The sequence below is a fragment of the Cupriavidus sp. 05L310 genome (assembly GCF_056398185.1).
Genome location: NZ_JBFTOX010000045.1, coordinates 1 through 57,671, shown reverse-complemented (window position 1 = coordinate 57,671; position 57,671 = coordinate 1). Strand labels below are relative to the sequence as shown.

The following is a 57,671-nucleotide window of genomic DNA, read 5'->3' as shown; positions in this document are numbered from 1 at the left end:
ATCAGCGGACCGCTCTGCCGGTCGGCCACCCAGTGGGCCGCCACCGGCGCGCCCGCGGCCAGCAGTTCCTCCACCAGCACGAAGCGCCTGAACGCATCCATGCCCGCGCCGCCGTAGCTGGCGGGCAGGGTCAGCCCGACCCAGCCGCGCTGGGCGAGGCGCCGGCTGAAAGCTGCGTCGAAGCCCAGCCACGAGCGCGCGCGGATATCGGCGGTCGCGGGTGGCAGGCTTTCCTTGAGGAAATCCTTCACTTCCGCGCGAAAGGCCTCGGCCTCGGGAGGCAGGGCCGTAAGGTGGAAGGCATCAAGCAGGTTGCTCACTTCTTGCTCCAGGTTTCGGTGCGGGCGGATGGCACGGCGCTACAGCGCGGCCGGCCCGCCGCATCGTTATTCAGGTCTTGCGCGCCGGTACGGGCGCATTCCAGTAGCGCTCCCGCAGCGGCTGCTTGTAGAGCTTGCCGGTCGGCAGGCGCGGCATGGCGTCGATGAAATCGATCGAGCGCGGCACCATGTAGCGGGCCACCTTGGTGCGCAGGTAGGCCAGCAGTTCCTCGGCCAGCGCTTCCGACGGCACCACGCCGCTGGCCGGCTCGACCACGGCCTTGACCTCTTCGCCCATCTCGGCGTTCGGCACGCCGATCACCGCGGCGTCGCCCACGCTAGGGTGGACCACCAGCGCGTCCTCGATAGCCTGCGGATAGATATTGACGCCGCCCGAGATGATCATGAACGCCTTGCGGTCGGTCAGGTAGAGATAGCCGTCCGCATCCAGGCGGCCCACGTCGCCGACGGCGGTCCAGGTCGGATGCACCGGATGCTGCGCCGAGCGGGTCTTCTCGGGATCGTTGTGATAGTGGAACGGGAGCTGCTCGCGCTCGAAGTACACCATGCCGGTTTCCCCCACCGGCAGCTCATTGCCCTCGTCGTCGCAGATATGGAGGACGCCCAGCAAGGCGCTGCCGACCGAACCGGGGTGAGCCAGCCATTGCTGCGTATCGAGCGTGGTCACGCCATTGCCCTCGGTGGCCGCGTAGTACTCATGCAGGATCGGCCCCCACCAGTCGATCATCTGGTGCTTGACGTCCTGCGGGCACGGCGCCGCGGCATGGATGGCGACACGGTGGCTGGACAGGTCGAAGCCCTGGCGCTGCGCCGGTTCGAGCTTGAGCATGCGGATGAACATGGTCGGCACCCACTGGCTGTGGGTCACGCGGTAGCGCTCGATCATGCGCAGCGCTTCCACCGCGTCGAACTTCTCCATGAAGACGATGGTGCCGCCGCAGAACTGCGTTTCCAGCCCGTAGCCGAGCGGCGCGGTGTGATACAGCGGGGCCGGCGACAGGTAAATGGTCCGCGCGTCGAAGCCGTAGCGTTCGAACTGCGGCCGGCGCGCCGACCCGGAGCCTTCCGTGACCATGCCGTTGGGCTGGTTGCGGATGATGCCCTTGGGCCGCCCGGTGGTGCCCGAGCTGTAGATCATGGTGGCGCCCATCCATTCCTCGGCCAGGCGCTCGGCGGGACAGGCCTGCGTGGCTGCCTCGTAGCTGTCCCAGCCGGGGATCGTGCCATCCATCATCAGTTGCAGGCGGCAGGTGGGCATCTGGCCGGAGAGCTGCGCCGCCAGGTCGCGCATGGCGTACGACGTCACCACCACCTGGGCATTGCTGTCCTGGATGATGTAGGCCGCTTCCGCCGCCGTCAGGAAGCGGTTGACGGGGGTGATCATCAGCCCCGAGCGCAGCGCCGCCCAGCACAGCTCGAAGCAGCGCATATTGTTCTCGAGCACCATGGCGATGTGGTCGCCGCGCCGCAGCCCCAGCGCGTACAGGCACTGGGCGAAACGATTGGAGCGCGCGTCGAGTTCCCGATAGGTCAGGATCTCGCCGGTGGTGCCGTTGATTGCCGCGGGCTTTTCCGGCGTCAGTTCGGCGTGGTCGCCCAGGTATTTCGGGGTCTTGGTCATCGAGTCACTCCCGGGATCTCGCCGGAGGTGTCGGCGTTGGCCGCGGCCTGCCGTACCAGCCCGGGAATCCTCGCGCCCAGTTCTTCGGCCAGCCAGCGGCCTTCCTTTTCCATGCGCGGGCCGGCATGCCAGCCCTCGGCCACGGTGATGCGGCCGCCGCGCACGCCGAACACGCGCCCGGTGATATCGCTCGATTCGGTACTGCCCAGCCATGCCACCAGCGGCGCCACGTTGCCGGCGTCCAGCGGATCGAAGCCCGGCGCGGCGCCGGCGGTGAACTCGGCGCGCCTGGCCGCGAAGATGTCTTCCGTCAGGCGGCTCATCGCGGTCGGGTAGATCGCGTTGACCGTCACGCCATAGCGGTCCAGTTCGCGCGAGGCAATCACCGACATGGCGGCAATGCCCGCCTTGGCCGCGCCATAGTTGGCCTGGCCCGCGTTGCAGTACAGGCCCGACGACGAGCTGGTATTGATCAGGCGCGCCACGCGCTGGCGGCCCGCCTTGGACTCCTCGCGCCAGTAGGCGGCGGCATGGCGCGACGGCGCGAAGGTGCCGCGCATATGCACGCGGATCACCGAGTCCCAGTCTTCCTCGGTCATGTTGACGAGCGTGCGGTCGCGCAGGATGCCGGCGTTGTTGACCAGCACATCCAGCCCGCCGAACTCGCGGATGGCGGCGTCGATCATGTTCTTCGCGCCGGCCCAGTCGGCCACGTCGTCGAAGTTGGCCAGGGCCTCGCCGCCCATCGCGCGGATCTCCGCGATCACTTCCAGCGCGGGTCCGCTGGCCGCGCCCGAACCGTCGCCCTTCCCGCCCAGGTCGTTGACAACCACCTTGGCGCCCTGCCGCGCGAACTCCAGCGCGTACTCGCGCCCGAGGCCCCGGCCAGCGCCGGTGATAACGACTACGCGATCCTTGCAAAGCTGTTGCATGGCGAATCCTTGATTCCTAATTCTGTTGGCTGGTTGCGTTGCGGCGTTCAGCGCGCGCTGACGTCATAGGTCTTGACCAGTTGGCGGTAACGCACCGTTTCCGCTCCGATCATGGTGGCCATCTGCTTGCCGGACTGGCCGATCACGTCGGCATACGCGGTGCGTGCGGCAAAGTCCTTGAACTCCGGCTTGTCGATCACCTTGAGCAAAGCCATTTCGAGCTTGTGCGCAATGGGTTCCGGGGTTTTGCTGCTGACGCCAAAGCCGATCCACACGGAGAGCTCGTAGTTCGGCAGCCCGCTCTCGCGCACGGTCGGCACGGCCGGCAACTCCGGATGGCGGGCCTTGCCGGTCACCGCCAGCGGCCGCAGCTTGCCGGCGCGGATGAGCGGCAGCGCGCCGCCCACGTCCAGCAGCGCAACGTCCACCGAACCGCCCATCAGGTCCGACTGCACCTGCGACGCGCCCTTGTAGGGAATGTGGTTGAACTCAACGCCCGCCATCTGCTGCATCTGCAGCCCGCCCAGGCGGTAGTGGTAGCTGTAGTTCGCCATGCTGACCGACCGCGCCTTCTTGCGGGCCGCGCCCAGCACATCGTCGAAGGTCTTGAAGCTGGAACCGGCACCCGTCACCAGCACCGAGGTGCTGCGGATGGCGCTGGCCAGCGGCCGGATATCGCGCTGCGGATCGTACGGCAGGCTGTCATGCACCAGCGGGTTGATCACCATGGAACTCGGCGTGATCAGCAAGATGCTGTAGCCGTCGGCCGGCGCGTTGAGCATGCTTTGCACGGCGATCAGCGTATCGGCGCCGGGACGGTTCTCCACGATGCCGGGCTGGCCCAGCTCCTTGCCCACCTGGTCCGCCACGAAGCGGGTCACGGTGTCGGAGCCGCTGCCCTGCGTCAGCGGCACGATAAAGCGCAGCGGGCGCGACGGAAAGCTGTCGGCCGAAGCGGCTGGCGCCGCCAGCGCCGGCGCCAGCATGGAGATGGCGAGGCCGAAGCCAAGCAGGCGCAACGGTAGAGAGAACTTCATTTTGCTGTCTCCTGTCTGGGTGCGGCCGCCGGCTCGGGTCGGCAGGCGGCTCGCACCTTGTCCTTCATGTCGGGCAGGTGGTGCCCTATGTCAGTGCTTGCCGTACAGCGTCACCACGCAGGCGCCGCCCAGCCCCAGGTTGTGCTGCAGCGCCAGTTTCGCATCCTTCACCTGACGCTGTTCGGCGGTGCCGCGCAGCTGATGGGTCAGCTCGTAGCACTGCGCCAGCCCCGTGGCGCCCAGCGGGTGCCCCTTGGAGAGCAGGCCGCCCGACGGGTTGACCACAACCTGGCCGCCGTAGGTGTTATCGCCGTCCATCACGAACTTCTCGGCGCCGCCTTCGGGGCAGAAGCCCAGCGCTTCGTAGCAGATCACTTCGTTCTGCGCGAAGCAGTCGTGCAGTTCGCACACGTCGATGTCTTCCGGCCCGATGCCTGCCTTCTCATAGACCTTGTTGGCAGCCGCGCGCGTCATATGCGTGCCGACATAGTTCAGCATCGACGGCGGATCGAACGAGGCGGGCGGATCGGTGGTCAGCGACTGGGCCAGGATCTGCACATCGGTGCGCAGGCCGTGCTTTTTGGCGAAACGTTCCGACACCAGGATGGCGGCGGCGCCGCCGCAGGTCGGCGGGCAGGCCATCAGGCGGGTCAGTACGCCGGGGAACAGCACCGCGTCGTTCATCACGTCTTCGGTGGTCACCACCTTGCGGAACAGCGCCAGCGGGTTGTTGGCGGCGTGGCGGCTGGCCTTGGCGCGCACTGCGGCGAAGGTTTCCAGGCGGGCGCCATAGCGCTGCATGTACTCGCGCCCCGCGCCGCCGAAGGTGCGCACCGCCTGCGGCAGGTGCGCCATGTCGGCGGTCAGGCCGTGCATGATCGGCTGGAAGCGCGCGCGGGTGACCGGGCGGTCGTCCCAGTGGGACTTCAGCGCGCCGGCCTGCATCTGTTCGAAGCCGACCGCCAGCACGCAGTCGGCATCGCCCATCGCGATGGCCTGGCGTGCCAGGTACAGCGCGGTGGAGCCGGTCGAGCAGTTGTTGTTGACGTTGACGATGGGGATGCCCGTCATGCCCACCTCGTACAGCGCGGTCTGGCCGCAGGTGGAGTCGCCGTAGACGTAGCCGGCGAAGGCCTGCTGCACGAGGTCGTAGCCGATACCGGCGTCGGCCAGGGCGCGGCGCACGGCTTCGGCGCCCATTTCGGTATAGCTCAGGCTCGCGCCGGGCTTGGCGAAGGGGATCATGCCCACGCCGCCAACTAGTACTTTTTCGCTCATGATGGTTTCCTGGTTCTCTGGATGACGGTAGGACTTAAAGCTTGCGGGCGATCAGGTCGCGCAGCACTTCGCTGGTGCCGCCGAAGATGCGGGTCACGCGCATGTCGACGAAGGCGCGCGCGATCGGGTACTCCAGCATGTAGCCGTAGCCGCCGTGCAGTTGCACCATCTCGTCGATGCACTTCCACATGGTCTCGGTGGCGAAAAGCTTGGCGATGGCCGCCTCCTGCAGCGTGAGCTTGCGCTCCATGTGCTGGGCGATGTAGTAGTCCACCATGGTGCGCACGGCCACGGCCTGGGCCTTGACGTCGGCGAGCTTGAACTTGGTGTTCTGGAAGTCCCACACGGTCTGGTTGAAGGCGCGGCGGTCCTTGACGTATTGCACGGTCAGTTCGAGCTGGCGCTCCAGTCTTGCCGCGCAGTACACGGCGATGATCAGGCGCTCCTGGGGCAGTTCTTCCATCAGGTGGATGAAGCCGCCGTTCTCATTGCCGATCAGGTTGCCGGCAGGCACGCGCACGTTGTCGAAGAACAGCTCGGCGGTATCGGCGGCGCGCTGGCCCACTTTCTCCAGCTTGCGGCCGCGGCGGAAGCCCTCGCGGTCCGCTTCCACCATGATCAGGCTCACGCCCTTGGCGCCGGCCTTGGGGTCGGTCTTGCAGACCACCACGACCATGTCGGCATTCAGGCCGTTGGAGATAAAGGTCTTGCTGCCGTTGATGACGAAGTCGTCGCCGTCGCGTACGGCGGTGGTGCGGATCGACTTCAGGTCGGAGCCGGTGCCGGGCTCGGTCATGGCAATCGCCAGGATCTTTTCGCCGCGGCAGATCGGCGGCAGCCATTCGCGCTTCTGCTCCTCGGTGCCCAGGCGCACGATGTACGGCGCGGTAATGTCCGAGTGCACCGAAAAGCTCGGGCCGGATATCCCGGAACGGTGGTACTCCTCGGCCAGCACCGCCGAGTGGCCGAAATCGCCGCCGCCGCCGCCGTATTCCTCGGGGACGGTCACGCACAGCAGGCCGTCGCGGCCGGCCTTGAGCCAGGTCTCGCGGTCGACCAGGCCGTCCTTGTCCCACTGTGCCTGGCGCGGCAGGCATTCGCGCTCGAAGAACCGGCGCGCGGTTTCCCGCAGCATTTCATGGTCGTCGCGATAGACGGTGCGCTTGATTTCCACCAGAAGCTCCTCATTGGTCGGTTGCGAGGCCAGCGTCTGTCGCGGTGAGTCCGGACCGGGGATCGCTGCCTTGATGGAAGTATTCTGGTTGCCGGGCGGGGAAAAGTACCTACCCCGGTGGAGTAGGGGTAGGGGTAGGGGTAGGGGTAGGTACGGGCGAAGGTGGCGAGGGTGGCCTGCGCGGCCGGTGCCCTAGCGGGTGGGGTGGGCGTGCTGCGGTTGCGCGGTCTTGTAGTCGCGCATGCGGGCAACCGCTTCGTCGCGGCCCGACACGTCGAGCTTGCCGTAGATGTTCTTCAGGTGCCACTTGACGGTGTCCAGCGAAACGCCGAGCACCCGTGCGATCTTCTTGTTGGGCAGCGCCTGCGCAAGCAGGCCTAGCACTTCGTTCTCGCGTTCGCTGAGCGTATCGGTCACCGGGTGAGCCGGAAGGGACACGGACGGCGCCGCCTCCTGCCCGGCCGGTGCCGTCGCCGCCATCAGCCGCTGCGCGTAGAAGCCAAGCACCGGGTCGAACCCCTGCTCCGCCGGCAAGCCTTCGAGCCTGTCACGCAAGCGCGGCGATACATCCAGCAGGCTGCGCATCAGCCCGAGCCGATGCCCCAGGCGCAGCGCTTCGACGAGGTGCCCGCGGGCGCCTTCGGGATTGCGGCGGCCTTGTTCGGCAAACGCCATCTGCAGCCGCAGGCTGGCCACCCGGCACCAGCGTCCGCCGGCTTCGGAGAGCGCGTTGAGCGGCGTGAGCCGCGCCATGGCGCCGTCGAAATCATTGCGGTGCAGGCACATGCCGATACGCGCCATCTGCGCGCAGACGCTGATCTCCCAGGCGGTGCTGCGGGCCGCGCCCGCATAGCGGGCAGCGAGCGCTTCCAGGCGCAACAGGCTGGCGTCCGCCTCGTCGATCTCCCCCTCTTCCAGCAACCAGCGCGAGCGCAGGCAAAGCGCGTTCGCCAGCAGGCGGTCGACACGATGGCGCGCCGCATAGTCTTCCAGACGCTCCAGGCTGGCCCGCGCCTCCAGCCGGCGCCCGCCCTGCCAGTGCGCGTTGGCCAGCACCATCAGGCCGCGCAGCACGGTATCCGGGATCGAGACGCGCTCCAGCACGTCGATCCGCTTTTCCAGCAACTCGCGCGCGGCATCGACATCGTTGAGTTCGTAGAGCGCCTCGCCAAGCAGCGCCGCGGCCATGCAGGCAATGCCGATGTAGGCCGGGCCCTGCTGCTCGGCCTGCGCCAGCACGTCGCAGAAGATGCGCTCGGCCAGCAGGAACTGTCCCTCGGCCGCATGGGTCATGCCGCCCATGCAGCGTCCCAGCAGGACGCCGCGCGGCGCGCCTCCATGCAACGCGCCCTCCTCCAGCACCTTGCGCGCCTGCTTGTACTCGCCGCGGTGGATAAACATCCACGACAGCACATTGCCGCGCCCCGCGTAGGTGAAATCGTCGGCGTCGGACGGCACGCGCTGCAGTTCCGGCAGCAAGGCCACCACCAAGTCGGTGTCGTCGCGCTGCAGCGCCAGCCCGCCGCGCAGCAGTGCCAGCGCATAGCGCTGCCTGGGGCCGAGCCGTTCGTGCTGCGACGCCATCTGCTCGATGCTCTGCGTCAGCGCATCGATCTCGCCGGCATACATCTGCAAGTGGGCCAGCACCAGATGCAGGTCGAAGCGCGCCGTGACCTGTTCCGGCGGCAGCTGCCGCACCAGCCCCGCGAGCTGGCTGAGTTCCCCGCGCGCCAGCAGGTCGTGCGCACAGGTTTCCACCAGGTCCGCCGCCGCGGCCGCGTCGCCCGCCCGGACCGCATGGCGCACCGCTTCGTCGATGTGCCCCCGCGCGCCGAACCAGTGCCAGGCCGCCGCGTGCAGCGCGTGCTGCTCCGCCGGCGGCAACTCCGCCAGCCGGGCCAGCAGGACTTCGCGCAGCAGCGGATGCAGGCGGTACCAGGTTTCACCGTCCTGGCCGCCACCGATCTGCGTGATGAAGAGGTCATCCGCGTCAAGCCGGGCCAGCCTGGCCGCGATCTCGCCGGCGGCATCCGGGCGCCCCAGCAGCGTGGCGCACAAGGACGCGCAAAAGCGGTTGCAGACGGCCATGCGCGTCAGCAGGTGCAGATCGCCGCCGGCCAGGCGCACCAGCACCTCGCGTTCGAAATAGCTGGCAAACGCCTGGGCGTCGCGCACCTGCACCCGCGCAAAGCCTGCCCCCTGCTTGCCTTTGACATCGATCGCGAACAGCTGGAGGCCCGCAGCCCAGCCATCGGTCAGCTCGTGCAGCACCTGCGCGTCGCGCCTGTCGATACTGCCAAGCTGTTCGCGCAGGAAACGCTCGGACTCCTCGGCCGTGAAACGCAGGTCGCGCAGGTCGAATTCGGTCGCCAGGCCCTGGTTGCGCAGGCGCGCCAGCGAGAGCGGCAACGCATTGCGCGAGGCCAGGGCCACGTGCAGGTGGGGCGGCGCGTAGTCGAGCAGCCAGCGCAGCGCCTGGAATATCCGTGGATCGTCCAGGAGGTGGACGTCGTCCAGCATCAGCACCAGTTCCCGCCGGCGGCTTGCGATGCCGCGCACCAGCGTGATCACCCAGTGCTCGGCCGCGGACTCGTCGCCGTCGCGCCCCATCAGGATTTCTGCTTCGCGCACCATCGCCGCGTCCACCGCGGCGAGGCTCGCCAGCAGTCCATGGAAGAAGCTGGTCAGGTCGTTGTCTTCGGGCGCCAGCGAGAGCCAGGCCACATCGAAGTCCAGCGTCAGCAGGGCCTGCCGCCAGGCGAGCAAGGTGCTGGTCTTGGCGCTGCCCGCCGGCCCCTGGATCACCACGCAGCGCTGGCGGCGCGCGTCCACCAGGCGCGCCATCAAGGCCTCGCGGGGCATCAGGTGGCGCGCCCCGCGCGGCGGAGTGAGTTTGGTGGGCGTGATTGGCTGGACCGGGCGCTCGGGTGAAGCGCGCGTTCCCGCCAGCTGCTCGCCGGAGTCGGACATGCTGGGAAGCCTTGTAAGCACTGCTTTCCGGGTGGGGGGGCAGCGCGCTATCGCGAAGGGATCTGGTGCCTGGATTATAGGGGCCGGATATGCCTCTCCGAGCGCCCGGCGTGGTCCCCTACCCGACGCGGGTAGGTCCGCGCATGGCCGCAATTTGTTCTACTTTGCCCCATGACGCCGGCGGCATTTGCCCGCTCCGGCCCCTTCCAAACCGGCCAGGACGCCGCGCCGCGCCCGGCCAGACCGTTCACAGGATCAGCAATGGGTGTACTAAGCGGCATTCGCGTAGTGGAGTTCGAGGCAATCGGGCCGGGCCCGTTCGGGGCCATGTTGCTGGCCGACATGGGCGCGGACGTGCTGCGCATCGACCGGCCGGTGGCGCCCACCGACCTGGGCCCCAAGTCCGCCACCGGCAAGCGGGTGGACGTCACGGGCCGGGGCCGGCGCTCGGTCACGCTCGATCTCAAGCAGCCCGAGGCCCGCAACGCCGCGCTGGAGCTGATCGAGCGCGCCGACGTGGTGATCGAGGGCTTCCGGCCCGGCACCATGGAGCGCCTTGGCCTGGGGCCGGACGTGGCGCTGGCCCGCAACCCGAAGCTGGTGTACGGGCGCATGACCGGCTGGGGCCAGACCGGGCCCATGGCCGAGCGCGCCGGCCACGACCTGAACTACATCGCCCTGTCGGGCGTGCTGTCCGGCATCGGCCGCGCGGGCGAAGCGCCGGTGCCGCCGCTGAACCTGGTGGGCGACTATGGCGGCGGCGGCATGCTGCTCGCCCTGGGCGTGGTTGCCGCCCTGCTCAATGTGCAGCGCGGTGGCAAGGGCCAGGTCGTGGACGCGGCCATGATCGAGGGCGCCGCGCAGCTTGGCGCCGTGGTCTGGGGTCTGCTGGCTTCGGGCAACTGGCGCGAGCAGCGCGCCAGCAACCTGCTGGACGGCGGCACCCCCTGGTACGACAGCTATCGCACCAGCGACGGCCACTACATGGCGGTGGGCGCGGTGGAATCGCGCTTCTATGCCGAACTGCTCGAAAAACTCGGCCTGGCCGGCAAAGACCTGCCCAGGCAGCATGACCGCAGCGGCTGGCCGGTGTTGCGCCAGCATTTCGAAGCGGTCTTCCTGACCCGCACGCGCGACGAGTGGTGCGCCATCTTCGAAGGCAGCGATGCCTGCGTGGCGCCGGTGCTGGGCTTCGCCGAAGCGCCCGATCATCCGCAGCACCGCGCCCGCGGCAGTTTTGTCGAAGTGGCCGGCGTGGTGCAGCCGGGGCCGGCGCCGCGCTTTCTCGGCACGCCGTCGGAAGTCACAGGGCCCGCGCCGGCACGCGGCGAACACGGCGCCGCGGCGCTGCGCGACTGGGGGTTCGACGCACAGTCGGTGGCGCGCCTGCGTGAACTGGGCCTTGGTTTCCTGCCCCACGCGTGATGACGGCCCCGCGACGCCGGGCCGCCCTGACCATAGAGTGAATTCCATGTCTCAATCGCAATCTTCCGTGGCGGCAATCCTGCCCCATCGGGATCCGCAAGACCGCGGCGTGCCGGCCGGCTTCGAGCCGCTTGCCGGCGCCAGGGGCTTCATGCGCCATTGTGCCGATTTCTACCTGCACGCGGAGCGGCCGGTGGTGGGCGTGCGCATCGCCGACGAACACCTGAACGCCATCGGCATCGTGCACGGGGGCTTCATGGCCATGCTGGCCGACAGTGCGTTCGGGATCGTCATGGTGCGCCGCTTCGGCACCCTGCAGCCCCGCACGCTGCATCTCAGCGTGGACTATCTTGGCCCGGCACATGCCGGCGACTGGGTGGAGGCGCATGTGGACATGCTCAAGCAAGGCCGGCGCGTCGCCAACGTGAACTGCCGGATCATGGTCGGGGACCGCACGGCGCTGCACGCCGCCGGCGTGTTCTACCTGGGCACCAGCGATGGCCGCCCGGACCAGACGGCAAGGGTTTCGCCACTGGGAGGGCACGCGCCATCCTGAGCGCCATCTCCCGCGCCCCTCCCTGCTGGCGGAGGCGCGCGCATCCTGATCAACGTATGCTGGCCTGAGTCGCCGGCGGTCACGCATGTCTGGCCGCCGGCCCGCAACGAAGCACAAACCGGGCGGCGGGACGGCCCTTTCCGTGTCTCCACCTTGACGGCGCTCGATGCCGGCAGGGTCTTGATCTCCGGCCTCGCGGCCGGAGTTCTTTTTTTCCGGGCCTCAAACACACTGCCTCCGGCCCCAGCCCGTCGCGTCGTGCGTGAGCGCTACCGAAACGCGCGGCGGCGCCCATCGGGTTCACCCGGATAGTGAAATCCCGCCCCGCCAATATGGCTGGTTACAGCCCTTCGCGCATCCCCTACCGTCGCACTTGAGCAGCCCTTCCGGCCAGCACGGCGTGACCACGCCGACCCCTGCCAGGCGGGCACCACTCCCAACTCACCGCGAGGTCATGCCAAATGCGTAAGAAGACTCTCTTTGCCGTTGCCGTTCTTGCCTGGAGCGCGCTTTGCGGCGCGCAAAGCTATCCCGCGCGCACCATCACGTTCGTCGTACCCGCACCGCCCGGCGGCGCAACGGACACCATCGCGCGCGCACTGGCCGACGATATGGGCAAGCGGCTGGACCAGACCATCATCGTCGACAACAAGCCTGGCGCCGCGGGCATGCTGGCCGTCCAGGCGGTGACGCGCGCCGCACCGGATGGCTACACGCTGCTGATCACGCATTCCGCGCCGATCATGAACACACCGTATCTCTACTCGCACGTCTCTTACGACGTGCGGCGCGACCTGGCCTTTGTCTCCGAGATCTGCATCGGCCAGGTCGTGTTCGCGGTCAATAGCAAGATCCCGGTCAAGAACATGCAGGAGTTTTTCGACTGGGCCGCGCAGAACAAGGGCAAGGTCAGCTATGGCTCCTATGGCACCGGCAGTTTCCCGCATCTGCTGGGCGCCTACCTCAACCAGTCCCGGGGGCTCGACATGGCCCATATCGCCTACAAGGGCGAAGCGCCGATGGCGCAGGACATGATCGGCGGCAACATCTCGTGGGCCATCGGCTCGGTCAGCACGCTGGGCCCGCATATCCAGAGCGGGCGCCTGCGCGCGCTGGCGATCGTGGGCAAGCAGCGCGTCAAGGCGTTGCCGAACGTGCCGACCCTCGCCGAGATCGGCCTGAAGGACCAGGAACTGAGCCCGCCCGGCTGGGTTGGCCTGATGGCGCGCTCAGGCACGCCCGCGCCGGTACTGGCCCGCCTGGAAACGGAGGCACGCGCTTCGGTCAACGCCGCGCCGATGAAAGAGCGGCTGCAGATGCTTGCGCTGGAGCCGGTCGGCAGTTCCTCGGCGGAATTCAAGCGCGACTTCGAGACGCTCGAGCCGGTGATGGCGCGACTGATCAAGTCGACCGGGGCCAAGGCTGACTGACCGCCGACTGGCTGCCGGCTGGCCCGCGTTGCGAGGAATCATCTTCCGCATTCGTCAATAGGTACTGACCGCCTCGCCGATTTTCTGCGGGATTAAAACCACCATCGCAGCGATTCACTCCCTTTTGGGTGGGTCGGAAAAAAGGAGAGCCACGCTCTAATGCCATCACGGGATCCGACGAGGAGGCTGGTTCCCGGTGACTCTGAAAACAAGCACAAGGAGAAGACATAGCATGAAAAGAACATTGGTCGCGCTGGCGGCGTTGTGCGCGGTGAGCGGCGCAGCGCAGGCACAATCGAGCGTTACCCTCTATGGCGTGATCGACGCTTCCGTGGAGTACGTCAATCGGGTGGCTGCATCGCCGGCAACACCGAACGTCGGCGGCTACCGTTTCGCGCAACCCAGCGTCGGCGGACTTTCCGCATCGCGCTGGGGCTTGCGCGGCGTGGAAGATCTCGGCGGCGGCAACCAGGCGCTGTTCGTGCTGGAGAGCGGCTTCCAGCCCGATACCGGCAACCTGCAGTCGGGCGTTCTGTTCGGGCGCCAGTCGTTCGTCGGGTTGCAGAACGGCGCTTACGGCAAGATCACGGTGGGCCGCCAGTACACCAGCTTCTTCGATGGCCTTGCCAACTTCTCGCCGCTGCGGTTTGCGGCCACCTATGAACCGGGCATCTGGTGGATGGGCCTGAACTACCGCGAAAGCAATATGGTCAAGTACACCGGCCAGTTCGGCGGGCTCCAGGCCGTGGCGCATTACTCCTTCGGCACCGGCGTCTCGGTACTGAACGCCAGCACGGCGCTGGCCAACGGCGGCGCCGGCGAGACGCCGGGACACTTCAGCGACAACACCGCCTTTGGCGCCTCGCTGCAGTACCTGAGCAATGGATTCGGGGCGTCGCTGGCCTATGACGAATGGAGACCGGCCGTGACCACCGGGCAGCCCGGCACGGTACGCAAGTTTGCCGGCGCCGCGAGCTACGCTACAGGCCCGCTCAAGGTCATGGGCGGCTATCGCTGGAACAAGGCTGACTTCAGCAACGGCAGCACGCTGCTGCGCGACGACTACTGGTGGGCTGGCGTCAACTACCAGGCCACGCCGGCCCTGGGCTTGTCGCTCGCCTACTACTACGCCGACGTGAAATCCGCGCGCGCGGCAGTCGGCGCGCCGCAGACCAACCCCGCCAACATGCAGCAGTACAGCTTTATCGCCGACTACAACTTCACCAAGCGCACGGACGTCTACCTGTCCGCCGGGTACGCGCGTAACGGCGGGTTGAGCTTCGATAGCGCGGCGACTGCCTTCGCGTTCAACTATCCGACGATGACGGGGCAGAAGAGCATGGTTGGCGTCACGGTCGGCGTGCGGCACATCTTTTAAGGTAAGCCTGGCACTGCGGAGCTGACGCGGCGTGAGAGCCCCGCGGTGGTGACCGGCACGGTTGCGCTGGGCACGCTCGCCGGCAAGGCCCCGGCGCCCGGCGACGCGGTCTTCATCTTCGCCCGTGCGGTACAGGGCCCGCGCATGCCGCTTGCCGTACTGAAGCGGCAGGTGCGCGACCTGCCAGTCACGTTCACGCTGGACGATACGCTGGCGCTTTCCCCGGCCAACCGCCTCTCTGGGCATGCCGAGGTCATGTTAGAGGCGCGCATCTCTCCCGGCGGAACCGCGATGCCGCACGCCGGCGACCTGTTTGGGCAAGTCGGTCCGGTTGCTTTGGGAAGCAGCGATGTGCGGATCGTGATCGATAGGACGGCCCCCTAGGTAGCTGGCTCAGCCTGGCTTGCCCGGCAAATTCGTGTCTCCCAGCAGCGCCGCCACGAAACTACTGCGGAAACTGCCCTTCGGATCGCAGGTTCGCCGGTAGGCGTCGAAGGCCTTGGTTCGAACACTGCGGCGCTTCGCGAGATCCTGCAGGAAAACCGGGTTGAATGGCGGCGAGAAGGTCCCGGCAGGTTGACCCGGGTCGTAGAAGCCGAACATCTTGCCGGTATGCGGCATTCCTCCCAGCGCAACCCAGGCTCGCTCGATGTCCGCGAAGAAATGGAGCAGACGGTCGGGGTACTCGGACCCTGCGACGGCCGGCACGTACCCGATAAGGTCCAGATTGACGAAGGTTGCATTGGGGGTGTCCGTGTATGTCCCGGCCAATGCGGTGTTGCCGCCGCGGACGAAGCGGAATTCCATCGGTGCAACCACCAGGAAATCGGTGGAACTCCTGATACGAGCCATCACCGCATCAAGGCCCTGCCAGGCCTTGCCTAGCCCCGCGTCGTCGAGCGCAGGAAGCTCGATGAAATAGGACATGAAGATCACGCGGGAGGCCTTCGTCAGCCATAAGTCAGAGTAGACAGCCGTGGCCTGATCGAAGAGCGTTTCGACAGTCAGGTATCCGGCATCAATGATCGCGCTCGCAGCGGTTGTGATTCCAGCATACTGCGCCGCGATGAGCGGAGGCTCGATGATGGGCTCCAGCGGTATCAGGTAGGGCGCGCCAAAGACATCCTCTCCCGCCAGGGTGCACGCATCCGGGACACTTGGCTTCAGGTTCGGAATCTTCGTCGACGGCGACGCGACCACGTCCCACCACAAGACGAGAAAGTTGCTGTTGTACGGGTTGAGGAAGGACTCAACGCGGTCATGGCCCGCGAGCAGCGTCTTGAACTGGGCGACGAACGCCGTCTCATCCATACACGTAATCCGGCTGTTCTTGCCTGGGCTCAAGGTCGTGGCCCACGGGCGTGGCAATACATCGACGGTGACGGAGGTGACGACCCCCAGCACACCGAGAGAGACGCGCGCGAACTGTAAGGGCGACCAGCCACCCTCCGCCGGAGTCTGTGTGTCGATGGTCTTCACCTGGCCATCCGGGCCCATAATGCTGAACGCCGAGGCCGTTTCCGCGAAGATCGGCGCGTTGATTGTCGCCCCATGCACATCGACCGCCGTCATCCCGCCAAGGCTGAAGAAGCCGCCCGCGGTAACGGTCTTGAGCATCATGTCGTTGGCGGTCAGGAACGCATCCAGTTCATCTTCGCGGACGCCGGTATTCACCGTGACCGTGCCTTCCGCTTGATGCAGCACGATCGACTGGTCGCCGCCGGGACCGAGGTCCTTATAGCAGGAAAGGTCGATGAGCCACTGGTCGGGAGCGGGGGCGAGGCGATTGTCCTCGGCGACCAGCGGCGGCTGCGCATGCCGCTGGCCGGAAACACGAACCGTCGCGCCAGCCTGCACTGCCTGGCGCACGATGCCCTGGAGTTCTGCGCGGCTCGTCGGAGAGAAGTAGTATTCGCCATCGATCGTCATCGTATGAACGATGTTCTGCGCCCAGTTCCTCCACGGCAGTGGCAGAACACGGAAGTCCAGTGTCGTCCCCGTGACCTCATACGCGGCCAGCCTGCCGTTACTCGCCGGCTGCACCAGGGGCGTCCCCCGGTTACTTGCTCCCAGAACCGCGGAAACGTAGGGCGCCACCCCAATCGCGTCTGCCGGGATCCCGATCGACGAAAGTGGAGGACTCACCTTGTACAGGCCGTTGTCGAAGTTGCCACTATTCCAGTCGGAGGTATGCCAACTCCCCTTCGAATCGAACCATTGAATCGAAAAGTTCATCTTGAAGATGCCATTGTTAAGGCAACCAATTTTATTGACTTGTCTCATGGTAATTCCCTCCGGCGATCCATCAGGCTGTTATATGAAAACTGGACGATCGGGCAAGGTGAGGCCCGGCGCCGGCCTCCCCCCGATGACGGATCGCAGGAACGCTGATGCCGGGCCTCACAGAGGAGAGTTTGCTGCCTACTCAATCAGATTGATTGCAAAGCCAATGTAAGTCGTCCCGACTGCATCATATGTTGCGATCTGATTGTTCGGCGCGAAACCAACAAACGGTGTTCCCTGACCGGAAGTCCCGGCCACCGCGTGCCCGTATGGCGTCACAGCCAGCGCATCGGCCGGGACACCGATTGTGTCGAGCGGGGGAGATGTCCTGGACTGCGCCACGGGATAATTTCCGCTGTTCCACTCGGTGGTATTCCACTTGCCGTCGCTACCAAGCCATTGGACGGAAAAATTGAACACGTACCCGCCTTTGTTGTTGACGGTGATCTTCTGGACCGGTCTCATGGTGTGTCTCCTGCTACGGAAAAAGTGTTAAGCGAAAAACGATCAGGATGCCGCTGCGTGGCGTCGATGTTCTTTACGTCTAACCTGACATAATTTTCTCCTTTTTCATTCAGGAACTATGAAATTGTTAAATCTCTCCAGATAGGGAGTCGAATTATTGTTGAATTGACAGGATAGGGTTCCGTGAATAATTGACATTAGTCTTCCCTATTCATGACGGCATATCTTGAACAGAGATACCGCCATGAACAGGGAATCAGACGTCGGGGTCCGGCATTGGGCGCATGTTGCCTCCCACAGAAACCTGGGCGAGATTGCGGAAATCTGCCTTCCGGCAAATGAGGTGACGACTATCGAGTGCGGCGAATCAGCGCGATCGTTGCGGCCGGTGGTTCGGCCCGCGCACCGTAGCCCTGCTGCTTAGCGCCGGAGGATGGGTGTGGATCGCACGCCAGACCGGGCCGTGGTGCGACCCTGGTGCGGTCCCTCATTGGGAAATCGGGTGATCCGCCTGATGAGTTCGTCCACTGCAGCAGTTCCAGTGATCAGGCATACGAAGTCGAGATGATGTTGCACGAGAGAGATTCCATGAAGTTTGATAGGTTCGAACCCGGTAAGCACCGCGCAAGCGCGCACGAAGCCCTTCAGGTGCGCCTCACTAGTGGTTTCTGTGGGCGCCGCCGCCGTGTCCCGGGCTAGCATCATGGTTCCCATCTCGCCGCGTCTTGGAATGCTAGTGCCTGTGGATCAATTCGGAAGTAGAAGATGCTTAAGTCTTACTTGCGTGAGGTGCAAGTGTGCTGCTACCAAGCATTGATCTGCGCATTGCATCCGGCGCTGCCGTTGCCCACATGGGCAACCGCATCAAGGGGATCTCACTTCACTGAGGCACAGGCCCGTGCCTCAGCGAAGTGGCCCACCCGGCGCGCGACCCGCCGATCAGGGTAAGTACCCCCCTGCCCACCCTTGGCCGTTTTACTCAGTCGCCCTACAATTTATCAACCGATCACTAATCGGTCGATCAATAGCAGAGGCAACCATGGCAATCCGCAAACTCGCGCACTTCTCGATCCGCACCACGGACCTCGAGACATCCTGCGCCTTCTACGAACGCATTCTCGGCTTCAGGCAAGGCTATCGCCCGCCTTTCGATTTCCCCGGCGCATGGCTGTACATGGGCGGTGACGAAGGTGACTTCGGCACCGTCCACATCATCGGCGTCGCCCCGGACAACCCCGGCGGGCTGTCCGCCTACCTCGGCGACCGCGCCCTTGCGGCGGCGGGTACCGGCACCCTCGACCACATCGCCTTCCTGGCCACCGGCGTGGCGCAGATGTGGGCAAGGCTGGAAGCCGAGGGCATCCCGTGGCGCGACCGCACCGTCCCCAGCCTGGGCCTGCACCAGGTGTTCATCGAGGACCCTTCCGGCGTCACCATTGAACTGAACTACCCCGCCGCCGAGGTGGCGGGCCTTGAAATCCCGGGCGACGGCGCACGCGCGCCCCTCCCCGCAGTGGCAGGAGACTGACCATGACAGCCCTATCGACACGGCCAAAGGCCATCATCGTGGGCGGCTCGCTGGGCGGGCTGTTCGCGGCCAACCTGCTCGCCCGCGGCGGGTGGGAAGTGGAGGTATGCGAGCGCGTTCCCGAAGCCCTTGCCGGGCGCGGCGCGGGCATCGTCACGCATCCGGAATTGTTCGAGGCCCTGGCCGCCGCCGGGGTCGAGGTGGACGACGCCATCGGCGTGCAGGTGAAGTCCCGGCTGACGCTGGGCCAGGACGGCAGCGTCCTGGCCCAGCGGGAGCTGCCGCAAACGCTGACAGCATGGGGCAAGATGTACCACGTGCTGCGCTCCGCCTTCACCGGAGGCACCTACCGCACGGGCGCCAATGTGGTGTCGGTGCGCAGCGAGCCCGGCCGCGCCGTGGTGATGCTGGACGACGGCTCGATCCATCACGCCGATCTTGTGGTCGCCGCGGACGGCTTCCGCTCCGCGTTGCGCGAGTGCCTGTTGCCCGAGGCCCGGCTCCAGTACGCCGGCTACATCGCGTGGCGCGGCCTGGTGGACGAAACGAGCCTGAGCGAAGCCACGCGCGACATGCTGTTCGAGAAGTTCGCCTTCTGCCTGCCGCCGCGCGAGCAGATCCTCGGCTACCCGGTGGCGGGCCAGGGCAACAGCACCCGGGTTGGCGAGCGCCGCTACAACTTCGTGTGGTACCGCGCCACCAGCGAAGACATGGACCTGCCCAACCTGCTGACCGACGCCAGCGGCAAGCGCTGGTCCGGCGGCATCCCGCCGGCGCTGATCCGGCCGGACGTGCTGGCGAGCATGGAGGAAGCCGCGCTGGCCAACCTGGCACCCCAGTTCGGCGAGGTGGTGGCCAAGGCCGCGCAGCCGTTGTTCCAGCCCATCTTCGACCTCGAGGTGCCGCGCATGGCGTTCGGCCGCGTGGCGCTGCTCGGCGACGCCGCCTTCGTGGCGCGCCCGCACTGCGGCATGGGCGTGACCAAGGCCGCGGGCGACGCCATGTCGCTGGTCAACGCGCTGCAAGCGCATGACAGCGTCAGTGCCGCACTGGAGAGCTACAGCGCCGAGCGCGTGCAGGTGGGTGCGGCCATCGTCCGGCACGCGCGCCACCTCGGCGCCTATATGCAGGCGCAGCTCAAGAACGAGACCGACCGCCAGATGGCCGAGCGCTATCGCACGCCGGAAGCCGTGATGCGCGAGACGGCGGTGTCGACGCGCTTCTGAGCGCGCCGCCGCCCCACGCCAAACCAACCGCCCCCAAACGGAGACAACCTTGGATCACACCGCCCCCACCTTTGCCGCAGCCGCCCGCGAAAGCGCCACGCCCGCCGCGGCCCCACCGAATCCCCTGCTCGCCAATCCGGCATTCCAGTCCCTGGTGCGCGCGCGGCGCAGGTTCGCGTGGGCCCTGACCGCCACCATGCTGGCGGTGTACTTCGGCTACATCCTCACGCTCGCCTTCCGGCCCGCGCTGCTGGGCCGCCAACTGACCCTGGGCCAGCCCATGAGCGTGGGCATTCCCGTGGGCTTCGGCATGTTCGCGGTGACCTTCCTGCTGGTGGCGGTGTACGTGCATCGCACCAACACCGTGTACGACCAGCGGATCAGCGACCTCAAGCAAGGGGCAGCAAAATGAAGCAAACCGCCATTTCCGCCACTGCCGCAGCCCTGCTGCTTGCCGCCCTGCCCGCGTTCGCGGCGCCGGGTCCGGTGGGCCAGGGCATGAACGTCATCGCCATCGCCATGTTCCTGGTGTTCGTCGCCGCCACGCTCCTGGTCACGCGCTGGGCCGCCAGGAGCAACCACAGCGTGGCCGACCACTACGCCGCCGGCGGCAAGATCACCGCCCTGCAGAACGGCTGGGCCATCGCCGGCGACTACATGTCGGCGGCCTCCCTGCTGGGCATCTCCGCGCTGGTCTTCACCAGCGGCTACGACGGCCTGATCTATTCCATCGGCTTTCTCGCCAGCTGGCCGATCATCCTGTTCCTGATCGCCGAGCCGCTGCGCAACCTCGGCCGCTTCACGCTGGCGGACGTGGTCTCCTACCGCCTGCAGCAGCGGCCCATCCGCGCGTTCTCCGCGTCCAGTTCCATCGTCATCGTGCTGCTGTACCTGGTGTCGCAGATGGTGGGGGCCGGCAAGCTGGTGGAGCTGCTGTTCGGTTTCAGCTACACGGCGGCGGTGGTGCTGGTCGGCGTGCTGATGGTGGTCTACGTGTTCTTCGGCGGCATGCTGGCCACCACCTGGATCCAGATCATCAAGGCGGTGCTGCTGCTCGCCGGCGCTGCCTTCATGGCGTTCATGGTCATGAGCCGCTTCGGCTTCAGCCTGAACGCGCTGTTCGCGCAGGCCATCGAGGCCCACGGCAAGCACGCGGCCATCATGAGCCCGGGCGGCCTGGTCTCCGATCCCGTCTCGGCGGTATCGCTCGGCCTGGCGCTGATCTTCGGCACCGCCGGCCTGCCGCATATCCTGATGCGCTTCTTCACCGTCGGCGACGTCAAGGCGGCACGCAAGAGCATTCTCTATGCCACCGGCATCGTCGGCACCGGCTACGCGCTGATCATCATCATCGGCTTTGGCACCATCGCGCTGGTGGCCAGCGATCCGGCCTACCACACGCCCGCTGGCGCGGTGATCGGCGGCGTCAACATGGTGGCCGTGCACCTGGCCCATGCCGTCGGCGGCAACCTGTTCCTCGGCTTCATCTGCGCGGTGGCGTTCTCGACCATCCTGGCCGTGGTGGCGGGGCTGACGCTGGCCGGTTCCTCGGCCATCTCGCACGATCTCTATGCCAAGGTCCTGCGCCAGGGCAACGCCACCGACAAGGAGGAGATGCGCGTCTCCCGGATGACCACGCTCGTACTGGGCGTACTGTCCATCCTGCTGGGTATCCTGTTCGAGAAGCAGACCATCGCCTTTATCGTCAGCCTGACCTTTTCCATCGCCGCCAGCTCGAATTTCCCGGTGCTGCTGCTGTCGATCTACTGGCGCGGGCTGACCACGCGGGGCGCCGTGGCGGGCGGCTCGCTCGGGCTGCTGACCGCGGTGGTGCTGACGGTGCTGAGCCCGACCGTGTGGGTGCAGGTACTCGGCCATGCGAGTGCCATCTACCCGTACGAGTATCCGGCGCTGTTCTCCATGCTGGTGGCCTTTGCCGGCATCTACGTGTTCTCGGTCACCGACCGGTCCGCGCGCGGTGCGCGCGAACGCGGCGCCTTCAACAATCAGCTGGTCGATTGCGAGCTCGGGCTGGTCAAGCCGAGGTAGCACCCGTGCCCTGTGCTGCCGGCCGCACTGCCGGCAGCCCGGCCGCGCCTCAATTTATCACCCGATTGGTACAATGCCGCAAGCGCTCCGCACGGGACGTGCCTGCCACAGGTGAACGAATGAAACGAGACGCAACGCCGACCGAGAACGATGCACCGGCCAAGACCGGAAAACGGCTGCTCCCCGAAGAGCGGGAGCAGCAGATCGTGCAGAAGGCCATCGAACACTTCACGCGCAACGGCTTCTCCGGCAGCACGCGCGATCTCGCCAAGCAGATCGGCGTCACCCAGCCCTTGCTGTACCGCTACTTCTCCAGCAAGGAGGCGCTGATCGATCGCGTCTACAGCGAAGTGTTCCAGTGGCGGCCCGACTGGGAACGCCAGATCGCCGACCGCGCCACGCCGCTGACCGAACGGCTGTATGCGTTCTACCTCGACTACGCATCCGTGATCCTGCGCGAGGAATGGATCCGGGTCTTCATCTTTGCCGGCCTCACGCGCGAAGGCATCAACAACAAATACCTCAACAAGCTGCGCAGCAAGGTCTTCCTGCCCGTGCTGGCCGAGGTGCGTGCCGAGTACGGCATCCCGGAGCCGCGCAACGCGGCGGAGCTGGAAGCCGAGGTCGAGATGATATGGGGCCTGCACGCAGCCATCTTCTATCTCGGCGTGCGCAAATGGGTCTACGGCCTCAAGGTACCCTCGGACATCGACGCCGTGATCCGCCGCAAGGTGGACATGTTTCTCCACGGCGCGCCTGCCGTCATGCGTTCCCTGCGCGCGCCCGACAAGCCCGGCAAATAAGTCCCTGCGAGGATAACCGACGCCCCTTTCCGCTGGAGTCTTACCCATGGACAAGCTGCTGGCATTGAAGCTGTTCGTCGAGACGGTCGACGCCAAGGGGTTCTCCTCCGCCGCGCGCCGGGTCAACCTGGCCACGTCATCGGTGACCCGCATGATGGACAGCCTGGAGCAGGAACTGGGCACCGTGCTGCTGAACCGGTCGACACGGCAGGTGACGGTGTCCGAAGCTGGCGCAGCCTATTACCAGCGGGCGCGCAAGATCCTCGACGCGGTGGCGGAAGCCGATGCGCTGATCGCCGACCGCGGCGATACGCCGGTGGGCCAGCTTCGCGTGTCGCTGCCGGTGGCGTTCGGGCGCCGCTGCATCGCGCCGTTCCTCGGCAGCCTGCTCGCGCAGTATCCGAAACTGGAGATGGAGGTAACGCTGACCGACGAGATCGTCGACCTGCTAGGCCAACGCATTGATCTGTCCATCCGCCTGGGCAGCGCCGCGTCGCTCGACGAGGTGGTGGCGCGTCAGATCGGCACGTTCCGGCGCAGGGTGGTGGCAAGTCCGGGCTATCTGCGGCAGCGCGGCATCCCCGCCGCGCCGGCGGAGCTGGCCGGGCACGCGTGCCTGCGCTTCAGCTACGGCGCGGGCCAGCAGATGTGGACCTTCCTGCGCGGCGCCGAGGAAGTCCAGGTGCCCGTTCCGGGCACCTTCAGGAGCAACAACGCCGAAGTGCTGCGCGAACTGGCGCTGGCCGACGGCGGCATCGCCCTGCTGCCCGACTGGCTGGTCGACGAGGATATACAGGGCGGGCGCCTGACCGCCATCCTGGACGACTGGACCGTCAACCCCAACCGCGCCAGCTCGGCCATCTCCGCGCTCTACCTGCCCAACCAGCGCGGCTCGCGGCGCATCGCCGCCTTCCTCGACTTTCTCTCGCGGATTCCCGGCCCGACCGGCGGGAAAGAAGCGGGCGGCTGACCCCCCTTCCCTTTCCCCTTCCCCGCCCCTTGCCCCTTGCTTCCAGCGCAACGCAACGTTGCGCGGCGGCCCGATTCTCCGCCGACGGGTTGGCGCCTAACCTTCAGGTCATCTCTTTTCGAGACGGGCAGCGCGGCGCAAAGGCGAGCCTGCAGCCGCCGCCCCCCATCGCACCTGACGGAGAACCACCGTGACCCACCATCTCTTCACCCCCATTCGCCTCGGCAACCATACCCTGCCGCATCGTGTTGCCATGGCGCCGCTGACGCGCTCGCGCGCCGGCCAGCCCGGCAACGTGCCCACCGCCATGAACGTCGAGTACTACCGGCAGCGTGCCGGCGCGGCGCTGATCGTCACCGAAGCCACGCAGATCTCGCAGCAGGGCCAGGGCTACGCCTGGACGCCGGGCATCCATAGCGAGGCGCAGATCCAGGGATGGCAGGCCGTCAGCGACGCCGTGCACGACCAGGGCGGCATCATCTTCATGCAACTGTGGCACGTCGGCCGCGTTTCGCACCCGGTGTTCCAGCCCGGCGGCGCGCTGCCCGTGGCACCCAGCGCCCTGCCCGTCCCGGGCAAGACCTACATCATCGACGCGCAGGGCAACGGCGCCTGGGGCGACGTGCCGGTGCCCCAGGCGCTGACCCTCGATGGCATCCGCGACATCGTGTCCGACTACCGGCGCGCCGCCCGCAACGCCATGGCCGCGGGCATGGACGGCGTGGAGATCCACGCCGGCAACGGCTACCTGCTCGACCAGTTCATCAATTCCAGCAGCAACCAGCGCGATGACGCCTACGGCGGCAGCATCGAGAACCGGGCACGGCTGCTGCTGGAGGTGGTGGACGCGATCGCGGCGGAGGTGGGGCCCGCGCGCGTTGCCGTGCGGCTGACGCCCATGGGACGCTTCATGGGCATGGGCGATGTGTCGCCCGAAGAGACCTTCGGCTATATCGTGCGCCAGCTCGATACCCGTGGCCTGGCCTATCTGCACCTGGTCGAGCCGGCCATGGTCGGCACGGTCAGGGAAGAGCACGCCGATCCCCGCTGGGACGCAATCATCCAGCAGTTGCGTGGGGCCTACCACGGTGTGCTGATGCTGGCGGGCGGCTACGGGCGCGACAGCGCAGAGCATGCGCTCGCCAGCGGCCGCGCCGACATCATCGCCTTTGGCCGCCCGTTCATCGCCAATCCCGACCTGCCTGTCCGGCTGCGCGGCGGCCTGCCGCTGAACGCGCCCGATGCCTCGTCCTTCTTCGGCGGCGGCGCCGGTGGCTACATCGACTATCCGGCCGCGGCGTGAGCGCGGGGCGTGCGGGGGCTTGGGCCGCAGGCCCGATTGTGGTCAGTCATACCAAGGTCTGATTTCCCTAAACGCATACGCTAGCCGACCCGTCCTGATGGACAGCGGCATAGGCAATGCGGCACACCTATGATGTTGACAAGGCACGGCGCCAGCAGGGACGCTTCGCGGTACTGGAGCATCCGGGCGGCGGGCAGCGGGCAGCGGGTGTGGCGGGGGCTGGCCCCGCCCTGCCGTACAGCGTCTCCTCCTTGCCGGGCCGCGCCTCCAGCATCCCCGGGGCCGGCCGGCTTTTCTTCACGCCGGCTTGCCGCCATCGGGTGCGCCCGGCCTAGCCTTCGGCGTGGCACACGCCCAATTTCTGCGCCATCAGTACCAGATCGGCAAAGGTGCGCGCCTTCATCTTGCGCATCGCCTGTCCGCGGTGGATCTTCACCGTGACCTCGCTGATGCCAATCTCGCCGGCAATCTGCTTGTTCATCAGCCCGGAGACCGCCAATGCCATGACTTCCGACTCGCGCGGCGTCAGGGTCTGGAAGCTGGCGCGCAGCATCTGGAGCCGGCGCATGCCCTCGCGCCGCCGCCGGTCTTTCTCCAGCGCCACCGATACCGCGTCGAGCAGGTCCTGGTCGCGGAACGGCTTGGCCATGAAGTCTTCGGCGCCGGCCTTCATCGCGGCCACGGTCATCGCGATATCGCCGTAGCCGGTCATGAAGATGATCGGCACGTGGATACCCAGCTGCGCCAGGCGCGCCTGCAGGTCCAGTCCGCTCGGGCCGCGCAGCCTGACATCGAGAACCAGGCAGCAGGGCACGTCCGGCATCTGGTACTCGAGCAACTCCGCGGCCGAGCCGAACAATGCAACATTCATGCCGACCGAGCGGAACAGATTGCCGAGCGCGCCGCGCAGCATGGCATCGTCGTCGACGACCAGCACCAATGCGTCGTCCCGAGCGCTCGGCTCGGCGGGCTCCAGGCTTTGGGATGTCACGATCTGCTTCTCCATTCAGCGTCAAAAAAGACCGGCAGGCGCTCGGCCATGCCGGTTGCTGTCCGGGGCTGCGCGGCATCCCCGCCTGGAATCTACGCCACTGTCTCGCCTTTGTATTGTCAATTTGTGCCGCCGGTTTTGTCTATTGTTGTCTATTGTTCTTTAACCCGTGGTCGACACAATAAAGTTAGCTATCAGGCGCCTTGTGATTACTGCGCCCGCCCTGCCGGCATACACCCCGACGGCAGCCGACTAATACGAACAGACGATAGTGATTTCCTCCGGGCAAGTTTAGCCTTCGCTCGGGTTGCTTGCGCAGAGAGATCCAGCCTCGCTCCCGCGCATCACGGTCGCGCCGCTGCCGCGATCGGGCGCCGCAGCAACCCACCGGGAATCGGCCGTCTGCCGCCAGTGCCGCGTCATGTCTGCACGATCCCGACAACCCAACCTCAGGAAAGAATCATGACCAACGCCAAGCTAGAAGTGCTGACCCCGCAAAACAGCCAGCTGATCTTCATCGACCACCAGCCGCAGATGGCCTTCGGCGTGCAGTCGATGGACCGTCAGGCGATGAAGAACAATGCCGTTGGGCTGGCCAAGGCCGCCAAGATCTTCAACATCCCCACCACCATCACCACCGTGGAGAGCGAGTCGTTCTCGGGCTTCACCTACCCCGAGCTGCTGGACGTGTTCCCCAACCAGAAGACGCTGGAACGCACCTCGATGAACTCGTGGGACGACCAGAAGGTGCGCGACGCGCTGGCCGCCAACGGCCGCAAGAAGGTCGTCGTCGCCGGCCTGTGGACCGAAGTCTGCAACACCACTTTCGCGCTGTGCGCGATGCTCGAAGGCGACTATGAGATCTACATGGTGGCCGACGCCTCCGGCGGCACCAGCAAGGAAGCGCACGACTACGCCATGCAGCGCATGGTGCAGGCCGGCGTGGTGCCGGTGACCTGGCAGCAGGTGCTGCTCGAATGGCAGCGCGACTGGGCCCACCGCGACACCTACGACGCCGTGATGAAGCTGGTCAAGGAACACTCCGGCGCCTACGGCATGGGTGTGGACTACGCCTACACCATGGTGCACAAGGCCGAGCAGCGCACCGCCACGCCGCACGAATCCATCGCCCCGGTGCCGGCCCGCTGAACGCGGCCAAGGCCACGGACCAACCACCCATACACCTCGGTCAGACATCGCATGAGCGCGCAATCCAATACGCAGGACACGGCCCGGAGCCCGTCGCGGCGCAAACTGCTGGTATCCGGCGCGGGTACGGTCGGCGCGGCCGCCGTCGCGGCGCTGGGCAGCACCGCCGCGGTCGCCACCGGCAAGCCGCAGGCCCACGCCGCGTCCCACCACACGCCAGGAGCACACAGCATGGACACCATCACCACCAAGGACGGCACCCAGATCTATTACAAAGACTGGGGCGCGGGCCGCCCGGTCGTGTTCTCGCACGGGTGGCCGCTCAATGCGGACGCCTGGGACGCGCAAATGCTGTTCCTGGTGCAGCACGGCTTCCGCGTGATTGCCCACGACCGCCGTGGCCATGGCCGCTCCGGCCAGCCCGCCAAGGGCAACGACATGAATACCTACGCCGACGACCTGGCCGCGCTGATCGAAGCGCTGGACCTCAAGGGCGCGGCGCTGGTCGGCCACTCCACCGGCGGTGGCGAGGTGGCCCACTACATCGGCCGCCACGGCACCAAACGCGTGTCCAAAGCGGTGCTGATCGGCGCGGTGCCCCCCGTCATGGTGAAGTCCGCGTCCAACCCCGGCGGCCTGCCGATGGACGTGTTCGACGGCATCCGCAAGGGCGTGACGGAGAACCGCTCGCAGTTCTACAAGGACCTGGCGATGCCGTTCTTCGGCTTCAACCGTCCCGGCGCCAAGGTCTCGCAAGGCACCATCGACGCGTTCTGGGCACAGGGCATGACCGGCGGCATCCTCGGCCAGTACCTGTGCATCAAGGAGTTCTCGGAAGTCGACTACACCGAGGACCTGAAGAAGTTCGACGTGCCGACCCTGATCCTGCATGGCGACGGCGACCAGATCGTGCCGATCGACGACTCGGCCAAGCTGAGCGCCAAGCTCGTCAAGAACGCCACGCTGAAGATCTATCCGGGCGCGTCGCACGGCATGTGCGTGATCAACGCCGACCAGGTCAACGCCGACCTGCTGGCCTTCCTGTCCGCCTGACCGGATGCCGTCCCGCGCCCCGATGCCGGGCCGGGACGGCCTGGCTTGCCCTTACCCCTGTCACTGACCCGCCGCCAGCCGGAGTTTCGCCATGACCGCATCCAGCACGCCCGACCTTATCCTCGTCAACGGCAAGTTCGCCACGCTCGACCGCGCCAATCCGCAGGCCGAAGCCGTCGCCATCAGCGACGGCAAGTTCGTCGCCGTCGGCACCCGCGCTGAGATCATGCAACTGGCCGGCAACACCACGCAGGTGGTCGATCTGCAAGGACGCCGCGCCATTCCCGGGCTGATCGACAGCCATATGCACATCATCCGCGGCGGCCTGAACTACAACATGGAACTGCGCTGGGACGGCGTGCGCTCGCTGTCCGACGCCATGCGCATGCTCAAGGACCAGGTGGCGCGCACGCCCGCGCCGCAATGGGTGCGCGTGGTCGGCGGTTTCACCGAGCACCAGTTCGCCGAGAAGCGCCTGCCGACCATCGAGGAGCTGAACGCGGCCGCGCCCGACACGCCCGTATTCATCCTGCACCTTTACGACCGCGCCATCCTCAACGGCGCGGCGCTGCGCGCCGTGGGCTATACCAGGGACACGCCGAATCCGCCGGGCGGGGAGATCGTGCACGACAAGGCCGGCAACCCCACCGGCCTGCTGCTGGCCAAGCCCAACGCCACCATCCTGTACGCCACGCTGGCCAAGGGCCCCAAGCTGCCGCCCGAGTATCAGAAGAACTCCACCCGCCATTTCATGCGCGAGGTCAACCGCCTGGGCGTGACCGGGGTGATCGACGCCGGCGGCGGCTACCAGAACTACCCCGAGGACTACAACATCATCGAGGCGTTGCACAAGGAAGGGCAGCTTACGGTGCGCCTGGCCTACAACCTGTTCACGCAGAAGCCCAAGGACGAGCTGAGCGACTTCAGCGGCTGGTCCAGGCAGATCAAGCCGGGCCAGGGCGACGACCTGTACCGCCACAACGGTGCCGGCGAGATGCTGGTCTACAGTGCTGCCGACTTCGAGGACTTCCGCGTCGAGCGGCCCGACATGCCGCCGTCCATGGAAGGCGACCTCGAACCGGTGATCCGCCTGCTGGCCGAGAACCGCTGGCCCTGGCGCCTGCATGCGACCTACAACGAGACCATCTCGCGCGCGCTGGACGTCTACGAGAAGGTGGCCAGGGATGTGCCCTTCGACGGCCTGCACTGGTTCTTCGACCACGCCGAGACGATCACCGACCGCAACATCGACCGCATCGCCGCGCTGGGCGGCGGCATCGCCGTGCAGCACCGCATGGCCTACCAGGGCGAGTATTTCGTCGAGCGCTATGGCGCGCGCGCGGCCGAGGCCACGCCGCCGATCAAGCGCATGCTGGAGCGCGGCGTCAAGGTCGGCGCCGGCACCGATGCCACGCGCGTGGCCTCGTACAACCCGTGGGTCTCGCTGTACTGGCTGACCACCGGCAAGACGGTGGGCGGGCTGTCGATGTATCCGCAGGCCAACCTGCTGGACCGCGATACCGCGCTGCGGCTGTGGACCGAGGCCAATACGTGGTTCTCCTCCGAGGAGGGCAAGAAGGGCCAGATCAAGGCCGGGCAGCTCGCCGACCTCGCTGTGCTGTCCGCCGACTACTTCGGCGTGCCCGGGGACGAGATCCAGGACATCACCTCGGTGATGACCGTGCTGGGCGGCAAGGTGGTGTACGGCGACGGCGACTTCGACAAGCTCGCGCCGGCGCTGCCGCCCGCGATGCCGGACTGGTCGCCGGTGCGCCGTGGGGGTGGCTACCAGCCGCGCCCGCAGGCGAAGGCGCTCGCGCTGAACACCGCGTGCGGCTGCGCCAGCGCCTGCGGCGTGCACGGCCACGGCCATGCCAGCGCCTGGACCGCGAGCGTGCCGGCCGCGGATGAGAGCACCTTCTGGGGTGCGCTCGGCTGCTCGTGCTGGGCCTTCTGAAGCAGGGAGACCCGACATGAACCGCCCCGCTTCCGCATTGACCCCGGCGGCCAGCGCCACGCGGCTGCCGTCCTGGCTGCGCTGGCTCGCGCTGCTGGCGCTGTGCGCCGCCTACCTGCAGGGTGGCCTGGTCAAAGCCATGGACTTCGCCGGCGCCATCGGCGAGATGCAGCACTTCGGCCTCGCGCCGGCGGTGCCGCTGGCTGCCGCGGTGATCGTGCTGGAGCTGGGGGCGTCGCTGATGATCCTGTCGGGCTTCTACCGCTGGCTCGGCGCGCTGGCGCTGGCCGTTTTCACGCTGATGGCCACCTTCCTCGCCAACCGTTTCTGGGCGGCGCCGCCGGCCGAGCAGTTCATGCTGGCCAACGCCTTCTTCGAGCATATCGGACTGGTCGGCGGCTTCGTGCTGGTGGCGTGGGAGGACCTGAACCGGCGCGCCGCCGCGCGCACGGCATGAAGCGCGACGGCCGCCTCCACTTGCCTGTGCTGCCCGACATGGCCAGGCCGGCGACCCACACTGAACACTGAATACTGGAAACGCGATGAAGCTCTATCTCATTTCGCTAGGCGCCGGCATCCTGGTCGGCATCATCTACGCCCTGCTGCAGGTCCGCTCGCCCGCGCCGCCCGTGGTCGCGCTGATTGGGCTGCTGGGCATGCTGATCGGCGAGCAGGTGGTGCCGCCGATCAAGCGCATGCTGGCGGGCGCGCCCGTTACCGCCGCCTGGTTCCACTCCGAATGCGTACCCAAGATCACCGGTGTGCCCGCGCCGACGACATTGACCGCAGCCCGCGAGGACACGCGGCCAGCGCCGGACAATGCATCGGAGTCGCGCTAAGGCGCTTGCTCTTGCTACGGCTGCGGTACCGGCAGCGTAAAGCAGAACGCCGCGCCCGGGCCCCCGGGAAACTGCCCCGCCGGCAACGCGGCCCGCGCCGGAGACTCGGCCCAGATGCAGCCGCCATGCGCCTCCACGATCGAGCGGCAGATCGACAAGCCCATGCCCAGCCCTTCGCTGCGGGTGGTGTAGAAGGCCTCGAACAGCTTGTCGATCTGCCCTGCCTCGACGCCCGGGCCGGTATCCTCGACGCGTAGCAAAGCCTGGCCGTCGGCTTGCCGCGTGGTGCTGATCCGCAGCTCGCGCTGCCCCTGGGCGCGGGACGACATGGCCTGGATGGCATTGACCAGCAGGTTGATGATCACCTGCTGCAGCTGGATGCGGTCGCCCAGCACCTGCGGCAGCCCCGCCGCGTATTGCTGGGCAACGGCGATGCCGTGGAACTCGGCCTGGTGCCTGACCATCAACACGGTCTCGTCCGCCAGTTCGCCCAGGTGGAACGGCTGCCGGCGGGAATCGTCCTTGCGCGCCAGCGCGCGGATGCGCCGGATCACCTCGCTGGCCCGCAGCCCCTCGGCGATCATGTTCTCCACCGCATGGCGCGCTTCGCCAAGATCCGGCTCGGGGCGGTTGATCCAGCGCAGGCATGCGCCACCGTAGGTCACGATGCCGGTCAGCGGCTGGTTGACCTCGTGGGCAATCGACGCCGCCAGCTCGCCCAGCGTGGTCACGCGCGACACGTGCGCCAGCTCGGCCTGCACCCGCTGGCGTTCCTGGTTCTGCCGCAGCAGTTCGGCATACAGCCGCGCATTTTCCAGCGAGATGGCGGCCTGCGAAGCCAGCAGGGACAGCAGGTTGATCCGGCGTCCGGTAAACAGCGCGTCGGCCAGGTTGTTCTCCAGATAGAGCAGCCCCACCTGTTCGCCCTGCTTGACCAGCGCCAGGCAGGCCACCGAGCGCACGCTGCGCAGTTGCACGTCCGGGTCCTGGCCGAACCTGGCATGCGACTTGGCGTTGTCAAGCACGAAGTCCGAGCGCGTGGCGAGCGCCGCGTCGACGACGGTGCGGGGATAGGCAGCCCCGGCCGGATTGAGATAGACCGCGATGCCCGCCCGCTCGGTGCGCGCCTGCGCGGCCAGCCGCAGCGCGCCGTCCTGCCACAGGAACAGCAGCGCGCGCTGCGCGGCGGCCTGCTGCAGCGTGGTGGTCAGCAGCGCCTCGATCAGGCGGTCGAGCTGCATCTCGCCGGCCAGCACCTGCGTGGCCTTGATGGCGGTGTCCAGGTCCAGCTGCGCGGCCGGCCCGATGTAGGTGGCGGGCTGGGCGGCGGCGGCGTGGGGGCGGTCCGGCGTAGCGCACACCGTGCCCATGCCCGAGGCGTCGAACGCGCGCGCGCACGCCTCGAGCTTGTCCACCTGCCCCTCGGCGCCCCAGCGGCCGTAGGCATCGCTGGCCCTGCGCAGGTAAGCCATGGCCGGCGCCGTCAGATCCTGCTCGAAACAGCAGCGCGCGCACAGTTCGTAGGCCAGGGCTTCGTCATGCAGCAGATCCTGGTCCCGCGCCAGCCGGGCGGCCCGCTCGTAGTGCCGCATGGCCTGTAGCGGATCGCGCGCCAGGCGAGCAGCCTCGGCCTCCAGGATGCCAGCGCGCGCGCCGAAGTTGGCGGGATTCTCCAGCGCCCACGCGCTCATCTGGCGCCGATGACGATCGAACGCGGCCAAGTCCGCGCCGCCTTCCTTGCCCGGGTGCCGGCCGGCCGCGCGCGGCAGCCACGCCAGCGACAGCGCCGCGAAGAAGTGGTAGTCCGCGATCTCAAGGAAGTAAGGCGCGGCCCACAGCATCGGCTCGGCCTTGCCTGCCGCCTCCAGCGCGCCGCGGCAGTCATCCACGGCAAAGCAGGCCTGCAGCTTGCGGATCCAGTAGCAGCAGGCGGCCACCGCAAGGCGCGGATCGGCCTGCAGCCGCGCCTCGATGTCATGCGGGCCCGGCGCGCCGGCTTCCGGCACCGCCCAGCCCGGCACCCTGCCCCGCAGCACCGCCACATACCTGGCCTGCGCGTCCAGTATATCGACCACGCGCCCCAGTCCCAGGGTGCGGGCGAAGGCAAGGCCCATCTCGATCTTCGCCTCCACGCCGGCCAGCGGTTCGCCGCAAGCCAGCAGATGGGTCACCAACTGGTTGCGGCTGTAGGCGGCGAAGTTGAAATCGCCGCTCTGCCGGCCCTCATCGAAACTGCGCTCGATCAGTTCCCGCCCGCCGCGCACTGGCTGGGTCCAAGGCAACAGCAGCGCGCCGAAGCACATGTGGACCTTGGCGCGGAAGCGGCCCATGCCCTCCTGCGCCACCAGCGCCAGCCCGACCTTGCCCAGGCGGTAGCCCAGTCCGTAGTCGCCCAGGCGCGGCCCGAGCGTCATGCCAAGGTGCACGTAGCCGATGCAGGAGGCCTCGTCGTTGCCGTGTTCCAGGCTGATGATGGCTATCCAGATCGGAATCAGGTCGCGCAGGTTGCGGTCCATAAAGGAGGCGGGCGACATCACCTCGGTCAGCACGCTCAGCGTGGCGCGCCAGGCCGGATCGTGCATGCGCGGCAGGCTGGCCAGCGCCTCGACTGGCCTGCCGCCCAGCAGCAGGAGGAAGCGCCGGTATTCCCGCTCCACCTGCCCCTGTGCCTGGGGCTGGAAGTCCAGGCCCATCGTGTGGATGAAGGCCAGCCCCACCTGGACGGCCTGGTCGGACTGGTCGAGCGCGGTGTGCACGGCGACCCGCAGCCGCGTGATGGCCGCCAGCTCGGACGGCGTGCGCGCCCGCGCGCCCAGGTCCTGCAAGGTGGCCGCGGCGGCGGCCAGCCGGCCGCCGACGAACTCGCACTCCGCGCGCCCCATCGCCAGGGCCAGCGCCAGGGCGTGGTGCGTCTCCCAGGCGCCGTCGGGGAGCAGCCGCTCGCCGGCCGCGAAGTAGGCGCTGGCGGCGCCATAGGCCGTGGTCTTCATCGCGCGGTGGCCGGCGTCCTGGTTCAGCGCGGCCGCCTCGATGCGCTCGCCGGCGTCGGCGATGACACCGGCCGCCAGGTTGAACTGGTCGACCGCCTCGAACAGGGTGCTGCTGGCATCGCGGTCCAGCCGCTGCGCCAGCCGGCGCGCGAGCCTCAGGTGCAGGGCGGCGCGATCGGGTGCGGGGATCGCGCCATAGGCCGCCTCCTGGACCCGGTCGTGGGTGAAGTGATAGCCGTCGTCGACGGGCACCACAAGGCCCGCGGCCACGGCATGCGACATCAGGCTGGCGATGCCGGCCTCGCTGGCGTCCCACGCCTGGGCCGCGGTGGCCGAGGAGACCGCGCTGCCCAGGCAAGACAGCGCCGTCAGCAGCGCCCGCGTTTCGCGCGGCAGGCGCTGCAACGCCTCGGTGAGCAGGCCCAGCACGTCCATCTCGGCGTCCGGGGTTTCAGGGGCCGCGTCCGCGCGCAGCAGGTCCGAGCGGTGGAGCGCGCGCAGGTACTGCAGGAAGAACAGCGGATTGCCGCCCGTCTTCCGATGGACCAGCTGGGCGATGGCCTGCGCGCGATCGCCGCCGCAGCGCAAGGTGTCGGCCACCAGCGCGGTCAGCGCCGGCGCGTCCAGCGGCGTCATCGCCATCTCGCCGCGCAGTGCGCCTTGCTGGCGCAGCGCCGCAAGCCACTCGCCGGGCGCGCCGCCCTCGACGGCATCCGTGCGGCAGGTGCCGATCACCAGCAGGGGCTGCTGCAGCGGTGCCCGGCGCAGCGCGCCGAACACCTCCAGCGATTCGCGGTCGGTCCATTGCAGGTCGTCGAGCACCAGGACCAGCGGCGGCGCCACCGATCCGAACACGCCGAGCAGGCGGCAGAATGCCTGCAGGAAACGTGTCTTTGCCTGGCCAGTGCCTGCCTCGCCGGCGCGCGGGCGAGGCGGCAGCCAGGCCGCGAAGGCCGGCGCCAGCGCGACGAACATCTCCCCGTCGTCGCCAATCGCCGCGGCCATCGCCGCGGCCCAGCCCTGCTGCCGCGCGCCGGGCGAGGCACCGGCCTGCCTGGCGAGATCGGCGCAGATCTCCGCCACGGCTGCCAGCGGCGTACCCCGCTGGTGCTGCTGCGCCTTCGCGCGCGCCACCACGCCGCCTTCGGCCTCCAGCGATCTGCCGAAGGCCTCGGCCAGCGCGGATTTGCCGCTGCCGGCGCAGCCGGTGACCAGCACATAGGAGGCCGCGGGCGCTGGTCCGCCCTGCTCGGTGGCCTCGCGATACAGCCGGCGCAGTTCGTCCAGCGCATGCGCGCGGCCGTAGAGCCAGGTCGGCGAGGCAAAGCCGGCCAGGTCCGCGGGAACGCCATCCGGCAGCGCATCCAGGCTGCCCCGGGCCTGCCACGTATAGAGACAACGCCGCAGTTCGGCCGCCAGCGCGGCAGCGCTTGGGTAGCGCTCCTCGGGGGCTTTGGCCAGCAGGCGCATCACCATGGCCGAAAGCACCCCCGGTATGCCGGCATTGCGTTCGGTGGGCACCACCGGCTGGCGCGCGAGATGGCTGTGCACCCAGGCGACCGGTTCGCTGGCCTCCAGCGGCAGCGCGCCGGTCAGCATCTGGTAGAAGGTCACGCCCAGCGCGTAGAGATCCGCGCGCGCGTCGATCGCGGACTCGCCGCGGCCGGCCTGTTCCGGCGCCAGATACGCGAGGGTTCCCGCCAGCATCCGGGATGCCGCCGGGTGCGCGGCGCCGGGCGAGGCCACGGCGGCAATGCCGAAGCCCGCGATCCAGGCGCGCTGCCGGTCCGGCGCGACCAGCAGGTGGGCGGGCTTGATGTCCAGGTGGACCACGCCCGCGTCGTGCATGGCCGCCATCGCCTCGGCCACCGCGATGGCGATGTCGAGGAAGGCGTCCGTTGCCAACGGCTCGCCCAGCGACAGTGCCAGCGGCAAGCCGCCCTGGTCCGCGGCCACCAGGGCCGGCCGGCCATCGTAGCGGGTCAGGGCAACCGGCACCGCTGCCCACTCGGGCCGTAGCAGGTGCTGCAAGGCGTACTCGTGCTCCAGGCGCCGTTGCACCGCGCCCGCATTGGCGGCCGAACCCGCCAGCGTGACCAGCACGGACGCACATCCGGCGGCGGTCCCGCGCAGCAAGGCGATTTCGCCGTCCAGCAGATACTCGAACTGATAGTGGCGCAACGGATTCATCGAACCTTGAAAGGCATCATCGAAGCTGGGAGCGGTCTGGCGCAGGCTAAACGGCGCATGGAAGTATACCGCGCGGGCCCGGCTTCTCCGCCGCGCAGGAAGGCGTCGACAGAGGCGGCCATCCCATACCTTGGTATTAGCCGCGGCGGCCAGTGCGCCGGCCGGATCCGCACAATACCACCGTATGATTCCACGGAACGCGCCGGCGCGTTATCCTCGAGACAATCGATGGGAGTCGTTCGCCAGCTTCGTCATCGCTCATGACAACCGAGGAACACCGTGTGACAGCCACCCCGGTGATCGCCATCGTCGACGACGATGCTTCTGTCCGGCAAGCCCTGGGAAGCCTGCTCCGCTCCTTCGACATGGTTGTCGAACTCTACGCAAGCGGGAACGAGTTGCTGCAGTCCCACGCCCTCGATGCCGTCTCGTGCCTGGTCACCGACGTGCAGATGCCCGCGATGAACGGCTTCGCGCTATGCGAGGCCCTGCGCATGCGTGGGCTGTCCATCCCCGTCGTCTTCATGACGGCGTTCTCCGAGGAAAGCTACCGGCAACGCGCGGAGGCGATCGGCGCCATCTGTTGTCTCAGCAAACCCTTCATGGACCCCGAGATCATCCAATGCATCGAGAATGCCCTCGCGCGCGGCGCGGCCAGGACGCCGCAGGAAAGGCGCTGACGATGTCCGGCAGCGCGTTGACCCTGGCGCACGGCATGCGCCACGAGCGGCTGGCCCTGGGCCTGGCCGGTTTCTTTGCCGCCGCTTCGATCCGCGCCGCCGACACGCTGCTGCCGGCGCTGTCGCGCGACTTCGGCATTTCCGCCGGCATGACCGGGGTGGCGGTGACCAGCTTCATGCTGGCCTATGCCGCCTTCCAGCTGATCTACGGGCCGCTGGCCGAGCGTCACGGCAAGCTGCGTGTGATCGCGTTCGCGCTGCTGGCCTGCGCGGCGGCCAATCTCAGCCAGTCGCTGGCGCCGAGCTTCCCGTGGCTGGTGGTGCTGCGCGCCATGGCCGGCGCGGCGGCGGCCGGGGTGGTGCCGATCTGCCTGGCGCGCCTGGGCGATACCGAGCCGCTGGCCTCGCGCCAGGGCCTGCTCGCGCGCTACTCGGTGGCCACCATCTGCGGGTTGATGACGGGCCAGTGGCTGTCCGGCCTGATCGCCGACACGCTGGGCTGGCGCGCCGCCTTCGTGCTGCTGGCGGCGGGCTTTGCCGTCGCGGCCGCCGTGGTGGCCAGGGCGGCCCGCCACGACGAAACGCCGGCCCGCTGGCGGCAGGCCAGCCCCGACCTGCGGCCCAGGGCCGCCGCCCTGCTCCAGTCCGCCTGGGTGCGCCGGGTGCTCTGCATGACGCTGCTGCTGGGCTTCGTGTGCCCAAGCGTGTTCGCCTTCGTGGCGACCCATCTGAAGTTCCACTTCGGCTTGTCGCTGGCAGCGGCCGGTGCCATCACGGCCATGCACGGCATCGGCGGGCTGCTGTATGCAGGCCTCGCGCCGGCGCTGATCCGCCGGCTGGGACGCTGGCGCCTGGCGTGCCTGTCGGCCGTGCTGCTGAGCGCGGGCATGGCCTGCGTCGCGCTCGGGCAGCACTGGCTGTGGATCGCCGCCGGCTGCCTGGCCGGCGGTTGCGGCTACTACATCGTGCTGAACGCCATGCAGACCATCGCCACGCAGATGGCCCCCACGCAGCGGGCCAACGCCGTCGCCCTGTTCGCGTTCTGCCTGTTCGCGGGCCAGGGCCTGGGCGTGCTGCTCGCCGCGCGGCTGGTGGACACGGCTGGCATCCCGGCGCTGTTCGGCATCGGCGCGGTCCTGGTGCTGCTGCTGGTGCTCGAGATATCCCGGCTACTGCGGCGGCGCCCGGAAGCCGCCCTGCCCTGACCTGGCTTCAGCCCGGCGCAGCCAGGTGCCGCGCGCCGGGCGGCGTGGCGCCACGGTGGAAACCCTGCACGCGGGTCTGGATCGCCTTGTCGTTCATGGTGTGGCGCTCGTGCTGGCGCAGATGCTCCAGCCACGACTCCACCAGGAAGGTTTCGATGAAGCGGCCGGGCGCGGCCAGGTCCTCGTAGACGCCCCAGGACAACGCGCCGCCGCGGCGGCGGATGCGACGCATCTCCTGCACGGCCTTGGCAAACTCCGCGGCCTGATCCGGTGCCACGTCGTACTCCACGCAGATCATCACCGGCCCCCGGTCGTGCGAGACGTCCAGCGTCCCGGGATGCAGGTAGCCCGACGGCGCCAGGTCCAGTTCCGGCGACACGCCCAGGCGCCAGCGCAGCGCCGTGGCACTGGCCAGGGCCAGACCCGCGGCTGCGATCACCAGCGCAGAGGGAATGCCGAGCAGCCCGGCCGTCTTTCCCCACAGGGCGCTGCCGGCGGTCATGGCGCCGAAGAAGACGGTCAGGTAGGCCGCCAGCGCGCGCGCCTTGACCCAGCCCGCCGCGCTGCGCTGGGCAGCCACGTTGAGCGTGGACAGCACCGCGATCCATGCCAGCCCGGCGAACAGCAGCGCCGCCGCCAGCAGCCAGAAGTGGCGCACATAGGCCAGCGCCAGCAGGCTCAGCGCGAACAGCAGGCTGGCCAGCACCATCAGGCGGTCGGCCGGGATGCGGCGTTGCAGCCTGGGCAGCAACAGCGCGCCGCCGACCGCACCCAGGCCGATGCTGGTCAGCAGCAAGCCGTAGCCGCCCGGGCCCAGGCCCAGCTCCCGCCGTGCCACCAGCGGCAGCAGCGCCCAACCGGCGCTGCCGAACAGGAAGAACGCCACCGCCCGCACCAGCACGATCCGCAGCAGTGGCGCGGCCTCCACGTAGCGCAGCCCCGCGCGCACCGCCGAGAAAAAATGCTCCGGCGGCAAATTGCGCCGGGCAGGCTCCGATTTCCAGCGCACCAACACCAGCACCACGCCCGACACCGACAGCGCATTGAGCAGGAACACCGCCGCAGGCCCGGCGAACGACAGGATCAGGCCGCCCAGCGCGGGCCCGATGGCACGGCTGATATTGATGCCCAGCGAGTTCAGGGCGATCGCCGGCGGCAGGTCGGCCTTGGCCACCAGCTCTGGCACGATGGCCTGGAACGGGGGCGAGCTCATCGCCGCTCCGGTACTCAGCAGGAACGCGGCAAGCAGCAGGATATGGGCGTTGACCAGGCCGGCGAGCGCCAGCCCGCCCAGCACCAGCGCCACGGCCAGCGTCCACAGTTGCGCGAAGATCAGGTAGCGGCGCCGGTCCACAATGTCGGCAAGCACCCCGGAAGGCAGCGCGAACAGGAACATCGGCAGGCTGCCCGCGGCCTGCACCAGGGCCACCATCAGCGGGTCCGGGTCGAGCGACGTCATCAGCCAGCTGGCACCGACGTCATTCATCCAGGTGCCCACGTTGGACGCCACGGTGGCAATCCACAACATGCGGAATGTGCGGTGCCGCAGCGGGCTCCATGGAGAACCGGCGGCGCCGGCTTGGGATTCGGTCATGGGTAGGTGGCTAAGTTTCCGGGGCCGCTGCCCCGTCATGTGGCCGACGGCCGGAAGCACTCGCTGGCGCGGCCGGCGGCGATGCCACCGGTCGATGGCCGCATTGTGCGAACACCGTCACGGCCCGTCTACTCATACCATCGGACAGTGGCGTCCAGCGCGGGCACCACCTATGATCGGGCACCGGACTGATCCAACCCTCGGTTGCCCTGCAGCCCCATCACCGAATGATCCTGTCCGTGGCGCGCGCGCCGCCTCACCTGGCCAGCCGCGCGCCGGGCCACAGCCGCACCAGCAGCCCGCCGGCCGCGCTCGCGGTGGCCAGCGCCGCCACCCCGCTCCAGCCCCAGCGCGACAGCATCAGGCTGCCCAACGCCGCGCCCGCCGCCATGCCGGCGAACATGCCGACGAACAGCACCGCGTTGAGGCGGCTGCGCGCGCCCGGCTCGATGCCGTAGATGATGGTCTGGTGCGCCACCAGCGCAACCTGCACGCCCAGGTCGAAGCCCACCGCACTGGCCACGATCAGCCACAGCCGCACATGCGGCGCCAGCCACGGCGACAGCAGCATGGCGGCGAAGGATAGCGTGGTCAGCGCGGCGCCCAGGCGCGTGACCAGCTCGGGGCCGCGCCGGTCGGCGATGCGGCCGGCCAGCGGCGCTGCCAGCGCGCCGGCGGCGCCCGCCAGGCCGAAGGCCCCGGCGCTGGCGCTGCCCAGGTGAAAGGGCTCGCCGTGCAGCATGATGGCCAGCGTCGACCAGAACGCACTGAAGCCGACCGACAGCAGGCCCTGCGCCAGCATGGCGCGGCGCAGCGCGGCATGGCTGCGCCACAGTTTGAACAACGAACCCAGCAGCTCGCGGTAGGCCAGACGCGTGGTGGCATGGAAGTGCGGCAGCCCGCGCCATGCGGCCAGCCCGATCAGCGCGATGCTGGCGGCCGCGCCGGCGAACATCGCACGCCAGCCGAAATGCTCGGCCACAAAGCCGCTGACCACGCGAGACAGCAGGATGCCCAGCAGCAGCCCGGTCATGACGGTGCCCACCACCTTGCCACGATGCGACTCCGGCGCCAGCGTGGCGGCGGCCGGCACGATGTCCTGCGCCATGGTCGCCGCGATACCGATGGCCGCGCTCGACGCCAGCAGCAGGCCGATGCCCGACGAGGCCGCGCCGGCCAGCAGCGCCGCGGCCAGTATCGCCGCCTTGATCAGGATGATGCGGCGCCGGTCGTAGCGGTCGCCCAGCGGCGCCAGCAGCAGAATGCCCAGCGCATAACCCAGTTGCGTCAGCGTGGGCACCATGCCGACGGCGCTGTCGGAGGCGCCGATGTCGGCGCCCAGCACACCCAGCATCGGCTGGCTGTAGTAAAGCGATGCCACCGACAGCCCGGCACCGGCGGCCAATAGCAGCACGAGATGCCCAGGCAGTTTGTCGCTGGCTGCGCCGGGCGTGGCAGATGTGGCGGCGGGCGCGGACGCTTCGGTGACGGGCGCCTGTGTGCCGGGGTCGGCAGGCGTGGACGGCTCGGCGGCGGTGACCGCCAGTGCGCGTGTGGAGGGCATGATGTTCAACCTCGGTTTGGAAGCAGTGTCGAAGGGCGTTTCTGCGGTCAGGGCTGGCAAGCGGCCCCGCAGGCGCGGCCGCCAAGGGGGCGGTGTTGCACGCACGGTACGCAAGGCGAGCCGGCCGCGCTTTTGCGCGCGTGCTGCTTTTGTTCCGTTTGCACGGCCGGTGCGTTGCGGGGCGGCCCGGCCAGACGCTGAACGCCCTCAGCAGCCAACCCTGCGGCGCCAGTTGCCGGGCGAAACGCCGAGCACCCGCGAGAACGCGTGGGTGAAATGGCTCTGGTCGGAGAAGCCGCAGGCGGTGGCCACCTGCGCCAATGGCAGTGCCGTGTCGCGCAGCAGTGTGCGGGCGCGCTCCAGACGCAGCGCCATCAGCCATTGATAGGGGGCCTGCCCGGTGGTATCGCGGAAGGCGCGGGTGAAATGGCTGCGCGACAGCCTGCAGGCATCCGCGATGTCCGCGATGGACAGGTCGCCGTCGATCTGCGCGGCCAGCATCTCCTTGGCCATCGCCAAGCTGCGTTGCGACAGCAAGCGGTTGGTCTTGGGCGTGGCGACCCTGGCATTGCCATAGTGCTCGACGAGATAGGTGCCGATGGCGAATCCCAGCTGGTCGACGAACAGCCTGCTGGCGTTCTGGGGTTGGCTGAGCACCGGCACCGCCGCCTGCGCCAGACGCGCCAGCACCTCGTCCCGCTCACCCGCCGCGCCGCGCAGCCCCCGGACGCGCGAACGGCCTAGTTCCCCGCCGGTGCGTTCGATGAAGGCACGGGAAATATCCAGCAGGATGAAATCGAATTGGCCATAGAAATCGGCCTTGTAGTCCTCGTCGAAATTCCGTATGTAGATGGAGCCGTTCTCGAAGTCATGGGTGGTCGCGCGATGTGCATGGAATATCCGGCGGCGATGTCCCGTGCACAGTGAAATCCCCACCAGGAACCCGCGATCCGATGCCGGGGTGGACACCTGGCTGGCATTGCCGCTGGCCGAGGTCTTGCGATGGAACTGCATCTCGCTGCCGGCGAGCGTCTGATCGTTGCGCAGCGCGGCCGCTGCGCAACCGAATGCGTCGGTCGCGGAGGCGGCGAGTGGAGTGGGGGCGCCTGCGTTTGCGGACATAGTGTTTTGGGTGAATCAACCTGCAAGCTGGCAATCGCCTTGCCGCCCGCGGCAGCTGAGGGCGCGCCAAGAATAGCAGAGCCCTCCTGCATACACGTGAATACTTGCATGGCGGCATGCGGTGATGCGCAGTCCGTTCCTCACACGGATTTCCCAGGTGCCTGCCAGGCACCTGCAGGGGCGTACGGCCCCGTGCAATCAGGCAACGCTGGCCTGACTGCTCGCGCAGCCCTCTCATACTTTGGTCTGGGCGCCACAGACCACTCGCTGATTGTTGGCGGTCAACACGGCTCCTACCATGCAACCCGAGCACAGTGCCTTCCCGCCGGCTGCCAAAGGTCCCGATGCATGGGATGCGTGCCACGGGCCTCCATCGACACCAGGACTACCGTAATGAAATGGCGTCTCTTCCCGGCAGGGCAAGCATGAAACGCCGGCCTGTCATTCTCGCCGCGGCAGGGGCAGCGGCGGCTGCCCTGGTGGCCGCGGCCTGCATCATGTGGGAGCCGGCCATCGCGCCGATCCCCGCGCCGGCGCCCTCTTCCTTCGACCGGGCGCTGACGCTGGAGGGCGCCCGCGTGGTCGCGCTCGGCGACTGCGCGGTGTGCCATACGGCCAAGGGCGGCCAGCCCTTTGCCGGCGGCCTGCCGCTGGTCACGCCGTTCGGCACGATCTACGCCACCAACATCACGCCCGACGTGGAAACCGGCATCGGCAACTGGTCGCTGGACGCCTTCGCGCGCGCCATGCGGCACGGCATCGCGCGCGACGGCCACCAGCTCTACCCGGCGTTCCCATACATCCACTTCACCAGGATGTCGGACCGCGACATCGAGGCAGCTTATGCCTACCTGATGCGGCGCGAGCCCGTGACCGCCAAGCCACCCGCCAATGCGCTGATCTTCCCGCTCAACTTCCGGCCCCTGGTTGCCTTCTGGAACGTGCTGTTCCTGCGGCCGGGCGAAGCGCAGCGCGATCCCGCGCAAGACGAAGCCTGGAACCGCGGCCGCCTGCTGGTGGACGGACTTGGCCACTGCGCCGCCTGCCACTCGCCGCTCAATGCGATCGGCGGGGAAAAAGGGGGCCTCGCCTTCGACGGCGGCGTGGTGGACAACTGGGAAGCGCCGCCGCTGAACCACCTTGTCAACGGGCCAGTGCCCTGGACCAAGGTGCAGCTCGCCACCTACCTGCGCACCGGCATCTCCCGCGCGCATGGCGCGGCAGCCGGCCCGATGCTACCGGTCACACTCGAACTGGCCACCGTGCCGGAGGCGGACGTCGATGCCATCGCGACCTATCTGATGTCGCTGCAGAATCCGGCGCCCGCGCCAGCCGTGGTGCCGGTGTCGGCGGCCGCGCCTGACCAGTCCGCCATCGCGCGCGGCGCGACGCTGTTCACCGGGGCATGCGCCGCCTGCCACGGCCCGGGTTCGCCGATGCAAAGCGTGGGCGGGCGCCCCAGCCTCCTCACCAGTTCCGCGGTCAACGCAAGCGCGCCGCGCAACGCCATCCAGATGATGCTGCAGGGCGTGTCGTGGAACGGCGAGGACGCCATGCACTACATGCCTGCGTTCGCGCAGGCCTTCGACGACCGGCAGCTTGCCGACCTGGCGGCCTACCTGCGCGCCACCTACTCCCGGCAGCCGCCGTGGACCGGCGTGCAGGACACCATAGCGAACCTCAGGAAAGGGGACGAAGCGAGATGATCAAGCTCACCGTCAACGGCGCCAGCCACCAGTTGGACATCGATCCGTCCACGCCTCTGCTCTACGCACTGCGTGACGAACTGCACCTGCACGGCGCCAAGTTCGGCTGCGGCCTGGGCCAGTGCGGTGCCTGCACCGTCATCGTCGGCGACCGTCCCGTGTTTTCGTGCCTGATGCCAGTGGCATCGATCGGCAGCCGGCCGGTGCGCACCATCGAGAGCCTGGGCACCGCCGACCGGCCGGGCCCCTTGCAGAAGGCGTTCATCGACCACCAGGCGGCGCAGTGCGGCTACTGCATCGCCGGCATGATCATGCGCGCGCAGGCCCTGCTGGAGGCCAACGCGCATCCCACCGAGGCCGAGTTGCGGGCGCACATGGAACCCAACCTGTGCCGGTGCGGCACCCATATGCGCATCCTGGCGGCCATCCGCGCCGTGGCCGGCACGCCCGGCGCCGTGCGCCCGGGCGGGGTCAAGGCCGAGGGCAACCAAAAGGGTGCGCAATGAGCGGCGATGACGGCGACGTCGACCCGGGCCGCCGCGCCTTCCTGGTCTCGGGCTCGCTGGTGGTGGGCTTCACGCTGCTGCCGGGCCGCAAGGCCATGGCGCAGACCGTGCTGGCCGACGAGGGCGCGGCCGTGCAGGTCGCGCGGCAATACCAGGCGCTGGCGGGGAGCCTGAAGACCAACCCCTATCTCGACGCCTGGATCAGGATCGCACCCGACAACCAGGTCACGGTGTACACCGGCAAGGTCGAGCTGGGCACCGGTGTGCGCACCGCGCTGCTCCAGGTAGCGGCCGAGGAACTGCAGATGGTGCCCGCGCTGATCACCTTCCTGACCGCCGATACCGGCCGTTCGCCGGACGAAGGGCTGACCGCCGGCAGCCACACCATGGCCGACAGCGGCAGCGCCCTGCTCAACGCCGCGGCCCAGGTGCGCGGGCTGCTGACAGACGCGGCCGCGCGGCAGCTGCGTGTCGATGCGGCGTCGCTGTCGGTCGGCAATGCGCGCATCACGGCTCGCGACGGGCGCTCGCTGTCGTTCGGCGAACTGTTGCCAGCGGTAAACCTGCACCGCGCGGCAACACCCGCCTCGCCGCTGCGCGACCCGAAGTCGTTCTCCGTGATCGGCACGTCGATGCCCCGGCTGGACATTCCCGGCAAGGTCACCGGCAAGCCGGGCTATGTCCAGGACCTGGCCATGCCGGGCATGGTGCATGCGCGCGTGGTGCTGCCGCCTGCCTATGACGCCGCCCTGCTGTCGGTCGACGAGGCCGCGGTCAAGTCCATGCCCGGCGTGATCGCCGTCGTGCGCGACGGCAACCTGCTCGCCGTGGTGGCCAGGGGCGAATGGCAGGCGGTGCTCGCGCAGCGAGCGCTCGGCGCCGCCTGCCGCTGGAGCAAGGGGCGCCCCCTGCCCCGCCCCGCCGACGTGAACGCGCAGCTCAGGCAGATCTCCACGCAGCACATCGAGATCGCCAACACGCGAGGCGCAGTGCCGGCAGGCGCCAGGACGCTGGCCGCCACCTATTCCAAGCACTACCTGATGCACGGATCGATCGGCCCCTCGTGCGCCGTCGCGCAGATGCAGGACGGCGTGCTCACCGTATGGACCCACTCCCAGGGCGTCTACCCGCTGCGCGACGGCCTGGCCGAGATGCTGTCGATACCCAAGGACAAGCTGCGCTGTATCCACATGGAAGGCTCGGGCTGCTACGGGCACAACGGCGCCGACGACGCCGCGGCGCACGCCGCCTACCTGGCCCGCGCCCTGCCCGCACAGCCGGTGCGCGTGCAATGGATGCGCGACCAGGAGAATCTGTGGGACCACTACACGCCAGCCATGGTCACCGAGGTCAAGGCCTCGCTCGATGCCGGCGGCCATATCGCCGGCTGGGACTATGCGCTGTGGAGCAGCTCGCATAACGAGCGCGTGGTCAACGCGGGCCAGCTGCTGCCCGCCACCCAGCTGGCCAGACCCTTCGTTCCCGCGCCCTCGGTCCCGATGCTGCAGCCCGAGGGCGGCGGCGACCGCAACGCGATTCCGCTCTACCAGCTACCGGCCTCGCACATCGTCAATCACTTCTCGCCGACCATGCCGCTGCGCACCTCGGCGATGCGCTCGCTGGGCGCGCACATGAACGTCTTCTCGATCGAGAGCTTCATGGACGAGCTGGCCGCTGCGGCCAGCACCGACCCCGTGGCGTTCCGGCTGCGGCATATGAAAGACCAGCGCGCGCGCGACGTGATCCAGCTCGCCGCGGCCAGGTTCGGCTGGCCCGGGCGCGGCCGCAAGCCCGGCCGCGGCGTCGGCTTCGCGTTCGCCAGGTACAAGAACCTGATGGGCTACGTGGCGATCGCGCTGGAGATTTCGGTGGTGCGCGACACCGGCCTGGTGCGTCTCGAGCATGCCGAGGTGGCCGTCGATTGCGGGCAGATCGTCAATCCGGATGGCGTGCGCAACCAGATCGAGGGCGGCATCCTGCAGTCCGCGAGCTGGACGCTGTACGAGCGGCTGCGCTTCGACACCGGCGGCATCGGCAGCTTCGACTGGAGCACTTACCCGATCATGCGCTTTTCCGCCGTGCCCACCACCATCAACGTGCACCTGATCGACCGCCCCGGCACGCCGTTCCTGGGCGTGGCCGAAGCGGCGATGGGGCCCACCGCGGGCGCCCTCGGCAATGCCGTGTTCGATGCCACCGGCAAGCGCCTGCGCGACATGCCGCTGGGCGGCGAGCGGCTGCGCAGCGAAATCGCGCCGTAGCGCGGAGCTTGCCACGCCCTGTGCACCAACCGGTGCCCGGCCCCTGAACCTCAACGCCATGACCACCATGCCCACGTCCAGACCTTGCCGCGCCGTCGTGATCGGCGGCTCCCTCGGCGGCCTCTTTACCGCCATCTGCCTGCGCGCGATCGGCTGGGATGTCGATGTCTTCGAGCGGTCGCCGCAGCAGCTCGACAGCCGCGGCGGCGGGCTCGTGCTGCAGCCCGGCGTGCTCGACGCGCTGGACTTTGCCGGGGTGGCGCACCCGCCCGGCTTCGGCGTGCCGTCGAAGGACCGCATCTTCCTGGACCGCGACGGCGTGCTCCGCTGCATCTACATGCCGCAGACGCAGATCGCCTGGAACGGGCTCTATGCCCTGATAAAGGGCGCGCTCGATCCGGGCGTGATCCATGCCGGCGAGGAACTGGTCGCACTGGCCCACGAGGCCGGTCACATGACGGCCCGCTTTGCCTCCGGCCGCACCGAGCGCGCGGATCTCCTGGTCGGCGCCGACGGACCGCTGTCCACGGTGCGGCAGGCGTTGCTGCCCGGCGATGTGCCCGCCTATGCCGGCTATGTCGCCTGGCGCGGCGTGCTGCCCGAGGCTGCGCTGGATGCGCGGGCCCGGTCGCTGCTGGTCGACGCCTTTGCCTTCCAGGACGGCCCGGGACAGCAGATGCTGACCTACCTGATTCCCGGCGAGGACGGGTCGGTCCGTCACAACGAACGGCGCCTGAACTGGGTCTGGTACCGCGCGCTGCCTGCCGGAGAACCGCTGGCGGCCGTGCTGCTGGACCGCCATGGCCGACAGCACACGCATTCGCTTCCCCCGGGCGCCGTCAAGGATGCCGATGCCCAGGCGCTGCAGCTTGCCGCGGCGGACGACCTCGCGCCGGTCTTCGCCGCGCTGGTCGCATCGACCCCCGATCCCTTTCTGCAACTGATCCAGGATTACGCGGCGCCGCGCATGCGTTTCGGCCGCGCCGTGCTGCTCGGCGACGCCGCCTTCGTGGCGCGACCGCATACCGGCGCGGGCGCGGGCAAGGCGGCAGCCAATGCCGTGGCCCTGGCGCGCGCGCTGCAGGCCGGCGGGGACCGCATCGACGACGCGCTCGCGCTATGGGATCGAAGCCAATGGGCCGCGGACAAGCGTCTGGCCGAGTGGGGCATCTCGCTGGGCAGGCGCATCATGGGCGTGGTGCAGCCTGCCTAGCCGGCGCGGCGACGCGGCTCAGCGCGCCGGCACCGGCGCGAGCGACGCGTGGGGCGTGGCGGTGCGCTGCGCTGCCTTGTGCACCATGGTGTAGGCGTAGTCCACGCCCATGCCGTAGGCGCCGGAGTGTTCCTTGACCAGTTGCATCACCGCGTCGTAGGTGTCGCGGCAGGCCCAGTCGCGCTGCCATTCGAGCAGCACCTGCTGCCAGGTCACCGGCACCACGCCGGCCTGCACCATGCGCTGCATGGCGTAGTCGTGCGCTTCCTTGCTGGTGCCGCCGGACGCGTCGGCCACCATATAGATCTCGTAGTCGCTCTCGTTCATCGCACTCAGCGCGAAGGTGGTGTTGCAGACCTCCGTCCACAGGCCGGCGACGACGACCTTCTTGCGGCCGTTGGCGGCCAGCGCGTCGCGCACCTTCTGGTCGTCCCACGAGTTCATCGAGGTGCGTTCCAGCGTCGGCTGCTCGGGGAACACGTCCAGCAACTCGGGGTAGGTGTAGCCCGAGAAGGAATCCGACTCGACCGTGGTGATGGTGGTCGGGATGCTGAAGATCCTGGCGGCCTTGGCCAGGCCCACGGCATTGTTCTTCATCGCCTGGCGGTCCATCGACTGCACGCCGAAGGCCATCTGCGGCTGGTGGTCGATGAAGATCAGCTGGCTGTTTTGCGGGGTCAGCACCTGGAGTTTCGAATTGGACATGATCTGCGCTCTCTCATTGAAATTGGTTGAACTTCATGGGGCGGGGTTTTTTGTCGCCGCGCCGTCCATTGATCGAACTATACGAGAGCATCCGAGGCGCTGATGAGCGGAATCATGGATTAATTATTCAATTATTTTGATGTTAATTCCAACCCGAAAAGCGAAGGTAGCGGGCGCCGGTGCCATGACCCCGCGGGCAAAGGCTTTTCCCATCTGCCGCCGGATCGCGGTGGCGTATTTCCAGGCCAGCGGCTGGACGTCCTACGACCATCGTATGACGTTGTCAGACTAAATCAGGTCCCGGGCAACCCGATGTACGTCTGGTTGCACGGCGCCTGGTGGCGTACCTTGCTGATAGCGCCACGACGCAGCATGCGAGGCCCATCGCGCCACCAGGCAAACCAACATGAACGACCTTCTGACTCCCGATCTCGACTCAATCAGCGGCTTGGCCTTGACGCCGACACGCATCGTGCCCTCCGCCCCGGCCTGCGCGGATGGTCCCATCCGCGAGGAACGCCAATGGCGCTGCGCGCCCCGGCGCGGCGACGCCGGTGCCCGGCAGTGGGACCGCGTACCGGTGTCGCGCTGGACGCACACCGGCGCCACGCCGCTCGAGGTCAGCCATGCGGGACACGACAGCGAGCACTGCATCGGGCTGAGCCTGCGCTCGATGTCGGTCAGCTTCGCCTCGGCGGGCCGGCAGGTGTTCGATGGCCGCATCGCATCGGGCGCGGCGCAGATCACCGCACCGGGTGTGCCGGTCAATGCGGTCTTCACCTCCGCCAGCGACGTGCTGCATCTGTTCGTCTCGCAGGCAGTGCTGGCCGAGTGCTACGCCGACCAGTTCGGGCACGCGCATGCCGGCGACATGCTGCTAGGCGACCCGCGCCTGGTCACCAACCCGACCATGGAACGGCTGGGCCAGGCGCTCGCCCTGGCGCATTCGCAGGATCCCGGGCTGGGCCGCATCTTCTGCGACAGCGTCGGGCTGGCGATCGTCTCGCGCATCGTGGCCGGCCACTTCAACCGCGTCGCCGCCGATGCGCGCGTGCCGGCCAGGCTGCCCGCCTGGCGCTTGCGCAGGGTGGTGGAATTCATCGACGCCCACTTGTCGGACCCGATCGGCCTGGCCGATATCGCCGGCAGCGCGGGCCTGACCCGGATGCACTTCGCTGCCCAGTTCCGCCGTGCCACCGGCCTGCGCCCGCACGAATACTTGCTGCGACGGCGCATCGAACATGCGCAGGAGTTGCTGAGGCATGCCGACGGCAACGTACTCGACGTGGCCCTGCGCTGCGGCTTCCGCTCCCAGGCGCATTTCACCACCGTGTTCAAGCGCTTCGTCGGCGATACACCCTATTGCTGGCGCGTCAAGACCGGCAAGACTGCGAAGGCCGGCTGAGCCCCCGCCCATGACGCTGCCCACGATCCTGTCCGCTTCCATCATCCGGAGCTGAGCATGCCTGCGCACCCGAATCCCGCCACATCCCCCACCCCATCCGCGCAGGCGGACCGCCCCGACCCGTGGGGCAGCGCCATCGGCCTGCTCCGTGCGCGCCAAGCCTGCCAGCTGTACGCCGGTAGCGCCTGGCCCGATGAGGAAGACCCCCGGCACCGCCGCCACACCGCCATCGTCAGCATCGTGGAGCGGACCAGTTCCACCTTGGCGGTGATCAGCTGGCGTGATGCCACCCATTGCCGCTACGGCGCCCAGATCTGGGCTGCGGTATCGGCGCGCGAGGCTGGCGTGTGCGCCCTCAGCGGCCTCCCCATCGCCAAGGGCCAGGCGGTCTACCGCCCGCGCCCCTGCCGGCCACCGGCGCGCAACGCCGAAGCCATGATCCTCGCGTCGGTGCTACATGCGGCCCGTCCGACCGCCGACACGGATGCCTGGGCGGCATGAGGCAGGCAAGAGACGACCATCGACTTTGCTTTGAATTGAGGGGCTTCGGACTTTCGTGTGGGTAGTGCGTGCGGGTGCGAGTGGCCTGCAGCAAAACGCTGGTTAGCTCCCCTCTCCCATGAAATGGGAGAGGGGAGCTACGGCGGTGCTGGAGCTAGCCCAGCGATGAATCGACCCACACGAAAGTCGGATGAACCTGAATTGAAGGCGTCACCCATGACGATCGCTATCGCACCGGCAGCCCCGTCAGCCAGCCCCCGTCTGCTGCCCCTGCCTGCGCGCGGCCACGATGGCATCGTAGCGCCGCGAAACGCCAAGCTTGGCGAATATCTGCCTGAGATTCCACTTGACCGTCAACTCGCTGATATTCAACGCCAGCGCGATTCTCTTGTTCGACATCGACTGCTCGAGCAGCCCCAATATTTCCCGCTCCCGCCTGGTCAGGTCCGACAACGCCGTCAGGCCATCCTGCGGCGCCGCCGCGACAGTGCGATCGGGCCCGGCGGCGGGCATGGCAAGCGGTATCCCCCGCAAGCCGGCAAGGTAGTCCTCCTGCGCGCAGTCCCTGCGCCGCGGCAGGCAGCCCAGCAGGACGCGAACGCCCTTGCCTTCGTCGAGCAGCGTGCGCACCAGGCCAAGCCGGTAAGCCGTGGCCACCGCCGGCTCCATGCATGCCATCACTTCGTCGCGCCGCCCGAGCGCATCCAGCGCCAGCGCCTGCAGCAGATCGGTGGTGACCATCAGCCCCTCCCTGCCCAGTGCCGTGGCCGTGGCGCGGACGTCGTCCAGCGCCAGCAGCGCACCTTGCGCCTCGCCCATGTCCAGGAGGAGCCTGGCACGCGACAGCGCTGCGATCGCCACGATCTCGGCCGCGCGCGGTTCCGCGCCCGTCTGGTCATGCGCCAGGCCGTCGAGCGTGGCCTGCAGCGACTGCGCGTGCCGCCAGTCCCCGCCGGCAAGCACGATCCGCTGCCGTTCCGCCACCATATGCGCCATCCCGCGCCAGATGCCACGGCTGCGGAAATGCGCTTCCATATCGCTCAGGAATGCCATGGCCTCGTGCGGCAGCCCGCCAAGCACTTGCAGGCGCGCATGGCACAGCGCGGCGCGCAGCGCCACATCGGGCGACGATAGCTTGAGCATGTCGAGGCGATCCGCCAGCACCTGCCGTGCTTCCTCGGTCTTGTCGCGTTCGTACAGGACCACGGCCACCGTTGCCGCGCAGTAGCAGGCACTGACCGAGCGGCGGCCATGGTGGCGTTCCGCCTCTGCGAGCGCGTCCGTGCCCATGCGCTCGGCTTGCAGCGCATTGCCCTCCAGCAGGATCGCGCTGGCGGCGCTTGCCCTGGCCATCAGCGCCAGCTCGCCCGTGCCGGTACGCATCGCGCTTGCGGCGGCGGAGCCCAGGATATCCCGCGCCTGCGCGTGGCGGCCGCGCGCGGTCAGGCTGCGCACGGTCAGGCCAAGCCTGATGTGCTCCAGCGCCGGATGGCCCAGCGCGACGTTTTCCAGCGTTGCCAGGGTGCCGTCCAGCAGCGCCACTTCGTCGCGCTGCATGGCGATCACGGCGCGCAGCAGCCTGCCATGCCGCGACCCGCCGGCGCCAGCCCTGACGGCTTCCAGGGCGCTCAGCCATTGCTCGGCTTCGACGGGCCGCGCCGTCACCGCGCTCGCCCAGGCGGCGAGCAGCAGCAGGCGCGGATGCGCCGCCAGCCGGGCGGGAGGCACCATTTCGGCCCACTGCCGGAAGGCCCGCAACTGGCTCACGCTGGGCAAGGCCGGCATCGAACACTCGATCAGGCGGACAACGGCATCGAAATCCTCGCTCAGCAAGGCATGCGGAATCGCCTCGGCAAAGCGCCCTTGCTGCACGAACCATCCGGTGGCGCGCCGGTGCAGGCCAGCCACGTCCTGCTGGCCGCATGCCAGGCGCTGGCTCAGGAATGCCGCGAACATGGGATGAAAGCGGTACCAGCGGGCCTGGTCGTCCTCCTGCGCGGGCAACAGGAACAGGCCGCGCGCGTCGACAGCGGCGAGCAGCGCGTCCGCATGCTCCGAGCCCGTGACATGGGCGGCCAGCGCCGCATTGAAGCGCGGCAGCACCGACAAGCCTTGCATGAAGTTGAGCAACTCCGCTGGCAACCCGGCCACGACGTCTTCCGACAAGTAGGCGTGCAGGCTATCCGCATCGGGCGCCAGCGCGCGCAGGCGCACCGGATTGCGCTGCCCCGCCTTCAACGAGGCCGCCATCAGTTGCAACCCGATCGGCCAGCCGGCACAAAGCGCATGGAGCCGCGTGGCGGCGTCCAGGCCCACGCGCGCATCGAGATGCGCCTGCAGGAAGGCAAGCGTTTCCCGGAAGGAAAATGCCAGGTCCGCGCCGCCGACTTCACCTAGCTCCCCCACTGCGCGCAGACGGCCCAGCAATAGGGCTGGTGCCTCGCGCGATGCCATGACGACGTGGAGGTTGGGCAACCGTGCCTCAAGGATGGCCTGTAGCAAGGCACGGCTGGCGGGATGGCTGGTCCGGTCGGACTCGTCGATCATCAGGTACAGCTCTTCGCGCGCGCCGGCCAGCGCCTGGATATAGCCGGCAGCCAGCGATTCCGGGGCCGCCAGCGCATCGTCCTGCCATGGCGGCGCGAGCCGCGCATGCTGCAAGGCGGCACGCAGGCTGGCGCGGAACACCTCCGGCGCTTCATCTTCGGCGTCCAGCGAAAGCCACGCTACGCTGGCGCCCTCCCCGATCAGCTTCTGGCGCCACTGCGCCATCAGGATGGTCTTGCCGAAACCCGCGCCGGCAGTGATCAGCACCAGCTTGCGCTGGCGCGCGTCGTGCAGGCCGGCAAGCAGGTCTTCGCGCGGGATCGAGCGGCTGCCAAGGCGAGGCGGCGCCAGCTTGGTAGTGGGAGCAGGTTGATACCGTTCCATCGAAATTCGGCTCTCGGCAATGCGGGCCAGGCGGTGCGAGAAAAGGACCGCCGGCCTGTCCCGGTGGATATCGGGTGTCCGGACGTGGCGCGTGGGCGGGAGAACGCGCGCTTCGGGGATTGCGCGAAATATATACTAGCCATGCATGGCGCAAGCCCTGGTTTGGGGCCGCCCACCTGATCCGGGTGGCTGGGCGACTGCCCGAGCGAGGCAAGAGCGGGATGCATGCGGAGCACACGCCGCTCCGGCGCGCCGGCCGAATTGCGCCGGGCCGCCTGTACAATGCATCACCATTTCGATTGACATCGACGCTGGCCGGCATGGCCAGTGCTCGGAGACAAGAAGGCACCGGTCACCTATGCCGCAAAGCCCCTCCTCCCCCGGCGCTCGCCCGCCTGCCAGCGCGGCGCCGGAATCCACCAGCAATACAAAGCACCAGCCGCCACGCGACACGGTCAGGGTTCTGGCGCGCGAACGCGTGCTTGCGCAACTGACCGAGGCACGGCGCCGCCGCGCGATCGTGCTGCAAGGCCCGGCCGGCTGCGGGAAGACCGCCACGCTGCTGGCGTGGCGCCAGGCGCTGCTCGCACTAGGCTTCGATGTTGCCTGGCTGACCCTGTCAGCCGACGACAACGAACTGGCGCGCTGGCTCGATGCCCTGCTGGGCAGCCTGGCCCAGGTCGATACCGCGATGACACGCGAGGCGGCGTTGCTGGGCGGCCGCGGGATGGATGCGGAAGTCGTCGAGCGCACCGTGCTGGCGCTGGTGCAAGGCATCGCCAGCCATCCGCGCGACCTGGTGCTGGTGCTCGACGAACTGCACCATCTTGCCGACGCCCGCGTGCACGAGTCGCTGCAATGGCTGCTCGACTACGCGCCGCCTAACCTCCATATCGTGCTGGCGTCGCGCGGCAACGTACCGCTATCGCTCGGCCGCCTGCGGGACCAAGGGCTGGTGCTGGAACTGGACCAGCGCGACCTGCGCTTCACGCTGGCGGAATCCGGGCAATTCCTGAAGGCGCAACTCGGCGATATCAGCGCGCGCGACGCGCGCCAGCTGCACGAACTGACCGATGGCTGGGTAGCCGGGCTGCAGCTGTTTGCCACGCACTGGAAGCGGCGCCGGCAACACAGCGGCGCGCAGTCCGGCGCCGACAGTTTCGTGCGCGCCAATGTGCAGAATGCCGGCGCCTTCGCCGGCTATTTCGAACGTGAAGTGCTGGCGCGCCTGGCGCCCGCCGAGACGGAGTTGCTGGTGCGCGCGGCGGCATGCCAGCGCTTCAGCGCCTCGCTTTGCGTGGCGCTGAACGAGCAGGCGCAAAGCTCCGCCGATGTGGTCGCCCTGCTCGCCCGCCTCGACAACGACAACCTGTTCATCGCGCCCGTCGACGGGCCCGACCGGGAAACCTGGTATCGGCTGCATCCGCTGCTGCGCGAAACCCTGCTCCAGCGCTTCGGCGCGCGCAGCGAGGCACAGCAGCGCGCCGTGCATGCGGCCGCCTGGCACTGGTTCCGCGCGCACCGTTTGCTGGAAGAAGCCGTGCGCCATGCCGTGCTGGCGGGAGAAGCCGACGCGGCCGCGGATCTCGTGCAGCAATATGCCGGCACGCTCACCGCCCGGGGGGAGTTGCGCAAGCTGATCGGGCTGATGCGCCTGCTGCCGGCCGAGCAGATCGAGGCGCGCATCAAGCTGCGCCTGATGACCCTGCAGATGCAGATCTTCGCGCGCGACCTCGACGCCTGCGCGGTGAGCATCGAGCGCCTGCTCGCCGACATTCCCGAAACCGACCTGGTGGCCAGTTACCGGCTCACTATCCTGCGCTTCGGGCTGGCCGTGCAATGCGACGATACCGATGGCGCGCTGGCGCTGGTGCCCCGGCTAATGCAGGCGCCCGCCGACGCCGAACCGGTCACCCTCGGCGCGCGCAACAACCTGCTTTCGTGGCTGTACATGCACCTTGGCGAGTACGAGCGCGCGCGCCGCATCCAGGCCGAGGCGCCGCCGCTGCTGGCGGAAGGCGCGCCGCTGCTGGGCACCAGCGGCGGCAGCCTGAACGGACTCTGCATGGTCGGTTTCAGCTTCGCCCTGGAGGGCAAGATGATCCAGGTCGAGCGCATCTGCCGGGACATCCTGTTCGAGGCGGACAAGGCCGGCAGCGCCGCGGCCGAACCCGGCTACTTTGCCGCCGCGCTGCTTGGCGAAGTGCTCTACGAACAGAACGACATCGCGGGCGCGCGCCGGCTGCTGGAAGACCGCGTGGACGTGCTGGAACGCGTGTCGATTCCCGACTCGGTGCTGCGGGTGCTCCGAACGCTGTCGGCATCGCACTGGGCGGCCGGGCATCAGCTCGATGCGTTTGCCTACCTGGAGCGGCTGGAAGAGTACGCGGCGCAACGTGGCCTGGATCGCTTGCTGGCCCATAGCCTGGGGGACCAGGTCCAGCGCCATCTGTCTTGCGGCGATCCGGACGCCGCGCAGGCCGCGCTGGCGCGCCTGGAGGTCATCGATGCGCGTCACCCGCACGCACAGCCGAGCGCGCTCGATGAGATCCGGGTGGTGGCCGAACGCGCACGCATCCAGATGTGCCTTGCGCATGACGACCTTGCCGGGGCGGCGCAGCGCCTGGCGCCGCTGATCGCCCTGTGCGATGCGCGGGGCTGGCAGCGCCAGGTGGCGCAGTTGCAGTGGCAAAGCGCGGTGGTCGACTTCCGGCGCGGGCTGCCGGATGCCGCGCGCGACCAGATGCTGGCGGCCTTGCGCCGTGGGCACCGGCTTGGGCTGGTGCGCAGCCTGCTCGATGCGGATCCGGCGGGGCTTGACCTGGTCGGTGAGATCACACTGGGGCAGGCGGCGGACCCTTTGCTGGCTTTTTATGTCGAACGCCTGCGCTCCGCGCGGGAGGCGCTGGGGGGTGCCGTTCCGGACACGTCTCCTCTCTCCTCCGATGGGCAGCCGGCAAATGCCGCCGGCATGGAAGGGTTGAGCGAGCGTGAGGCCGATGTGGTGCGGTTGCTTGGGCAGGCGCTGCCCAACAAGAAAATCGCGCGGACGCTTGGGCTGTCGCCGGAGACTGTGAAGTGGCACTTGCGGAATGTTTTTCGCAAGCTTGGGGTTAGTAGTCGTGATGAGGCTGTGGCTCGGGTTCGGGATATGGAGTTGGGGGGTGGGGGGGGTTAAACCGTATGTGATTTTTGGGGGCGGCGTTGGTTTTTGCACCCAACAGCGTACGACATCCCCCTGCGGGGGGCAGAGCAATCAGGCTTGTGGGACTCGGTGGTTGCGTCGTACGGCCCTGTGTGTTGGCTAGCGTGCCCAACCGGCTCGAAGGGCATCGCAATGGCATCACCCAATGGTCACGTGGTGGGGCCCCTGATTCGCTTTGCTCGGTGCCCCTTCCCACATCTGCCGTTCGCGATGTGCAGCGCCGCGATCCTACCTGCAGTAGTGGTTTCGTGGTTTTGTCTCTAACGGTAGCCGCCCGGTCATTTGATGCCCTGCTGTACCGGCGCTAGCGGCACCTTGCTATCAACGCCCTTGGTTTCGTGGTGGGCATCGCGGACCGGTCCGCCGAGGGCCGCGCTTGCATAGCGGCGTTGGCATCTTGCACCCAAGTGCGTACGACATCCCCCTGCGGGGGACGCCGGTCACTCTTCTTTGCCTCGGCAAAGAAGACTAACGAGAAGAAAGCCGACCCTGCCGGGGGCAGAGCAATCAGGCTTGTGGGCCTCGGTGGTTGCGTCGTACGGCCCTGTGTGTTGGCTGGCGTGTCCAACCGGCTCGAAGGGCCTCGCAATGGCGTGCCCCATGGGTTTCGTGGTGGCGCCCCTGACCTCGTGTGCAGTGCCCCTTCCCACATCTGCCGTTCGCGGTGCCGAGCGCCACGATCCCGCCCGCATCGGTGGTTTCGTGGTTTTGTCTCTGGCGGCAAGCGTCCAGCCATTTGATGCCCTGCCGTACCAGCGCGAGCGGCACCTTGCTATCAACGCCCTTGGTTTCGTGGTGGGCATGGCGGACCGGTCCGCGAGGGTCACGCTCGAACATCACCGCGCCTGCTCTCCGAGACAAAACCACGAAACCAGCCACACCCGAAACGGCGCAGACCCTCGCACCGCGAACGGCAGATGTGGGAATGGGCACTGCACACGAGGTCAGGGGCACCACCACGAAACCCATGGGCATGCCATTGCGAGGCCCTGCAAGCCGGTAACGGCAGATACCAGCAGAACCGCTGCCCATACGACGAAACCAGCACCCTGCGCACCCGCGATTGCTCTGCCCCCGGCAGGGTCGGCTTTCTTCTCGTTAGTCTTCTTTGCCGAGGCAAAGAAGAGTGACCGGC

At 68.2% G+C, this 57,671-nt stretch carries 43 protein-coding genes (1 of these 43 running past the window's edge); 27 read left to right on the top strand and 16 right to left on the bottom strand.

Annotated features, from left to right (window positions below):
- From AC1DS6_RS28640 to AC1DS6_RS28610, 7 genes are all read right to left on the bottom strand, one after another.
- Positions 1-320: the beginning of an acyl-CoA dehydrogenase family protein gene (locus AC1DS6_RS28640; RefSeq protein WP_441630431.1), read on the bottom strand. Its footprint begins 838 nt before the window's first position; only the first 320 of its 1,158 coding nucleotides appear in the window; the start codon lies at positions 318-320; its stop codon lies beyond the left edge, outside the window.
- A gap of 70 nt (positions 321-390) precedes the next feature.
- Positions 391-1,962: an acyl-CoA synthetase gene (locus tag AC1DS6_RS28635; RefSeq protein WP_441630429.1), complete on the bottom strand. Its 1,572-nt coding sequence runs from the start codon at positions 1,960-1,962 to the stop codon at positions 391-393.
- Entirely contained in the window at positions 1,959-2,894 is a 936-nt protein-coding gene (locus tag AC1DS6_RS28630; protein WP_441630427.1) for an SDR family oxidoreductase, read from the bottom strand. Before AC1DS6_RS28630 ends, AC1DS6_RS28635 begins: the two co-directional genes overlap by 4 nt.
- Before the next feature lie 47 nt (positions 2,895-2,941).
- The gene (locus tag AC1DS6_RS28625) at positions 2,942-3,931 is read right to left on the bottom strand and encodes a Bug family tripartite tricarboxylate transporter substrate binding protein (protein WP_441630425.1); all 990 of its coding nucleotides are present in this window, start codon (positions 3,929-3,931) and stop codon (positions 2,942-2,944) included.
- 90 nt (positions 3,932-4,021) lie between these two features.
- Positions 4,022-5,209 (bottom strand): lipid-transfer protein, encoded by a 1,188-nt coding sequence (locus tag AC1DS6_RS28620; RefSeq protein ID WP_441630423.1) that lies wholly within the window; start codon positions 5,207-5,209, stop codon positions 4,022-4,024.
- Positions 5,210-5,243: 34 nt separating this feature from the next.
- Positions 5,244-6,383: an acyl-CoA dehydrogenase family protein gene (locus tag AC1DS6_RS28615; protein WP_441630421.1), complete on the bottom strand. Its 1,140-nt coding sequence runs from the start codon at positions 6,381-6,383 to the stop codon at positions 5,244-5,246.
- Between the two features lie 192 nt (positions 6,384-6,575).
- The gene (locus AC1DS6_RS28610; RefSeq protein WP_441630419.1) at positions 6,576-9,353 is read right to left on the bottom strand and encodes a winged helix-turn-helix domain-containing protein; all 2,778 of its coding nucleotides are present in this window, start codon (positions 9,351-9,353) and stop codon (positions 6,576-6,578) included.
- 261 nt (positions 9,354-9,614) lie between these two features.
- Between AC1DS6_RS28610 and AC1DS6_RS28605 the strand changes: the two genes are divergently transcribed.
- The 5 genes from AC1DS6_RS28605 (at position 9,615) to AC1DS6_RS28585 (ending at position 14,526) form a co-directional block, all read left to right on the top strand.
- Positions 9,615-10,778 carry a CaiB/BaiF CoA transferase family protein gene (locus AC1DS6_RS28605; RefSeq protein ID WP_477103641.1) on the top strand — a complete coding sequence of 388 codons (1,164 nt, stop codon included), beginning with the start codon at positions 9,615-9,617 and terminating at the stop codon, positions 10,776-10,778.
- A 46-nt stretch (positions 10,779-10,824) separates the two neighbouring features.
- On the top strand, positions 10,825-11,334 hold the full coding sequence (locus AC1DS6_RS28600; protein WP_441630415.1) for a PaaI family thioesterase: 510 nt from the start codon (positions 10,825-10,827) through the stop codon (positions 11,332-11,334).
- A gap of 461 nt (positions 11,335-11,795) precedes the next feature.
- Entirely contained in the window at positions 11,796-12,764 is a 969-nt protein-coding gene (locus tag AC1DS6_RS28595; protein ID WP_441630413.1) for a Bug family tripartite tricarboxylate transporter substrate binding protein, read from the top strand.
- 232 nt (positions 12,765-12,996) lie between these two features.
- Positions 12,997-14,142, top strand: coding sequence for a porin (locus AC1DS6_RS28590; protein WP_441630411.1), 1,146 nt, complete (start codon positions 12,997-12,999; stop codon positions 14,140-14,142).
- 45 nt (positions 14,143-14,187) lie between these two features.
- Positions 14,188-14,526, top strand: coding sequence for a c-type cytochrome biogenesis protein CcmI/CycH (locus AC1DS6_RS28585; protein ID WP_441630409.1), 339 nt, complete (start codon positions 14,188-14,190; stop codon positions 14,524-14,526).
- A gap of 9 nt (positions 14,527-14,535) precedes the next feature.
- Here AC1DS6_RS28585 and AC1DS6_RS28580 read toward each other — a convergent pair whose 3' ends face one another.
- Positions 14,536-16,425, bottom strand: a complete 1,890-nt coding sequence (locus AC1DS6_RS28580; protein WP_441630407.1) for an FAD-binding protein — start codon at positions 16,423-16,425, stop codon at positions 14,536-14,538.
- A 138-nt stretch (positions 16,426-16,563) separates the two neighbouring features.
- Positions 16,564-16,890, bottom strand: coding sequence for a hypothetical protein (locus AC1DS6_RS28575; protein ID WP_035874195.1), 327 nt, complete (start codon positions 16,888-16,890; stop codon positions 16,564-16,566).
- A gap of 1,039 nt (positions 16,891-17,929) precedes the next feature.
- Between AC1DS6_RS28575 and AC1DS6_RS28570 the strand changes: the two genes are divergently transcribed.
- From AC1DS6_RS28570 to AC1DS6_RS28535, 8 genes are all read left to right on the top strand, one after another.
- Positions 17,930-18,418 carry a VOC family protein gene (locus tag AC1DS6_RS28570; RefSeq protein ID WP_441630405.1) on the top strand — a complete coding sequence of 163 codons (489 nt, stop codon included), beginning with the start codon at positions 17,930-17,932 and terminating at the stop codon, positions 18,416-18,418.
- 2 nt (positions 18,419-18,420) lie between these two features.
- Entirely contained in the window at positions 18,421-19,644 is a 1,224-nt protein-coding gene (locus AC1DS6_RS28565; RefSeq protein ID WP_441630403.1) for an FAD binding domain-containing protein, read from the top strand.
- 49 nt (positions 19,645-19,693) lie between these two features.
- Positions 19,694-20,056, top strand: coding sequence for a DUF485 domain-containing protein (locus AC1DS6_RS28560; RefSeq protein ID WP_441630401.1), 363 nt, complete (start codon positions 19,694-19,696; stop codon positions 20,054-20,056).
- Complete coding sequence (actP, locus tag AC1DS6_RS28555; protein WP_441630399.1) at positions 20,053-21,693, top strand: cation/acetate symporter ActP; 1,641 nt, start codon at positions 20,053-20,055, stop codon at positions 21,691-21,693. The genes AC1DS6_RS28560 and actP overlap by 4 nt, the downstream gene beginning before the upstream one ends.
- Before the next feature lie 206 nt (positions 21,694-21,899).
- On the top strand, positions 21,900-22,496 hold the full coding sequence (locus AC1DS6_RS28550) for a TetR/AcrR family transcriptional regulator (protein ID WP_045242397.1): 597 nt from the start codon (positions 21,900-21,902) through the stop codon (positions 22,494-22,496).
- Between the two features lie 46 nt (positions 22,497-22,542).
- Complete coding sequence (locus AC1DS6_RS28545; protein ID WP_441630397.1) at positions 22,543-23,466, top strand: LysR family transcriptional regulator; 924 nt, start codon at positions 22,543-22,545, stop codon at positions 23,464-23,466.
- Positions 23,467-23,656: 190 nt separating this feature from the next.
- Positions 23,657-24,769 (top strand): alkene reductase, encoded by a 1,113-nt coding sequence (locus AC1DS6_RS28540; RefSeq protein ID WP_441630395.1) that lies wholly within the window; start codon positions 23,657-23,659, stop codon positions 24,767-24,769.
- A 116-nt stretch (positions 24,770-24,885) separates the two neighbouring features.
- The gene (locus tag AC1DS6_RS28535; protein WP_441630393.1) at positions 24,886-25,104 is read left to right on the top strand and encodes a hypothetical protein; all 219 of its coding nucleotides are present in this window, start codon (positions 24,886-24,888) and stop codon (positions 25,102-25,104) included.
- Here AC1DS6_RS28535 and AC1DS6_RS28530 read toward each other — a convergent pair.
- Positions 25,101-25,760, bottom strand: a complete 660-nt coding sequence (locus AC1DS6_RS28530; protein ID WP_441630391.1) for a response regulator transcription factor — start codon at positions 25,758-25,760, stop codon at positions 25,101-25,103. The two genes, AC1DS6_RS28535 and AC1DS6_RS28530, sit on opposite strands and share 4 nt — an antisense overlap.
- A gap of 462 nt (positions 25,761-26,222) precedes the next feature.
- On the opposite strand from AC1DS6_RS28530, the gene AC1DS6_RS28525 reads away from it, so the two are divergent.
- The 5 genes from AC1DS6_RS28525 (at position 26,223) to AC1DS6_RS28505 (ending at position 30,758) form a co-directional block, all read left to right on the top strand.
- Positions 26,223-26,909 carry a hydrolase gene (locus AC1DS6_RS28525; RefSeq protein ID WP_441630389.1) on the top strand — a complete coding sequence of 229 codons (687 nt, stop codon included), beginning with the start codon at positions 26,223-26,225 and terminating at the stop codon, positions 26,907-26,909.
- 231 nt (positions 26,910-27,140) lie between these two features.
- On the top strand, positions 27,141-27,962 hold the full coding sequence (locus AC1DS6_RS28520; RefSeq protein ID WP_441630469.1) for an alpha/beta fold hydrolase: 822 nt from the start codon (positions 27,141-27,143) through the stop codon (positions 27,960-27,962).
- 91 nt (positions 27,963-28,053) lie between these two features.
- Positions 28,054-29,919, top strand: coding sequence for an amidohydrolase (locus AC1DS6_RS28515; protein WP_477103640.1), 1,866 nt, complete (start codon positions 28,054-28,056; stop codon positions 29,917-29,919).
- 16 nt (positions 29,920-29,935) lie between these two features.
- Complete coding sequence (locus AC1DS6_RS28510) at positions 29,936-30,376, top strand: DoxX family protein (protein WP_441630385.1); 441 nt, start codon at positions 29,936-29,938, stop codon at positions 30,374-30,376.
- A gap of 85 nt (positions 30,377-30,461) precedes the next feature.
- Complete coding sequence (locus AC1DS6_RS28505) at positions 30,462-30,758, top strand: XapX domain-containing protein (protein WP_441630383.1); 297 nt, start codon at positions 30,462-30,464, stop codon at positions 30,756-30,758.
- Between the two features lie 14 nt (positions 30,759-30,772).
- Here AC1DS6_RS28505 and AC1DS6_RS28500 read toward each other — a convergent pair whose 3' ends face one another.
- Positions 30,773-35,938, bottom strand: a complete 5,166-nt coding sequence (locus AC1DS6_RS28500) for a trifunctional serine/threonine-protein kinase/ATP-binding protein/sensor histidine kinase (RefSeq protein ID WP_477103639.1) — start codon at positions 35,936-35,938, stop codon at positions 30,773-30,775.
- 281 nt (positions 35,939-36,219) lie between these two features.
- Between AC1DS6_RS28500 and AC1DS6_RS28495 the strand changes: the two genes are divergently transcribed.
- Positions 36,220-36,618: a response regulator transcription factor gene (locus AC1DS6_RS28495; RefSeq protein WP_441630379.1), complete on the top strand. Its 399-nt coding sequence runs from the start codon at positions 36,220-36,222 to the stop codon at positions 36,616-36,618.
- Positions 36,619-36,620: 2 nt separating this feature from the next.
- Positions 36,621-37,823 carry an MFS transporter gene (locus AC1DS6_RS28490; RefSeq protein WP_441630377.1) on the top strand — a complete coding sequence of 401 codons (1,203 nt, stop codon included), beginning with the start codon at positions 36,621-36,623 and terminating at the stop codon, positions 37,821-37,823.
- Between the two features lie 7 nt (positions 37,824-37,830).
- On the opposite strand, the gene AC1DS6_RS28485 is transcribed toward AC1DS6_RS28490, so the two are convergent.
- From AC1DS6_RS28485 to AC1DS6_RS28475, 3 genes are all read right to left on the bottom strand, one after another.
- Positions 37,831-39,417: an MFS transporter gene (locus AC1DS6_RS28485; protein WP_441630375.1), complete on the bottom strand. Its 1,587-nt coding sequence runs from the start codon at positions 39,415-39,417 to the stop codon at positions 37,831-37,833.
- A 256-nt stretch (positions 39,418-39,673) separates the two neighbouring features.
- Positions 39,674-40,981, bottom strand: coding sequence for an MFS transporter (locus AC1DS6_RS28480; protein WP_477103638.1), 1,308 nt, complete (start codon positions 40,979-40,981; stop codon positions 39,674-39,676).
- A gap of 207 nt (positions 40,982-41,188) precedes the next feature.
- Entirely contained in the window at positions 41,189-42,103 is a 915-nt protein-coding gene (locus AC1DS6_RS28475; RefSeq protein ID WP_441636008.1) for a helix-turn-helix domain-containing protein, read from the bottom strand.
- 425 nt (positions 42,104-42,528) lie between these two features.
- Here AC1DS6_RS28475 and AC1DS6_RS28470 point away from each other — a divergent pair, with 425 nt between their 5' ends.
- From AC1DS6_RS28470 to AC1DS6_RS28455, 4 genes are read left to right on the top strand one after another with little or no spacing between them, the layout of a single operon-like run.
- On the top strand, positions 42,529-43,809 hold the full coding sequence (locus AC1DS6_RS28470; protein WP_441636006.1) for a c-type cytochrome: 1,281 nt from the start codon (positions 42,529-42,531) through the stop codon (positions 43,807-43,809).
- The gene (locus AC1DS6_RS28465; protein ID WP_441636004.1) at positions 43,806-44,315 is read left to right on the top strand and encodes a (2Fe-2S)-binding protein; all 510 of its coding nucleotides are present in this window, start codon (positions 43,806-43,808) and stop codon (positions 44,313-44,315) included. Before AC1DS6_RS28470 ends, AC1DS6_RS28465 begins: the two co-directional genes overlap by 4 nt.
- On the top strand, positions 44,312-46,576 hold the full coding sequence (locus AC1DS6_RS28460; RefSeq protein WP_441636002.1) for a xanthine dehydrogenase family protein molybdopterin-binding subunit: 2,265 nt from the start codon (positions 44,312-44,314) through the stop codon (positions 46,574-46,576). The genes AC1DS6_RS28465 and AC1DS6_RS28460 overlap by 4 nt, the downstream gene beginning before the upstream one ends.
- 58 nt (positions 46,577-46,634) lie before the next feature.
- Complete coding sequence (locus AC1DS6_RS28455; protein WP_477103637.1) at positions 46,635-47,789, top strand: FAD binding domain-containing protein; 1,155 nt, start codon at positions 46,635-46,637, stop codon at positions 47,787-47,789.
- Positions 47,790-47,807: 18 nt separating this feature from the next.
- Here AC1DS6_RS28455 and AC1DS6_RS28450 read toward each other — a convergent pair whose 3' ends face one another.
- Entirely contained in the window at positions 47,808-48,494 is a 687-nt protein-coding gene (locus AC1DS6_RS28450) for a hydrolase (RefSeq protein WP_441636000.1), read from the bottom strand.
- A gap of 406 nt (positions 48,495-48,900) precedes the next feature.
- Between AC1DS6_RS28450 and AC1DS6_RS28445 the strand changes: the two genes are divergently transcribed.
- The gene (locus AC1DS6_RS28445) at positions 48,901-49,899 is read left to right on the top strand and encodes a helix-turn-helix transcriptional regulator (protein WP_441635998.1); all 999 of its coding nucleotides are present in this window, start codon (positions 48,901-48,903) and stop codon (positions 49,897-49,899) included.
- Positions 49,900-49,956: 57 nt separating this feature from the next.
- Positions 49,957-50,400: a DUF3331 domain-containing protein gene (locus tag AC1DS6_RS28440; RefSeq protein WP_441635996.1), complete on the top strand. Its 444-nt coding sequence runs from the start codon at positions 49,957-49,959 to the stop codon at positions 50,398-50,400.
- Positions 50,401-50,646: 246 nt separating this feature from the next.
- On the opposite strand, the gene AC1DS6_RS28435 is transcribed toward AC1DS6_RS28440, so the two are convergent.
- Positions 50,647-53,331, bottom strand: a complete 2,685-nt coding sequence (locus AC1DS6_RS28435; RefSeq protein ID WP_477103636.1) for a winged helix-turn-helix domain-containing protein — start codon at positions 53,329-53,331, stop codon at positions 50,647-50,649.
- A 358-nt stretch (positions 53,332-53,689) separates the two neighbouring features.
- Here AC1DS6_RS28435 and AC1DS6_RS28430 point away from each other — a divergent pair, with 358 nt between their 5' ends.
- On the top strand, positions 53,690-56,509 hold the full coding sequence (locus AC1DS6_RS28430; protein ID WP_441635992.1) for a winged helix-turn-helix domain-containing protein: 2,820 nt from the start codon (positions 53,690-53,692) through the stop codon (positions 56,507-56,509).
- Positions 56,510-57,671: the final 1,162 nt, after the last annotated feature.

Coding starts and splice junctions, on each gene's coding strand:
- AC1DS6_RS28490 (WP_441630377.1), top strand. CDS start 36,621: ATGTCCGGCAGCGCGTTGACCCTGGCGCACGGCATGCGCCACGAGCGG.
- AC1DS6_RS28570 (WP_441630405.1), top strand. CDS start 17,930: ATGGCAATCCGCAAACTCGCGCACTTCTCGATCCGCACCACGGACCTC.
- AC1DS6_RS28605 (WP_477103641.1), top strand. CDS start 9,615: ATGGGTGTACTAAGCGGCATTCGCGTAGTGGAGTTCGAGGCAATCGGG.
- AC1DS6_RS28520 (WP_441630469.1), top strand. CDS start 27,141: ATGGACACCATCACCACCAAGGACGGCACCCAGATCTATTACAAAGAC.
- AC1DS6_RS28440 (WP_441635996.1), top strand. CDS start 49,957: ATGCCTGCGCACCCGAATCCCGCCACATCCCCCACCCCATCCGCGCAG.
- AC1DS6_RS28580 (WP_441630407.1), bottom strand. CDS start 16,425: ATGAGACAAGTCAATAAAATTGGTTGCCTTAACAATGGCATCTTCAAG.
- AC1DS6_RS28455 (WP_477103637.1), top strand. CDS start 46,635: ATGACCACCATGCCCACGTCCAGACCTTGCCGCGCCGTCGTGATCGGC.
- AC1DS6_RS28450 (WP_441636000.1), bottom strand. CDS start 48,494: ATGTCCAATTCGAAACTCCAGGTGCTGACCCCGCAAAACAGCCAGCTG.
- AC1DS6_RS28485 (WP_441630375.1), bottom strand. CDS start 39,417: ATGACCGAATCCCAAGCCGGCGCCGCCGGTTCTCCATGGAGCCCGCTG.
- AC1DS6_RS28525 (WP_441630389.1), top strand. CDS start 26,223: ATGACCAACGCCAAGCTAGAAGTGCTGACCCCGCAAAACAGCCAGCTG.
- AC1DS6_RS28565 (WP_441630403.1), top strand. CDS start 18,421: ATGACAGCCCTATCGACACGGCCAAAGGCCATCATCGTGGGCGGCTCG.
- AC1DS6_RS28620 (WP_441630423.1), bottom strand. CDS start 5,209: ATGAGCGAAAAAGTACTAGTTGGCGGCGTGGGCATGATCCCCTTCGCC.
- AC1DS6_RS28475 (WP_441636008.1), bottom strand. CDS start 42,103: ATGTCCGCAAACGCAGGCGCCCCCACTCCACTCGCCGCCTCCGCGACC.
- AC1DS6_RS28545 (WP_441630397.1), top strand. CDS start 22,543: ATGGACAAGCTGCTGGCATTGAAGCTGTTCGTCGAGACGGTCGACGCC.
- AC1DS6_RS28625 (WP_441630425.1), bottom strand. CDS start 3,931: ATGAAGTTCTCTCTACCGTTGCGCCTGCTTGGCTTCGGCCTCGCCATC.
- AC1DS6_RS28515 (WP_477103640.1), top strand. CDS start 28,054: ATGACCGCATCCAGCACGCCCGACCTTATCCTCGTCAACGGCAAGTTC.
- AC1DS6_RS28500 (WP_477103639.1), bottom strand. CDS start 35,938: ATGAATCCGTTGCGCCACTATCAGTTCGAGTATCTGCTGGACGGCGAA.
- AC1DS6_RS28575 (WP_035874195.1), bottom strand. CDS start 16,890: ATGAGACCGGTCCAGAAGATCACCGTCAACAACAAAGGCGGGTACGTG.
- AC1DS6_RS28635 (WP_441630429.1), bottom strand. CDS start 1,962: ATGACCAAGACCCCGAAATACCTGGGCGACCACGCCGAACTGACGCCG.
- AC1DS6_RS28460 (WP_441636002.1), top strand. CDS start 44,312: ATGAGCGGCGATGACGGCGACGTCGACCCGGGCCGCCGCGCCTTCCTG.
- AC1DS6_RS28480 (WP_477103638.1), bottom strand. CDS start 40,981: ATGCCCTCCACACGCGCACTGGCGGTCACCGCCGCCGAGCCGTCCACG.
- AC1DS6_RS28600 (WP_441630415.1), top strand. CDS start 10,825: ATGTCTCAATCGCAATCTTCCGTGGCGGCAATCCTGCCCCATCGGGAT.
- AC1DS6_RS28505 (WP_441630383.1), top strand. CDS start 30,462: ATGAAGCTCTATCTCATTTCGCTAGGCGCCGGCATCCTGGTCGGCATC.
- AC1DS6_RS28465 (WP_441636004.1), top strand. CDS start 43,806: ATGATCAAGCTCACCGTCAACGGCGCCAGCCACCAGTTGGACATCGAT.
- AC1DS6_RS28445 (WP_441635998.1), top strand. CDS start 48,901: ATGAACGACCTTCTGACTCCCGATCTCGACTCAATCAGCGGCTTGGCC.
- AC1DS6_RS28435 (WP_477103636.1), bottom strand. CDS start 53,331: ATGGAACGGTATCAACCTGCTCCCACTACCAAGCTGGCGCCGCCTCGC.
- AC1DS6_RS28610 (WP_441630419.1), bottom strand. CDS start 9,353: ATGTCCGACTCCGGCGAGCAGCTGGCGGGAACGCGCGCTTCACCCGAG.
- AC1DS6_RS28430 (WP_441635992.1), top strand. CDS start 53,690: ATGCCGCAAAGCCCCTCCTCCCCCGGCGCTCGCCCGCCTGCCAGCGCG.
- AC1DS6_RS28470 (WP_441636006.1), top strand. CDS start 42,529: ATGAAACGCCGGCCTGTCATTCTCGCCGCGGCAGGGGCAGCGGCGGCT.
- actP (WP_441630399.1), top strand. CDS start 20,053: ATGAAGCAAACCGCCATTTCCGCCACTGCCGCAGCCCTGCTGCTTGCC.
- AC1DS6_RS28535 (WP_441630393.1), top strand. CDS start 24,886: ATGCGGCACACCTATGATGTTGACAAGGCACGGCGCCAGCAGGGACGC.
- AC1DS6_RS28595 (WP_441630413.1), top strand. CDS start 11,796: ATGCGTAAGAAGACTCTCTTTGCCGTTGCCGTTCTTGCCTGGAGCGCG.
- AC1DS6_RS28590 (WP_441630411.1), top strand. CDS start 12,997: ATGAAAAGAACATTGGTCGCGCTGGCGGCGTTGTGCGCGGTGAGCGGC.
- AC1DS6_RS28510 (WP_441630385.1), top strand. CDS start 29,936: ATGAACCGCCCCGCTTCCGCATTGACCCCGGCGGCCAGCGCCACGCGG.
- AC1DS6_RS28630 (WP_441630427.1), bottom strand. CDS start 2,894: ATGCAACAGCTTTGCAAGGATCGCGTAGTCGTTATCACCGGCGCTGGC.